Source organism: Desulfomonilaceae bacterium (assembly GCA_041662605.1).
Lineage (GTDB): Bacteria > Desulfobacterota > Desulfomonilia > Desulfomonilales > Desulfomonilaceae > CAJBEZ01.
Genome location: JBAZSD010000012.1, coordinates 1 through 57,671 on the forward strand (window position 1 = coordinate 1; position 57,671 = coordinate 57,671).

Below are 57,671 nucleotides of genomic sequence, written 5' to 3' on the forward strand. Positions count from 1 at the left end.
TGGTTCGCAAACTCGTTGAGCTTCACGGCGGCCGCATCTGGGTTGAGAGCGAGGGCGAGGGGATGGGCTCCACGTTCAAATTCATCTTTCCGTTTATCCAGGCTCAAACAGATATAGACGCTCGACTCGGGCCGGAGTTGATAAGTTTGCCTTCCCTGGCTCTACCGGATGTCTCAGGTGAAGAAAAAGACCGTCCCAAAGTTATTGTCGTAGAAGATAACGCATCCAACATGAAATTTACTACAGATTTGCTGGAAGCGGCCCATTACGAAACCATACAGGCGTTTTCCGCTGAGGAAGCGATAAAAAAGGCGGAGACGGAAAACCCGGCTCTTATTCTAATGGACCTCTCTCTTCCCGGTATGGATGGGCTGACAGCCACCAAAGCTCTAAAACGTAATCCTGCCACAGCTCATATACCCGTAGTGGCTCTAACCGCCCACGCAATGAAGAATATCGAAGAAAGGGCCATGGAAGCCGGCTGTGACGCATATATACTCAAACCAATTGATACGACGATGTTTTACCTAACTTTGAAGGATATGATAGTGAGATAATCTAATCAAGACATTAAACAAGTCCAAAATAGATACAATCCACCTGACTTTTCATACGTAAACACCAATAAACACAGTTGTAAAATGTTAAATGCTCAATAAATTCCGTGACCCTGTTAGTGGACTGACACATCTCGCTGCGGCCGTAGGCGCTGCGTGCGGTGCAGTGATCCTCCTGCTCATCGCGCACGACGACACTACCAAGGCAGTTTCGCTGACAATCTACGGCCTTAGTCTGGTTTTGATGTTCGCTGCGAGCGCTACCTATCACCTGGTCAAAGCTCCTCCCGAAGTAATCAAAGTTCTTAGAAAGGTTGATCACTCAGCCATCTATCTCTTGATTGCCGGTAGCTACACTCCTATTTGTGTCCACTTCTTACGGGGCTTCTGGCAATGGGGGTTCCTCGAGATTATCTGGGGCATGGCGCTTATCGGCGTTGCAATCAAAATCTTCATTATAAATGCGCCCCGCTGGCTCACGGCAGGGATTTACCTGCTTATGGGTTGGATGTCTATCCTCGCCATTCCGGAGATGGCAGTGGCTATGCCGGTGTCTGCGTTGATTTGGCTTGTTATCGGTGGGCTCTTCTTTACGCTGGGAGCAGTGGTCTATATCAGAAAGAAGCCTGATTTCTATCCCGACGTTTTCGGCTTTCATGAATTATGGCATATTTTTGTAATTCTCGGTTGCGCATGTCACTTCATTGTCATAGCGACTTTTATAGCGCCGAGTTCCTGAGCCGCGCTATAATCTTTTATTTAATAGCTACAAAAATGGGTATACCATTGCTCCCAATCCATCGTACTGGTGATACCTCAAAATTTCCAGCATTCAAATTTATGCCGTGCGGTTCTCAAAGGACGCTATTATTGCACACCCAGGGCGAACTCTACCGCCGCCTCCGAATGTATCTGGACAGTGTCGAAAATTGGCGCTCGAACATCCTTCTGTTTGATTAACAACGGAATCTCGGTGCACCCTAGTATCACACCTTCGGCCCCTTCCTCTTCCAGTAATCGGTGAATGATTCGGATGAATTCATTTCTTGATGTCTTGATGATTTTCCCAGCGCACAATTCATCGAAAATGACCGTGTTAATGTATTCTCGTTCGGTCTTATTGGGTATAACAACTCTAAGTCCGTATTGTCCCTCCAAACGGTCCCGGTAAAAACGTTGCTCCATTGTATATGCCGTGCCCAGTAAGGCGACAGTTTTTAATCCTTTTTCAATTATTTTATTGGCGGTAGCGTCGGCGAGGCGGAGAACGGGGATGGTGACATGAGCCTCGATGTGGTCTGCCGATACGTTCATAGTATTGGAGGCTATCACGATAAAATCGGCTCCACCTCGTTCAAGTCTTTGAGCCGCATCGATCATAGTTTTAATCAAGGGTTCCCAGTTCCCGCGTTCTGCCAGACGTTCATCCTTGGAAAAAACCCCGAACGGAATGGAAAACATTAATATCTTGGCGGAATTCAATCCGCCAAGCAGGTCTCTGACCATTTCGTTCATTAATCGGTAGTATTCTATTGATGAAACCCAGCTTATTCCACCTATAATGCCGATTGTCTTCATCTGGGGTCTTTCTGAAGAAACATTATTCGTCTAAAAGCATGGGACAGTTGAGAGTGATTTTTAAGAGCAAGCCGCATGATCAAGCTGCCGTCCTGTGTTTGGGTAGGTAACCGCAGTAAACTTCATTAGGAGTTCTTCTGTCAAGGTAATGCTTGTTGCCGAAGTTGACGAACTCAGTGACAGAAGTTAAACTTTCATTGGTCGGATGTCGCACTATATCAGCTATATTCGGACCGATGCTTGGAGGGACTGCTGAAAGGCAATCTGGACAGACTTTTAGCTGCCAAAAAACCATGAAGTCAGGGAGGAAACGCAATGAAAGTAGTAGCGTTCAATGGAAGCGCCCGGAAAGATGGCAACACAGCCATTGCTATTGGACAAGTGTTTAGAGGGCTCGAAGAGGAAGGGATCGCCACTGAAATGATACAGCTTGCAGGCCGTCAGATCCGCGGTTGTCTGGCGTGTTACAAGTGCTGGGAGAAGAAAGACAAACGGTGCATAAACGACAAGGATGATATTAACGCTTTTATCTCAAAAATGATCGAGGCCGATGGCATCATCTTCGCTTCTCCAACATATTTCAGCGACGTCTCGGCTGAAATAAAGGCCATGATAGATAGGTGCGGGATGGTTTCCAGAGCAAACGACCACATTTATAAACGTAAAGTTGGCGCAGCCATAGCGGTTCATCGTCGTGGCGGGGCAATTCACGCCCTGGATACTCTCAATCATTTCTTCCTTGGCAATAATATGATTATGCCGGGATCAAGCTACTGGGCATTCGCTGTAGGCAGGGAAATTGGTCAAGTGGAACAGGATGAAGAAGGGATGCAAACAATGAAAGACCTGGGTCAAAACATGGCTTGGCTGATGAAAAAACTCAACTCCTAAACAAGGTCTGGCCGGAAAATTCACAGGAAAGGTCTCTCGAAATGACAACGAAAACTAAAATGACGATTGCCGGCATCATGATCGTGGCGATTTTCCTCCTGGGCCTCTACGTATATTTCAATCTTCCGTCAGTCCAGCAAAAAATCAGCCATGCCACGTCTGAGGCTATCGGACTCGATCGTACCATAACTCTTTATACCAATGACGGGAAGCCCATTAAGTCGTGGAAAGGTCGAGTTCAGGTAGAGTTGGCCGGTGGGGCAGCCCGATTCATCACGGGCCACAAAACCGTCATAATATCCGGCACGTACATTATAGAGGAGAATTGATCCCCAACTAAAATCAAGCCCCTATTCTTTTGACCGTTTTATGTGGAAACCTGGATTTAACATAGGCTTCCGCTTCAGATTCCGGGATAACGTAAATAGTCTCCTTTTTCGAGCGCATTTTCTTGACCGTGCGATCCAGATATTTCTTCGTGTCGGATAGATATTCGCCGATGTTTTTCTTTCCTGCAGGACATACGGCAACACATCTGTCGCATCTCGTCTGCGGACAAATCGAAAGATTTTGCCACATTGAAATAGTCTCCGCATCAGTCATCCGTCGACGATACTCTTTGAAGGATTGACTGTCTGTCAGATATCTGACCCAGTCCACAAACCCTGCAGAGCGCTCCCGATAGTTGTGTGTAAAACAAGGCTTGAAGTCGAAAGCTCCGTCCGACTTAACAGCCCCGACAGGGCAAGCAGCGACACAGAGTTTGCATCCAATGCAAGGATCATATTCAATGCCGCTACTGTAGCTAGAAAAATCGGCCGCTACCAGAACAGTACACAAGACAATGTTGGAACCAAAAATCGGATGCAACACGAGCCTGTTGAGTCCCATCCTCCCAAGCCCGGCTTCTACGGCAATAGGTTTGTCTGATGCGATTGAGGTTACCCCGGGCCAACGATCAACCTCATAAGGGAAACCGGCGGACAAGTTCAGAGCCGGAACTCCCATTTCCTGAAGGCGCTGGACCAACAGCCCAGCAGAGCGATTAGCATGGTCCCAGACATGATGAAATTCCAGGCTGGTTAAAGAATGGCAAGTTGTACGTAATGGTTCCTTGTTGAGTTTAAAAGCGAGGCTGATGATTGACTTTGTTAGGGGAAACGCTTCTAGTATCGCCTCCTTCTGGGTTGCCAATCCAGCTCTATCGATCTCCACAAATCCAGCGTCGACCGCTCCATTTGTCAAACACCAATCGTGAATTTCTTCAGAATTCAGTGTGGTGTCGGTTTTTGGCGTAGATGAGTCGCCAGCTTCTTTATAAAACCATATTACGTCAGGGTGATTTTTTCTAACCACGTGTTGTCCTCCTCTAAAATTTCCGACCGGATGCCATGTCGCCCTTTAATGTCAAGCAAGTGCTGCTAACTTTGGCGACCAGGGACTGATGGGTATCTGATATTTCGCATTCAGCCATGCCAACTGTTTTGCCCCGCTTGACAATTCTTGCGACTGCCACAAGTTTTCCGGTCCAGAAGGGCTTGAGAAAATTGATTTTGAGTTCCAGTGTGGTGAATGATTCGCCTTTTTCAAGAGTGGTCGCATATACAGCTCCCATAGACAAATCGGCCAGATCGCAAAGCACTCCCCCATGTAATGTCCCCATGGGGTTGGCGTGTTGAGGACCAGCTTCGAACTCCATCGTCACTTCCCCATATTTCATTGAAACCAGGGAGAAACCCAGAAGGTCGGCTATCGGCGCTGGAGGCATGGTTCCAGGCGCAAAACTATTCTCACGGTTCCGCGATTTTTCATTATTGTTGGTAGCATTCATTTTCTTCTCCTTTTATATATGTATATGCATGCAACAGGGCAAAAAAATATTACTTCCGCCTAATCGAACCAACGGATTCCAATACCGAAATCCAGTTGTCTGAACCAATTTTGGAGACTATCTCGGCCTGCGCAGCTTTCCACAAAGGATACGCTTGATTCAATCCTTCGTGTCCTCTAGGCGTAAGGGATATTTTCCGTGTACGAAGATCGGAACCTGGCTCCATCTCCACCAGTCCTTTCTTTTGCAAAAGTCCAACGTTTCGGCTCAAGGTAGTTTGATCCATCCCAACAGCCTCAGATAAGCGCTTGAGATTAGTTGGCCCCATAACTCTTATGGCAGTCAAAAGTGTCAACTGTGTCACCCTGAGCCCAGTCGATCTGAGTTCTTTGTCATAAAATTGTGTCACATATCGTGTGGCTTTCCGCAAATTGAAACAAACACAGACCCGCCCCATCTCTCGTGCGAGATCGATGTCTATATGGTTGTCGCGCTCTTGTTGATCGTCTTGTTTCATCTGTGACTTCATCCAAAAAGAATCAGTTCCAAGCGATCGGGTAGTAGTTACCAATAATATGTATATACATCTAAATGTCTGCTGTCAAACATAGAACTGCGCCACGGGAAATATGAGCCCCCATAATTGCAGTCACCCGACCATTCCCTAAAGCGAGCGACGTAATTATGTTAATTGAACACGGGTTTGTGATTATTCAACAACCGAAGAACTGATTTTGTCAGTCTTGTTTCGACCCTTAAAAGCCATAGATTCAGCGGAGGAATATCCGAATGAACACAAGCTTTGGCGTTTTTCTTGTCACCGTCACAGTAATACTGGTTTGTCCTTTGTTTATAGCTACCGATCCGGTCAAAGCGCTCGATAAAGGACTAGACAAAAAGAGTTCGGAATTATCAAAACAAGAAATGATATCGGCGAGGTCAATGGCCCAAAATGGCTCCAGAAAAATGATGGATGGCGCGAAGATGTTGCAGGAATCGATGAACGTAATGAAACAAAGCAAGGACAAGGCTACGGCCACGGCAATGACGAACATAGCGATACAAATGATGGCTGAAGGCGAAAAGATGGTGACTGAGGCGCAGGAACTGGCTCAGAAGAACCCATCGATTAAGGGTCAACTGAAACCAATTATCAACAGTTGCGTAAAAATGATGGGTGGCTGCCAACTAATGCGCGAAGGAGCGGGCATGATGCTTGATAATGAACATGATCGCTCCTGGGCTGAAGAAACTGTCGCAAAAGGTCGCAAACGCGCTAATGAAGCGGCTCGAAAAATTGAACAGGGAGGGAGCCGGGAACGTGACCGCTAATCCCTGTTTAACATTCGGTCAGCAAAATCAGGAGCGCGGTTGACAGACGTGGCTTCACTTTATTGCGCCTTGCGGAGTATGGAAGAAAAACCCCGATACTATGACTATCCTAATTCAAAGCTTGTCACCCCATACCATTTGTGCAACGGCAGAGACGGCTCTTCTCCATTATACATTCTCGTAGTCCGAAATACCTCCGTCATTCCATAGCTTTGAGCAAGCGCTACAGAGTCGAAATTTTTTGCAGGCGTGTCCAGAAAGACATGAACGCCTATTCTTAAGTCTCTCGTGAGAGCATTAAATAAGGACTGCGCCAGGTCTTTATTGTCTGCGAACAGGGGTCCGATTTTGAAGCCTTCTCGGCATTCTCTTATGACACCGTACGCTGAAAGTTTACTGTCGGCCATAACGCCCAAAGCCCATGCGTTGGGGCGGGTTATCCAGCATTTGAGGAAATCATCTCTTCTGAACGAAAACACCTCATAATCATAAGCAGTCACGATGTCCCATGGAATATCCGCGAGCCTGACAATTTCAGGATTTACGCCCAATTGTTTGTCCTTGATCCACTTGAAACGAAAGTTAATATAAGCAGGTTTGAACTCCGGCTTCTTATGAGAAACAAGATCCGGCCTAACACTGTCTAGTCCTACGTTACGGTTTTCCAGGTATTTCAGACCTGCTTCCCACAACTGAGAGCCATAGCCTCTGTTGCGGAATTCGGGATTTACGATGTAAAAGCCCATAAATCCGTAGGTCTGTTCATACCTGACAGCGGAAACCATTGCTACAGGCTCATTATTTAACAATCCCAGCAGAAAACCATCCGGATCTGCAGCGTAGAAACACTCAGCATCATGATTCCCAGGATTCCACCCTTCTGTTCGAGTCCAGTCAATGGCTAAGTCAATTTCGTCCCGATTCATTCGGCGTATGGAGAAGTTGGCGTTGTTCATATCAGTACTCCTGCTTGTCAGGATCAAGTTGGTTTCAGCTACGGCAATTCACAAAAAACTTTTCGGAAAAATCGAATCCATTTCTAGGCGCCCTACGGACATAATGGGGAACCCGGACTGCTCAAGTCGTGATTGACAGAAACTCTGACGCATTGCGACAAAGAAGGCCCGTGAGAAAATCCTCAGCTAGATGGAGCGTGTCCAGTCGTTGGATTTCCCTGTCCCAAGCGTAAGGGATATTCGGAAAGTCCGTTCCGAACATGACGCGATCCGCTCGGAGGTCCGATAGACATGGAGGGACTAGATTGGGCAAATAGTCAGCGAGCGCCATAGCGGTGTCAACCCAGAGGTTGTCGTAACATTCCAACAATCTCCGATACTGATCGAATTCATCTGCGCCGAGGTGGGGTACACAAATCCGGAGGTCCGGGTAGTTTTTCAACACACATTCCAATTTGTTGACGTCGCACGTTTCATAGGGATCACGTTTATAAGAATAATTCGGGTTTTTGGGCTCTCGGCCAACGTGCATGATCAGAGCTTTGTTGTGATCAGAACATGACTTATATATTTCGTGCATTGCAGGGTCGTCCATGGCGAAACACTGGACATGGGCGTGGAGCTTGATCCCAACAAGCCCCATCCCAAACGCTTCTTCCATGATGGCTATAGCGTCACTTTCTCCGGGGAAGACCGTGGCCACGCCTATGACCTGCGGATATTGTCCGCATAGCTCCGCCATATAAAGGTTCAAATATCGGGCCATCTCCGGTCTGTGAGCGTAGTGCAGGCCCAGAATACGATCTATTCCCCTGGATGAAAGGAATTCAATTATTTGAGGGGAAGTTAATTTGTAACGGATAGGCCAGGCGAACTCATCGAACCAGCGCCAAATGGCTTGAAAAACCGGATCAGGAAATAGATGCACGTGTGCGTCCGTGACCGTTGAAAAACGGTCCGGCAATCTCTTGCCTTCAGAATCATCTAACGCAAGCCAATTACTCATGTACGCTCTAAGTGGCCGATACCTTTCATGGCAATAGGTCAGAGGCGATCGCCTCGGGACACGTCTGAATCCCCGAAACTAATGATATCCCGAGGGCTGGGAATTGGGCTTAACGCCGGTTCAATCGGTCCCGTAGACTTTCAAAAGATCTGTGGACGCTTCCGGCGATACGACTTTGACATTGGCCTCAATTCCCTCAAGGTGTTGAGTGACCATTTTTGCGCTGATTCCCGGAACGCCGTATACCGTAAACAGAACATTATGTGTTGAATGTGTGATCCTGGTTCTTTTATCCGGACCATAAATCAGGCTTGATATGATCCCCATCGAATCCTTGATTATCATGTCATTTGGTTTTACTATCTGATCCTGCCCGTTTAATCTTGTATAATGTTCATCGTCTCTTGCAACATCGAGCGTGACTGGGGCCTTAACCAAATCAAAGTCATGGCCGGCTGTCAGCAGTGAATTCCTCAATTCTTCTATAAACATACATTCCACGAGGGCTGAAACCGCGGGGATAGGTTTACCTTTAAAAATTACCGATTCAAGTTGTTGTAGCACGTGATAGGTTTTGTCAAATCGACTGTAATAGTTCCGGTAGGCTCGAACCGGTTCCAGCAATTTCAACTCACTGCGGTCTGTGAATAGGGCCCTTAAATCTGCCTCCAGTTCCCGTTTCACTAAATCGAGCTTGGGATGTTGAGTAGGATTACAAACGTTTTTCATTACCAGGATCCCTAAATGAGCGCCTGGATAGGTTTGCTTCCAGTTGCTGGTTACAGTGAACATTTTTCCCTCATCCTGTGTATGCTGTTTGCAATAGTTTAATCATTGAGCCACAGCGACGGTATTCCCCGTTGCGCTGGATCCCTCTTAGCTCCTGAAGCCTGGGTCAACGTCGGCCCGTTTTCCGGAAAGATCATCTGAGACACAATTCTCAAACGTGAAACAAAACCGACATCCATAACCGATTCCTTGTGATTCCAGCCAAATACGACCATGGCCGGCTTCAAGGATTCGCTTGAGCATTGCCAATCCAATGCCCGTTCCCTCCGAATTCTCATCCAGCTTTGCAAACAGCCCGAAGATTTTGGAGAGATTTTTGGGGTCCACACCGATCCCGTTATCCTCAACAAAGAAAACAACTTCTTCGCCATCGTTTCTGAAGCCTATCTTTATTCGCGGCTCAGACTGGGGTCCCATATACTTTACGGCATTCTCTATAAGATTCTGGAGAATAGTAAGTAATTTGTCCCTAGAAGCGCAAACTTTTGGGAAACCATTTTGGATGTCAATCTTCACATTGCTCTGAGTTATTTTACCGGCCAGGAGTTCTAAAGCTTCCCAAACAATTTCTTCGAAGCTCATTTCCTGGGGTTCGTCCTGCAAGTTTGCAACTCTTGAAAGTTTTAACAGGTCGGTTGTAAGCCTTTCCATACGGTCAGCGGAACGTAAAATGGCAGACATATTTTCTTCAAGTCTTTTAAAGTTAGCATTTTTCGCGTCACGCTCTATCCACTTGAGAAGCCCCTTGATCGTGAGTATAGGCCCTCTGAGATCGTGCGAAACAGCGTAGCTGAACACCTCCAGATCCGCATTTTTTGCTTCCAGTTGGGCTATTAATTTCTCTCTTTCAATCTCAACATCTTTCTTGTCGGTCACATCCTGAATCATGGCCATCTTCGCAATTGAACCATCCGGGTAATAAATCGGAGTATTAATGATGTAGTAGTAATGATTGTCTTTGGGGCTCCTGATTTCCCAACGGACTGTTTCACCCTTCAGAACCCTGTCATTCACACACCAGTCGCAAACATGGTCCAATCCGTGTAACGCGTTGAAACATTTTTGCCCTATGGGATTGTAACCGGTGCGCTCGACAAGTTTGTCGTTCACATACTCCACCTGGTAATTCGAAGAGCACACATAAATAAAACCGTCAAAAGCTCTGATAATGGCTTCGAGTTTCGCGGAATTTTCAAAGCAAACTCGCGCCTCAGTTCGTAACTGTTTTTGAAGGGACCGCAGGTGGTCAAGCTCTTGACGCATAAAAGCGATCTGCCAGTTCAAACTCTCCAGGCTTGTATCAATAAAACTCATTAGAAACTCCGATAAATAAAATCCGGCCAACAATGAGAACAGGCGGGTCTGCGTCAACGGACCACTATTTTCTGCGGATTCCGGTTAATCTATTCTCCTTTTAAATAACGCGGAGGCCCATGCGATGTAAATAACCGCCATTATAAAAATTGGAATTACCTGAGGCCAAAGTGTCTCCCATCCGGTTCCTTTCAGGAATACGCCTCTCAAAATTGTGATGAAATATCTGACAGGGTTTAAATAAGTAACGTACTGAATCACAGAAGGCATATTTTCAATGGGGAAAGCGTACCCTGAAAGCAAGATTGAAGGCTGAAGAAACATGAATGATGTAAGAACCGCCTGTTGTTGGGTCTTGCAAAACGCGGATATCGTCATACCAATTGCTGACGCAGTGATCAGAAACAAGAAAAACGACCCAAAAAAGAACCAGATCGATCCCCTAAACGGAATATCATAAATGATCAACGCGAGGGGTGTCACAATGAGTAACGTGACCAGTTCAATCAAAAAACAGGGTGAGGTTTTCCCGAGAATAAGCTCCAACCTTGAAATAGGAGCGACCATAAGCTGTTCTATCGTACCGATTTCTCTCTCTCTTACGATCACGGATGACGTTAATATTATAGCCAGAGTCAAGAGTATCAAGGCCACGACTCCAGGGACAAAAAAATCCTTGGAATTAAGATTAGGATTAAACCAGGCGCGCGATGCGTTCGAGAATTCAGGAATGATGAGCCTCGGCGTGGTGGAGTCATAAAGCAACCCTTGCATACTGTTAATTCGTGACGCCAATATGTCATCGGAGAATCTCTGAATTATGGACTGAGCGTAACCTGAGACGGTGCCGGCCGTTATCGTATCGACACCATCAACAAGAATCCCCACCTCGGCTTTGCGTCTTCCCTGCACACGCTTCTCGAAATCCGGAGGGATGAGAATAGCCAGTGAAGCCTGGTTTCTCTCGAAGAACCGATCTGCTGAGTCATAACTGTTCAAATATTTGACAATTTTAAAATACCCTGACTTGGCGAACCCTTCCACGAGGTCACGACTCATGGCGGAATGGTCCAGATCTACTACGACAGTAGCGACGTTATTCACATCCAGTCTACTCGCTGACCCAAAAATTACCAACTGGATGACCGGCGCAAGTAGCAACATCATAAGATTCTGTCTGTTCCGGACAATTTGAATGAATTCCTTCCAGATCAGCCATCGGATCCTTTGAAGGCTCTCTGATACTTTACGTTTCAGTGAGTTCTGCCAGGTAGTGATACCGGTAGGAATATCCCCTTTATTTGGGCCACTCCCAGGAGTCGGTCCCGAGCGATAGGATAATTTTGGGGTTCCGTCGATCATAAGGTATATTTGCCAAGTTTTCTTGCGACTAATGTTGTGACAAACAGGGCAAAGACCACTAGAGCAAGGGTGGGCCAGATTATGGCGTCCCAACCCACTCCCTTCAAATAAACAGCCCTGAGCACGGTTATGTAGTGCCTGGCAGGAATAATGTAGGTAAAATATTGGAGCGATTCAGGCATATTAGAAATTGGGAAAACAAACCCGGACAATAAAAAGGTGGGAAGGACAGTTCCCAGTAGAGCCAACTGAGTGGCGAAAAACTGATTGGAAGCTACGGCCGAAACCAGGAAGCCGATAGACATGGCGCCTATAAGGAAAACGCTGGAAACCCCAAACATGATGAGCAAACTCCCACGGAACGGAACTTGGAAAACGTATCTGCCCATGATGTAAACCAGCAGCAGGTCTACATAGCCAAGCGTAAAATATGGAATCAACTTACCCACAACCAATTCGCCGGGTTTAAGCGGCGTTGACATCAGTTGTTCCATTGTTCCGGTTTCCCGCTCTCTAACTATGGTGAGCGATGTCAAGAGAGCGGAGATGATCATCATTATAACGGGGATCAAGCCAGGAATTATGTTATTACGGCTTCGGAGTTCCGGGTTGTAAACAATGCGAATTCTTGGGTCGATAGGCGCTCTGACCCTGCTCTGAACCGCCTGTTTTGTCAGCGATTCCATTTTCAGATCACCTTCGAAAGTTGCGCTTATGGTGTCCAGGTAAACAATCGCCAGGTTTGCTCTGGTGGAGTCGGAACCGTCCACAATCGCCTGAATCTGGGTGGAAGAGCCATTTTTTAGATGATGACTGAAATCAAATGGAATTATGACCCCCACACTAATCATGTTCCGATCAAGATCCCTAACTATTTCCGGGTAGTTGTCCGTTTGGACAACCAGTCTAAAATAGCCGGAACTGGTCATTCTATCTATGAAATCACGAGATTCCGGACTTCGGTTTTGATCCCAGACGGCAATCGGAATATCGTCAACATCCAGTGACAGGGCATAACCGAAAAGGATCATGAGCATGACGGGTATGCCGAGCGCCAGGTAAAGAGAACGGCTATCCCGCATAATCTGCCGGGTTTCTTTCTTTGCTACAGCCAGAGTCCGAACTATATTCATTTGTTACAAAAGTCCTGGTTACAGACTTGGTCTGATAAACGAATTTGTCGCCTCCAGCTCCTAGAAATCATTATTTTGTAACCGGCGTTGTCAAGGTTACAAATACGTCTTCCAGGCTAGGAGTGACTTTCTCCAATCTGAGGACATCAATGCCGTTGTCAGACATGATTCTTCTGGTTGTTTCCTCAGCCCCAGTTGGGTCTCCCGTGACTAGGTGAAGGGAACTTCCAAAAATTGCCGCTTCGGAAAAGATCTTCTCTTTCTTTAGCAATTCGGAGGCTCTCATTGGTTGATCGCATTCAAGGTCGATTACAGATTCAGACATCCAGTTTTTTTTAAGATCAGAAGGAGTTCCCAGAGCTACGATTTTCCCTGCGCTCATCAAAGCGAGCCTGTTACAGTACTCAGCCTCCTCCATGTAGTGTGTGGTCACAAAAATCGTCACTCCTTGTGACGCCAGATCGTTAATCAACTCCCAAAAATTCCTACGGGACAGAGGATCAACGCCGGAAGTCGGCTCATCGAGAAATAACACCGGGGGTTCATGAAGAATGGCGCAACCCAGGGCAAGCCTCTGTTTCCATCCTAAAGGCAAAGACCTTGTCAGAATATCCAATTTATCTTGAAGCCCTGCCATCTGGAGTACCCATTCCCCACGTTTCCTTTTGGTCTCTTCATCCAGTCCGTAGACACCCCCGAAAAAATCCAGGTTTTCTGAGACAGTCAAGTCCTCATAGAGAGAAAATTTCTGTGACATGTATCCAATGTGTTTCTTGATTTCTTCACTTTCAGTAGAAACATCATATCCAGTGACCATTCCTTGACCGGACGATGGAGTGAGAAGTCCGCACAGTATCTTTATGGTAGTCGTCTTTCCCGCCCCGTTAGGCCCCAGGAAACCAAATATTTCGCCCGGTCGGACCTCGAATGTAACGTGATCGACCGCTACAAAACTTCCGAAGACCCGGGTCAGGTCCTTGGCGAAGACGGCTATTTCGTTCATCTTTTAACCAGAAAGCGCTCAAGAAAATGCGCAAATAATATCACGGTGGATTTCCCTTCCCGGTCAAAACCGACAAAAACACGTCTTCCATGGCTGGAGCGATCCGCCGAAAGGACTTGACTTCGATTCCCGCTTTTTCGAGAGCTTCTTTAGCATACACTTCGTCTGACACATTAGAGAGCCTTACATGAAGACTGTCCCCGAACAAACTTACATCCAAAATCCTTGGATCTGTCTTCAAAATGTCTCGAGCGACACGGGAATCCGAAGGGATGATTTCTATCATGTGACCCTGGACCGTTTCCTTGAGTTCCTTGGGGGTCCCCAACTCCATTATTGATCCTTCGCGCATAAAAGCCGTTCTTGTCGTCCGTTCAGCTTCATCCAAATAAGCGGTTGAAACAAGAATCGTTATCCCCTCCTGCAAAAGGTCGTAGAGGATCTTCCAAAAATCTCTCCTGGAGACTGGATCGACTCCATTAGTCGGCTCATCCAGAAGAAGAACTCGCGGGGAATGGATAAGAGCGCATGCCAGCCCCAACTTTTGTTTCATTCCTCCAGAAAGAGCGCCGGCCAATCTGCCTGAAAACGGAGCCAATCGGCTGAAACTGAAAAGCGTTTCGATTCTTCCTGGTCGATCCTTTTTAGGGACTCCAAATAAGTCAGCGTAAAACAGCAAGTTTTCCAAAACGGTTAGATCCTGGTAAAGACCGAATCTCTGGGGCATATAGGCGAGATGTTCTTTCACCCGGTCGGGATTGTCCCTAACGGAAATTCCGTCAATGTAGGCTGAACCGGAGGTCGGAGCGAGAATACCTGCAAGCATGCGGATAGTGGTGGTTTTGCCGGCTCCGTCGGGTCCTATCAAACCGAAAAGTTCACCCTTGTTCACCCGCAAATTCATGTTTTGAACAGCTTTTACAGGCCCAAAATTCTTACACAGTCCTTCTGTAAGTATAATTGGAGTCTCTGATTGTTCTTGTTGGGATCCAGGCAATACCACTTAGTTCTTCTCATCATCACGAACAGTGTCTACAAGAATGTATCCTTCAGCGGGCATGCCGATTTTTAGCTCCTGTTCAGGATTGGGTATCGTTATTTTTACACGATAAACCTGCTTGACTCGTTCCTCCCGGGTCTGGACATTTTTTGGCGTAAATTCAGCGCGCGACGATATGAAAGTCACAGCGCCTACATAAATTTTACCTGGAAACGAATCAGTAGTTATATTTGCTTTTTGTCCCAGTTTTACCAACCCTAGATCTTTTTCTCCGATATATCCCTTTAACCAGACCGAATCGATTTCGGCTATCGTCGCTACTGTCGCGCCCGGCAGAACTACTTCCCCCAATTCGTTAGCCTTAACTAAAACAGCTCCGGACACCGGTGACTTTAATGTGGAGTGCTCGATGTCCAATTCAATTCTTACCAGATCGAATTTTGCTTTTTCCAAACGGCCTCTAGCCGCAACGATTTCCTGTTCGCGAGGTCCCTTCTCAAGCTCCGCAAGCCGTTGGGCCGCATTATTGAATTCCTCCTCAGCCACATTGAAAGCTGTCTGCTTTGTATCGAACATGGAGGCCGATATGGCGCCTTCTCTAAACAGAGGGTAATAACGCTCATATTCATCTCTGGCGTTCTTGAGCCTACTATCCGCCGCTTTGGAAACAGCCCGGGCAGCCTCAATATCTTCTTTTCTCGAACCCTCTTCCAGTTGATCCAGGACGGCGGTTAAAGCCGCGACATCACCCTTTGCTGAGCCTCGCATTGCTTCAAGTGTGTCTGTGTCCAGAGTCGAAATAATCTGGTCCTTTTTGACTCGGTCTCCTTCTTCAATTGGAAGGGTCTTTATTTGACCGGCAAGCCGAAATGAAACGTCAACCTCTGTAGCCTCAATATTTCCGCTGACAAAGACGGTCCCTGCCGGCGCCGTTCGGTTTTTCAGGTAGTGGATCACATAAGTAGCTGTGGCCCCGATTACGCAAACTATTATTGCTGGAATCCCTATTTTTTTTATCAAAATGCCTCAAACACCGAGATACATACTCATAAGATCGTAGTTTTGTTTTAAATCCTGAACGTTTCCATTGTAAACTATTGTCCCCTTGTCGATCACATACACTCTTTCACTCAGGTCAAGAGCAAAGAGCGCATTCTGTTCCGTCAAAAGGATCGTCAAATTTTCGGACTTTAGTGTCTTAATAACGTCTCTGAGCAAGTTTACCACAATCGGGGCTAGTCCCATTGTAAGTTCATCAAGCAACAGAAGTTCCGGTTCCCCCATAAGAGTACGGGCGATTGTGAGCATTTGCTGTTCACCCCCACTCAGCGTTCCTCCGATTCTATGTGTAAGTTCCTTGAGTCTGGGGAAGAGGTGAAAAATTTTGTCGAGCGTTGCGGCAACGTGTTTTGAAGTCTTTTTACGACAACCTAGTTCCAGATTGTCTCTAACGGTAAGATCGCTGAAGATCAGGCGGTTTTCCGGGACATAACCGATCCCCATTCTTACTATCTCATGTGTTTTCTTTCCTTTTAGCTCGGCGCCTTTGAACTTGATGTTGCCAGATCTGGGTTTATTCAGTCCCACAATACTACTGAGAGTAGTAGTTTTTCCCGCTCCGTTTCTTCCCAGGAGGCAAACAACCTCACCTTTTTCAATTTTGATGGAAACATCAAAAATGGCGTGGAAAATGCCATAAAATGTGTTGATATTGTTGACTTCCAGAAACATCAGCCCTCGCCTAGATATATATCGCGAACCCTTTTGTCGTTCCGGATCTCCTCCGGAGAGCCCGAAGCGATTACACGCCCGAAATTCATTACAGTAATGTGAGAAGACACGGCGAAAACCATATCCATCTTGTGCTCGGTAAATAGGACAGTGACGTTGGTGTCGCGATTAATTTTTCTAATCAGCTCGAATGTGCCGCTAGTTTCGTTTGTAGACATTCCGCAGGTGGGTTCGTCCAGAAGTATCAATTCAGGTCTGGTCGCCAAAACTATTCCCACCTCGAGACGCTTCATGTCGCCGGCCGATAAAGTTCCAGCGAGTTCGTCGGCTTTATCAAGAAGATCAACCTGAGATAGAACCGTTTGTGTCTCAGTCCGGGCAAGTTCTGTGGCTGGAGAAAATAGGTTGAGTCCCTTACCTTGCTGTAAGAGTGTCGTAGCTTGAATGTTTTCGTAGACCGTGAGCTTAGGGAATATTTTTGTAACCTGAAAAGATCGGGCCATGCCGAGCCTAACCAACTGGTCAGGATGCAGACCGGTTACGTCCTTGCCTTTGAAGAGGACTTGTCCACCGTCACAGTGATCGAATCCCGTAATGAGATTAAAAAGAGTGGTTTTCCCAGCCCCGTTAGGACCGATGATACTGAAAATGCGGCCCTGTTCCACGCTCAAGTCTACCCCGCCTACGGCGGCGACCCCACCAAAAGATTTTCGGATACCTTTAACTTCAAGAATTGTCATCTATGCTTTTCCCTTCCAAAGGGAGACAAGAGCTTTTCCTGAATCAGCCCACCGACACCTTGAGGAAAGAACAGCACGATCATGATTAGAGTAACTCCCAAGAACATGCCCCAGTATTGAGTGTAGGAACTCAGGAAACTGTTCAGAAGAACTATGATCGCTGCGCCGAGCGCAGGGCCTAGAAATAAATGCATTCCGCCTAGCAACCCCATAAGGATGACGTCTCCGGAAGCTGTCCAGAAAAAAAGATCCGGTGATAATGACGTCTCAAAGAGAGTAAATAAAGCTCCCGCAATACCAGAGAAAAAAGCGGAAATTACGAACGCTATGAGCTTGTATTTGTTTACATTTACTCCAATAAACTCAGATCGTTCGGAATTTTCACGGATTGTGCGCAACATCAGCCCGAAAGGAGATCTGGTGATGCGCCACAAGATGTAAATACATGGCAGTATGACTATCAAAGCGAAGAAATAATAATTTACATAGGTATCAAGAGTTGAGATCAAATCGGGAACCTTAATTCCCTGTATCCCATCATCACCAAAGGTAAAACTGCGCCACTTGTAGACGAGTATATAAAGAAGCTGCGAGAAGGATAGTGTCAGTGTAGCAAAATAAAACACCCCCTGTATTCGAACACTAAAATATCCCATTACAAGACCAACCAGCGCCGCTGCGAAGGGAGCGGCCAAGAAGGCGACGGCTGTAGGGCAATGGGTCTTAACAAGAAGCAGCCCACACGTGTACGCGCCAACCCCAAAAAAAGCGGCATGCCCGAAAGACATCATGCCACCATAACCCAGAACCAAATTGAAACTTATGGCAAAAAGAGCCCAGATCATAACCTTGATAATCACGTACAGATAAAATTGGGAGACATTTGCCGCTACAAATGGGACGGCGACAAGGAAAAGAATCACAGTCGATATCAAGGATGTTTTCCAGGCGTTGTTCACCCTCATAAATACTTCCTTACCTACCTGCCTGATTTGCCCAAAAGGCCCGACGGTCTAAAAATTATTATCAGAGCCGCCAAAGCAAAAAGAAAAGCCATGGCGTATTTTTCCAGAACCAATATCCCGAAAGCATATGTTTGGCCGGTGATTAGCGCAGCTAAAAGGGCTCCCCAGACATTTCCCAAGCCACCTATTATTACGACAAGAAAACATTCAATAATGATCAGAATGTCCATACCGAGCGCAAGCCTTATCGTAGGCGCCATGACTACCCCTGCTAGCCCGGCTAACGCTGTGGCCACCATGAAGACTACGGTAAACAGGGTGGACACGTTGTAACCCAGCAAGCCAACCATATCGCCCTGTTCCGCAGCAGCCCTGAGAAGCTTCCCTACTTTGGCGTATTTCAGAATTAGCCACATTGCCAAAGCCACAATAAGCCCCGTTATTATTATGAAAAAATAATAAACCGGGAATTCCTGCCCCAAAAACAATACAGATCCCGTAAGCTGAGGGGGCATTCTAACAATCCTCATATCCGTTCCCCATATTAATTTTACGGAATCGTTGAAAACAAAAACCAATGCGTAAGTAAGAAGGATCTGCAGGAGATGTTCCTTTTCATAAATTCTTCGCAACAGGAGCCATTCTACAATTCCACCGACAATGCTTACGATGACTGGAACAGTAATAAGAGCAATCCAGAAACCGTAGGGTCCCGCCATGAAAAACTGCGTCACGGAATAAGCTAAATAAGCGGACAGCATATAAAATGAGCCGTGAGCGAAATTAATTACCCGCATGACCCCAAAAACGAGCGTAAGGCCCGAGGCCATCAGGAACAGGATCATGCCATGACATAAGCCGCTTATGAACTGAGCAACGAACATTGACGCATCTAAATGCATAACCTACCTGTGTTAAACAACGTGCCCGAAGCGAATTACCGCCCCTCATTATGAGCGGCCACTGTTCAAGAAAACATTAATTGGAGTTAGCGCCCAACAGAAGATGACATTCCAGCGGCCCTGATCCGCGGCGACCGCCGGAATGTTGCTATAACTATCTTAAAGAGTATTTACTTTTCCTTTTTTCTCTCTTTCTCGATCTCTTCGCAGGAAGGCATGGTTTTCTCCGGTGATGTAGCTACCACGTTCTTGATCACCGGGAATGGAAACCCCTCAACCTGTTCGACCTTTCCCCAGAAAGCGGGAGTAGCGGCCTGATGATCGCACGCCCTCATCACGATTTTACCGATAGGTGTGTCGATGGACAAACCTTCCATCGCTGAAACCACGTTTTCAGTGTCGGTAGTCCCTGCCTTGAGGATTGCGTCGGTAAGGAACTTTGCGCAGCAGTAGCCGGCGAATACTCCAATACCTGACGGGTACTTATCAGGAGAGCCAAGTTTGGTGGTATATTCGAGGTATTTTGCGACGAAACTCTTATTCTCGGGAGTGTTGGGATAATACCACAAATAATTGGAACCGCCGAAAATTCCCGTAGGCATATCGCTTTTTAGTATCATCGGGATGATGGAATCGGCAAAAGCAAAAGCAAACAGCGGGAATTTCTCGGTCAGTCCAAAAAGCTTCGCTTGCTTGCTAAAAGGGAGTAGACCCGAAGCCCCAAAGGCCACATATACGGCATCAGGTTTTGCCCCTGCTAAAGCGGTCATATAGGGGCTATAATCTGTTTCACCGACTTTGGGCCATGCCTCACCTATCTTTTCCACGTCAGGTCTGTTCTTTTTAAGGCCTTTCCAGAAATTGTCCGCTATGGAATGGCCATATTCGTAATCCTCACCAATGATATACCATTTTTTGAAAGGCATGGTGGCCGCATATTCGCCTCCTGCCAGCCCTTCAATGTCGGCGCTCGGACACCCTCTAAATACGTATCTGTGACCTTTTTCCCCAGTTATTCGATCAGAGCGGGAAATATGAATAATAAAAAGTTTTTTCTTCTGTTTAGCATATTCAGACACAGCAAGGGCGGAGGCGCTGTTGGTAGTTCCAGCCAGAAAATCCACGTTATCTTTCAAAACCAGTTCTCGGGCGTAAGAAAGCGCTTCATCCGGTTTGAACTTATCATCTCTGATGACCAGCTCAATCTTTCGTCCGTTTAGTCCGCCTTTGGCGTTGAATTCATCAATCACCATTTTCCACGCGGTAAGAGCAGGCTTTGTAAACGCTGCGGCTCCTCCGGTATAGCAGTCGATCATACCTATTTTGATTGGTTTTTCCGCGAGTGAAGGCGAAGCCGTCATAGTGAAAAGTATAACAGCCGCTAGACCCAAAACGAGCATGACTGATCTGAACCTTTTGTTGAACAGCATCTTTCTCCTCCTTGTATGTGAGTTTCACTTGAAAAACGGTTGCTTCAAAAGATAACCCTATGAAGCGCCCTTGGCGCTCCGGACTTACAAAGTTCTTCCAGTCAAATTTATTGGTTCGTCATGAACCTGGACACAAGCTGCACCGTGTGCAAGACATCTATGTTGTCGTCTGCGGACATATTGCCGGTCAATGTTAGCCGACACCCCGGACAACCTGTCGCTACAATATTAGCGCCGGTAGCTTTTATATTGTTGGTTTTTCTGGATGTGACACCGGACGAGATATCGACGTTTTCGAACTGGTATGATCCAGCGCCACCACAGCACTCATTTGAGCCCTCCATCTCGACAAACTTGATTCCATCGATGCCGCTCAATATCGTCCTTGGTTCCAGCGTTACTCCCATTCCTCTGACGAGGTGGCAGGGATCGTGGTAGGTTACTACCAATTGCTGGTCAGTGGTATTGCGTAGAATTGGCAATTCTTCGATACGTTCAGAAACAATTTGAGAAACATCTTTAACTTTATTTGCGACTCTTTTTGCTTTCTCCGTATCCAAGCCTAGATCTTCCAGCAATTCCGGTATTCCCTTTTTCAAGGCTGCCCCGCAAGTAGCGCAATCCACAACGATAGCGTCAGCGTCAACTCCATCAAGAATATCCAGGTTTTTAAAAATATTAGGCAGTGACGATTCCACCGCGCCGCTGAGGAACAATGGGGCGGAGCAGCAGACTAGACCCCTGGGAATTATGACCTCCAACCCTAGTTGGGACAAAACTCGCAGTACCGCGTCTCCAACATCATGGTAAATCAGGTCCGTAGCGCAACCGGTGAAATAAACGACGCTTCCTGACCTCTTCCTTGCAGGCGTGATGTTTTCCTTATTTTTGTTTCGGAATGTCTCTTTTGCTATTCTCGGAAACCTTGCCAGGGGTATGGCGCCGATTTTGGCGTCAGTTCGAAACACATCAACAAGAAGTCTTTGTCCTATTCGAGATAATAAAGCGGCTTTACGCAGTCTATCTCCGTTTTTAAGGATAGAGATCAAAAGTTTCTTGCCCAGTGTTTTTGGGGCGCGGTGGTCCATTTCAACACGCATAAGCCTGAACAGCCGGTCAATCCGAACTCCGCTTGGACAAAGCGAAGCGCATGCGTCACAAAGCATGCAACTCATTATCAGTCGACTTAATTCAGGGGTTAACTCGAGGTCTCTTTCGAGATAATGTTTGATTATTTGAACTCGTCCCCTTGGGGTATAATATTCCCGGCGCATAACCTTGAAGGTTGGGCACACCTGCTGGCACATCCCGCATTTGAAGCAGTGGTCCAGGTCGTCTTTAAGATTCTGCGGAAACAAAGATCTCCTGCCTTTTACATTATCGGACGCCGGGTTTTTTGTGAGAGCAAAATGAATGTTGGCCTCTTGATCATAATTTAGTCCGACATGGCAATGTTCGATTTATGCTCCGAATTCAAACAAACTTGCCTGGATTCAGTATACCCTTAGGATCAAAGCAGTTCTTTATGCCCTGTGTAATCTGAAGAGCGACTGGATCCATCTCCAAGCGCAAAAAGGGCGCCTTGGCGATTCCTATGCCGTGCTCGCCCGACAGCGTTCCGCCCAGGGCAAGGGCTTCAGGAATCAGTTCTTCGCAGACCGTCTGAACCCGCTTATACTCGTCTTCGTCCCGTTTATCGAAAACAATGCATGGATGAAGATTTCCATCACCCGCATGAGCCAAAATGCCGACTTGAATCCCGTGACGTTCCCCAATCTCCGTCACTTTCCTGATCATTGCCGTGAGCTGGGAAACAGGCACTGTCACGTCCTCGGTTATAATGTTAGGCCTCATCCGCATTACAGCCGGTCCGGCGGCTCGGCGAGCCAACCACAATCTCTCCGTTTCGGCTGAATCTTTGGCGATAATTATATTCTTTGCGTTCTTGTCAATTAGGGCGTTTTCAACCTGTCTCACTTCCCTGTCCAGAGTTTCAGGCGCTCCGTCTAACTGGATAAGCAGTATTCCCTCGACATCCGTAGGAAGTCCTAGGTTGAAGGACTTTTCTACAGCCTTCACCACGAATCGGTCCATCAGTTCCAATGCTGCAGGAACAGACCCGCCGGCCATGATTGCCGCAACAGCGTCAGAGCAATCTTCAAGACGTTTGAAATCGGCTCGCATTGTGCGGCTTGCCGGTGATTTGGGAATCAGCCTCACCACAATTTCTGTAATAATGCCAAGGGTGCCTTCAGAACCACAAATCAGAGTTGTAAGATTGTAGCCTGTCACATTCTTGAGTGTACGCCCGCCGGTTCTAAGTATGCTGCCGTCAGCAAGCGCCACCGTGAGTCCAAGCAAATAGTCCTTGGTGACACCATATTTCAATGTTCTGGGTCCGCCGGCGTTTGTAGCGACAGTGCCTCCCATAGTTGCCACGGCCCACGAAGCGGGATCTGGGGGATACATCATTCCCCGTTTTTCAGCTTCACGCTGAAGATCGAGATTAATTACACCCGGCTCGACAGTAGCGGTGAGACTCTCGGCGTCAATTGAAAGTATTCTGTCCATCTTTGTGAGACATACGACAATTCCTCCACGGATTGGTACGCTTTCACCAGCCAGATTTGTTCCCGCTCCACGAGGGGTGACTGATATAGCCTCCCGATGAGCGACTTTCATGATAGCCGAAACTTCTTGTGTGGTTATCGGGAAGAGGACAATGTCCGGACGTTGTTCTTCGGTATAGGCGTCATATGAATAAGTGACGAGATGCTCAGGCAGGTCGGTGGCTCTGTCAGGACCAACTATCTGTACAAGTTCCTTTTTGATTTCATCCAGCATTGGTTGACTCATTCACAGTTGGTCATTTCTTTGCCTATGATGAAAGCCTTGAGATTAATGTCGACCCGGTCCTCTGAGATATTTTCTCTGACAGCTTTCTCCAATTCCTTTTCGGTAATTGAAACAATACCTGCTCCAGAGACAGCTCCGATCATGATAATGTTGGCGAGGACTGGATTACCCAATTCAATGGCTTTCTCCGTGGCTTCCAAAAAAAAAGCGTTTTTAGATAGGGCTCTTATTTTTGCTTTAAGGGCTTCCTTTTCAGGGTATGGCAAATTTCCGCATGTGACGTCAACCGGGAAAATTGGTCTGGTGTTGACAACTGCTATAGTGTTCTTGCTACCAAACTGGGCCAGGACTCGCACCGCTTCGGTTGGCTCGAGAGCTATGACAAGGTCGGCGCATCGCGGCGGAATCAATGGGCCGTATTGGTCTGTCATAGAAACCCTCATGTGGCTCATGACCGATCCCCCTCGTTGAGAAGCGCCGTAAGTTTCACCAATAGTAACCTTGTATCCCTGATCCACCAGTACTGCTCCCAACAACTGGGTGCCAAGCACGTTGCCTTGCCCCCCTACGCCGGCAACCACAACATTGTAAGGATCTTTTTCCATTTAGACGCCCTCCTTCACTATGGCATGAGAGGGACAAATGTCAGCGCAAACCCCGCAACCTGTACATATCACGTCGTCAATACGGGCCTTTTTCGCGGAACGGTCCCATATAAGTCCGGGACACTTGAAAACTCGCGTACAAAGCCTGTCGCATCCGCATTCCTCTCCTATACACTTTTGAGGATCAATTCGAACCTGGTATTTCAGAGTCCCTTTTCTGCCACTTACAAGAGCGCATTCACGTCTCAAGACTAGAGCCTTTGGTTTTGTTTGGTCCTTTATCATTTCACAGACGGTTGAAATTGTTCCCTTCAGGTCGAACGGGTCCATTACCCGGGTTTCGAGCCCAAGAGATACGCAAAGATCTTCTATTACAATAGGATTAGTTGCATTTCCCATAGCGTCTATCGGGCTTCCCGGATGAGGCTGAAAACCGGTCATGGCAGTTGCGTTGTTGTCCAGTACGACTAGCAGGAATTTGGAATTCTGATGCACGGCATTTACAAGGACCGGAATGACGGCATGGAAAAAAGTGGAATCTCCACAGACGGCAAGACTTGGCTGATTAATTCCAAACTGGCGCAATGAGCCGAAACCGCAGGCCATTCCAGCCCCTGAACCCATAGCGTGGACGGTCTTCAGTTGGGAGAATCCGGTGGGAAATATCCCTAAAGCATAGCAACCGATGTCTCCAAAGAGAACGCCGTCCCTACCATCGAGAGCCAGAGCCTGCTTGATGGCCCACAGAGAGGCTCTGTGAGGACAGCCTGCGCAGAATGCCATGGCTCGTTGGGGAGCGTAATTTTCTATTGCGTCTTTCGCCAGGTTTGCGTAATTTTCGTCAATCTTTGGGACAACCCCCGTTACTTTCCCAAGAACCCCCAATACCAGGTCGGGGGATAACTCTCCTGTGCTGGGTACGACTCCGGAGTTCTTGCCCACGAACTCTATTCGCGGAAGATCAAGATTGTGCTGGGCATAAAGCTCGGTGACATTATTCTCCAACACAGGGTCGACTTCTTCAAACAAAATTACCTTTTTGGTCTTCTGCAAATGATTGATGAGAAAAGCTCTCGGCAAGGGCCATGTGGTACCAACCTTGAGGACCCCTACCCGAGGACGGAGCCCCAAAATGTCAACCGCCTCTTTGGAAAAAAACCAGCCTGATCCGCAAGTTATAATGAGGGTTTCTGGTATTTCGGATCCCCAATACTCGTTGAATTCCGAATCTCCCAGGATTTCTTCCGCCGTTTGAAGTCTTTTGTGGAGGGCGGGATGAGTAACGGATGTTGGTAAAGGGCACAAAGGTCTGGACGTATCGAAATGTGGAGAAGGAAAATCTGTAGGGAGCTTCCCGAGAATCACATTTCCGCGGGCGTGAGATATCCTCGTGACGCTGCGAATCATCACAAAATTGCCGGTCATTCTGGAAAGTTCAAAGGCGTGGCGCACCATCTCTTTGGCCTCTTGAAATCCGCTTGGTTCCAAAAGGGGTATGTCCGCCAGCTTGGCAAATGATCGGGAATCCTGTTCGTTAGAACTGGAAATTCCGGACGGATCATCCGCCACGATCACAACCAAACCGCCGCGAATTCCCGTAAGGTTTAAATTGAGCAAGAAATCGCATGCCACATTGAGACCGTTCTGTTTCATCGCGACCAGGGCGTTCATGTTTGATACAGCCGCAGCCGCTGCAACCTCTGCAGCGACTTTCTCATTCACGGACCACTCAACATAGATCCCCATTTTCTCGGCAACCTGGGCAAGGTTACCTATTATTTCAGACGAAGGATTGCCCGGGTAAGCGGCCGCCACACGCACCCCAGCTTCCAGCGCTCCCCGTGCAATAGCTTCATTACCCATAAATAGAATCTCTTTGCCGGGCTCATCTAGAATCAATCGTGACATGCTTGAGAACTCCCCGTCTCTATTTTCGTAAGAGACACACGTTCTTTTTTGTTCAGAGAAGCTTGCCTTAAATGATTGAGATTCTCTTCTGGGAACTGCTCGGTTTCGATCACACCTACATGTGTCGCAGTTTCAATCAAATCAAGCCCCGTTTTGCTCCTGATCATCAACGTATTCCAGCCAGGTCGGCCTTCATACATGCCTACTGAAATGTCAGCAAATTCGGAAGTCATATCGGAACACTCCCGACAAGCCCCTTGAATCAAAGGCTTCAGTTCCTCCAGAGCTATGCTTTCGGCGCCATCATCAGTTTCAACGATGAGCTTGTTCGAAGGTGGAGGCGGCACGTCGTACTTTCTAATTTTCTTGTCGCCGACTTTTTTACTGATAAAAGACTGGAATTCATCGGCAGAGAAACTCCAATTACAAAAAAGCCCCACCACAAGGCGGACTCGTTCCTTTAGATGTTGGTCTTTGATGTCGTACACTTGCATCTTGCGCAGGGACCGGATTTGGCACGGAAGCCCTACAATTCCGATTCTGGTAAAACCACGCTCGATTGCCAGGTTCAACGCGTCGAGTGTATGAGCGCCTACAAATTTTGACCCAGCGGACTCTTGAACGGCTCGTGCGGTCGTTGCGATCACACCACAGGGAAACCCTTCGGAACCTTTAGCCGAAGTAACAATAGCGGCGTCCAGAATGCCGGTTTCAAGCGCCATGCTCATCAACGACGTTACTGTTCCGCCTCCTTGGGCCATACTCAATATTTCGTTCGAAGTGGACCTCGAAGCTCTTACTTCAGTAAATGAGCCAAGTCCCGACGTATCGTAGGGTTGAGAAAAAATTGCCTGGGAGATGGATTCCGGATCGAAGTTTGCGCCCGGGCAATAGGCATAGCACCTGCCGTCCGCCCTGGAGCATGAATCCAACTTCACCGTGCGGCCCTTATATTTCACGAGGTATGGACAGTTACCTACGCAGGCGCCGCAAGCAGCGCACAAACGTGGCAGAATTACCTCTTTGTACAATTGTTCAAGAGCGCTTACTGGGGACACTCCGGCTCCTTCTATCTCAAACGAAAATATGGTTATGAAAAGTGGATTAATCGTCGGTACACGAGCATACATAGGCCCGGGTCCTCAGTCAACCATAATCCCCAAGACGATGAATTCAGTAAATCAACGAAAGTCCTACTGTAAGATCCGGGAAAAGGTAATCCTACAATTTAATATATAATTTCGCGAGTTAAAAAATATGGATTCACTATATTAAACTGAATAATTAATAATTAATCATTATATGTTCATTAAATTGGCTTTATTCAGTATACAAAAAATAATTTTTTTTGTTGACAAGCCTAATTCATTGTGATATCCACGGCCCGTCAACCTTAGGTTGATTATCTGAGCGCCGGAGATTTAAGTGTTCGGAAAAGTAATTGATTTCCAAAAGAAGGCTTCTGAGTCAAATCGACGAAGCGAACTCCCCTCAGAGATAACTACCCAATTTAATTCTGAAGTTCTTGATACAGGGCTCAAGCTGGCGCATTCTTCGCGAATTACACACATAAATTTTGGAAGAGAGGCCTATTTCGCCGTAGTATCTGATCAATACGGCAAGTTATTTAATGTTCACATTATGCTTGATCCTGAGACAAAAGTCTTGTCCAAAGCTTCTTGCGGCTGTTTTCGCTCCTCTACCAGGACCTACTGTCAACACATTGTCTCGTTGGTTCGTTATGTTTTAAGGCCAGACCAGCAGACAGGAAAGCTTCGTTCACTAGGCGACGATTTTCAGGACAGTTTTTGGAACGAAATTAGCTGGTTGGGTTTCAAGAATTTTGGGGATTCAACACTGGGTTTCAAAGCCCAGGTGAACCATGGAGGCGAGGGACTGCGTATAAATTTCTGTGACAGGAATCAACGGGAGATCCTGTCGTTTATGCCTGGTGAACGCCTCGTTGAAGAGTTTTTGCATGAATTCTATGACATTATAAGACGTGATATAGACGGCGCTGTTTTCCGTCGTATGTATGGCAGAAAACTCAAAGATCCGAATGTTCCTTCATTGAGGAGACGACCATGGAGATATTCGGATGATGAACTGGAGATAAATCGAAAGGGATTGAAGTCAGTCCGGCAGCATCTTGAAGACAGCATGTGGCATACGATAGCCAAAGTCGGTTTTCTGGTTTCGGGGCGAGACGGTGGACATTTTAATTTCAGATTTCTCGAGTTCAAGGAGGAGTTAATTGTTGAGGGGGTGGATGAAGAAGACACGCCCGTAATGAGGTTCGTTCCTCCAAGGTCACTGATTGGGGAAGTTATTGGAAAGGCAGAAAAGAAGGGCGTAATTGGCAATGACCTCTATATAAATTCTGAGCCTTTGAAGACCGGTTACAGGATTGAAGTTGCTGACTCGTCCGAGCTAATGGTCATTCCCGTGGTTGAGAACCCGGACGAAGATTCGTCAACGGAACAACCATTTCTGGACAGAACGGAGCTTGAGCGTCAACTCTTTGGGACCTTTTATCTATTTCCGGAGCTTGGGTTTTACAGAATCTCCGCTGCCCCCACCGGACTTCCTCATGAATATTTTTCTCCCCAAAAGAAAATCACCATCCCATCAGATCGTATAACGGATTTCCTGCAAGCATACGGCGAAATTCTGAGATCAGAACCCGCAATAATTGTGGATGAAAGCGTGCTCAATCGGGAAACGCTTGCGTCGTACGAGGCCATGGCGGTAAATCACGAGTCCCTATCACCCGAAAATGTTACAATCGAGATCGATTACAAGTATGAAAACTTCTCAATTTCCATGGAAGAAATACTTGAGGCCAAAGCGCTGAATCGACGCTTCATAGTCCGGGGAAGCAAATGGGTTGACATTGCGCGACCGGAGTTCGCGTGGCTTGACGGACTGGACAAACGAGAAATCAAAGCCGGAAGGGTAAATTTGTCCCGTTCGGAATACCTGAGATTTCTTGCCTTAAACGACCGCATTGAGAAAAAATACTCTTCTCAGAGAATCCGGGAATTGGTTGAAAACCTGGAAGCTCTCAAGCCCCCGTCCAGAGCCCCGTCAATCTCGTCCATGAAAGGAAAATTAAGGTCGTATCAGAAGAACGGATATGGATGGCTGTGGTTTTTGTATCAAAATCGATTTTCCGGGCTGTTATGCGACGACATGGGTCTAGGAAAGACTCACCAAGTCATGGGGCTAATGACGGGAATCCTGGCCAAACTTTCCGCTTCTAAGGACGATACCAGGTTCCTCGTAGTTTGTCCCACGACCGTACTCAACCACTGGTTTGACAAGGTAATGGAATTTACTCCTTTCCTTAAGCCATACATATATCATGGTACGGATCGTCTCTTTGAGGACGCTTTCAACGACCACAACCTTATTATAACCTCTTACGGCATTGCCCTGAGGGACAGGGAGATGCTTTCCCGGTACCGGTTTGAACTCCTGGTTCTTGACGAGATTCAATCTGTAAAAAACAAATCTACCAAGACTTACGCCGCAATAAAATCGTTAGAAGCCGTATGTATTATCGGGCTGACTGGAACACCGATCGAAAACAGTGTCACTGAGTTGAAGTCCCTTTTTGACATTACCCTGCCTGGTTACCTTCTCTCGGATTCTTCTTTTGAAACCCATTTCCGCGTTCCCATAGAGGAATACTCGAACAGGGAGGCCAAAGATAAACTGGCCAAACTGATTAGGCCGTTTACCCTGAGGCGAAAAAAAGATCAGGTTCTCAAGGAGTTGCCGCCTAAAATTGAAGATATCAGAAGCTGCGAACTCAGTGAGATTCAAACTCGATTTTATAAGGACGTTGTAGAGAATCAGGGGCGGAATCTAGTCCAGCAGTTGAAGGACCCCGATCAAAAAGTCCCATATATGCATATCTTTGCGGTTTTGAACTACCTAAAGCAGATTTGCGACCACCCTATACTCTTGGAAAAGCAGGGAAAGGATTACACGAAATATCCTTCGGGTAAATGGGACCTTTTTGTAGAGTTGATGGAAGAAAGCCTGGGGTCGGGACAGAAGGTAGTTGTTTTCAGTCAATATGTAAGAATGCTGGAGCTAATCGAAGTTTACCTGAGGGACATAAGCGTGGAGTTTGCGACTATAAAGGGCCACACTCGCCATAGAGCGGAAGCCGTCAAAAGATTCAACACAGATCCCAACTGCATGGTATTCTCCGGTTCTCTACGCGCTTCAGGTTTGGGAATTGATCTGACTGGAGCATCAGTGGTCATACATTATGACAGGTGGTGGAACGCCGCTCGAGAAGAACAGGCGACGGATCGCGTTCACCGGATCGGACAAACCCGCGGGGTTCAAGTGTTCAAGCTCTTGACGAGAAACACGCTGGAAGAAAAAATTGATCAGATTATTTCTCGCAAAAAGCGTCTCATGGAGACTGTCGTAAGACAGGACGACAAATCCATCCTTAAACATTTTTCCCGCGAAGATCTCATTGAACTCATTTCTTTCTAGCCCAATCACACACACTTGACCCGTATTGCGGCTATCGTCTGAAAATGTTATACAGCGACGTGTAAGAGATAGCGAATCTGGTAAATGTATTCATATAGACATCTATACTGGCGCCAGTAGCCCCGTAGCTCAAAGTTAGCCGAAGGACTTGTCAAATGGAAAAAATGGTTATCAAAGGAGGCTGTGCGCTTCGAGGAACAGTTGAGGTGAGCGGAGCCAAGAACGCTGCGCTTCCCTTGATGGCGGCGGCCATTCTCACTACTGATGAGATGACGTATCATCGTGTGCCGGCTCTCAGGGATATTAGAACGACCAAACAGCTTCTCCTTCAATTGGGAGTCCAACTGGACGATTTCACTTCAGGCGCTCTCAGGATCAAAGCCCGTGAAATCACGGAGCATACAGCCCCTTATGAGCTAGTAAAGACCATGAGGGCGTCAGTCCTTGTTCTCGGTCCGCTCATGGCGAGGGAAGGCCGGGCTGACGTGAGTTTACCTGGTGGTTGCGCAATAGGAGCCCGTCCCATAGACCAGCATCTCAAAGGACTGGAAGCCATGGGCGCTTCCATTGAGCTTGAGAGCGGATACATCCGCGCAAGATCTCAGGGCCTGAAAGGGGCTGATTTCACGTTTGATCTGAATACGGTTACAGGGACTGAAAACCTCATTATGGCCGCGACGCTCGCAAAAGGGACTACCATCTTGAGGAATTGCGCTATCGAGCCGGAAATTACGGAACTGGCGCATGCGCTGAGCCGCATGGGGGCAAAAATACAGGGCGCCGGCACGGACGTGATAGTCATTGATGGTGTAGACAGACTCAACGGAATAGTCCATGAAATAATGCCGGATCGTATCGAGGCCGGAACCTTTCTGATAGCCGGCGCAATAACCAAGGGTGATGTTACGGTCCAAGGCTGCAAACATGATCATCTTACGTCATTGCTTGAAAAACTTGATGAAGCCGGATTGAAGATTGAGATTGCGCCCGAATACGTGAGAGTTTGCTCGAATGGTGGGATTAGGAGCAGGGATGTGGAAACTAATCCTTACCCCGGATTCGCCACTGATTTCCAGGCTCAGTACATGGCCTTGATGTCCATGGGTGATTCGACTTGTTCAATTTCCGAACAAGTCTTTGAGAACCGTTTCATGCATGTGCAGGAGCTTGTTCGCATGGGAGCTAACATCAGGGTCTCGGGTCGTTCGGCTCAGGTTAGAGGGGTAGGTAAATTGTCTGGGGCTCATGTTCAGGCAACTGACTTAAGGGCGAGCGCTTCTTTAATAATCGCCGGACTCGCTGCGGAAGGTGTCACCGAAGTTCATAGAGTCTATCATCTTGATCGAGGCTACGACAAAATAGAAGAAAAGTTGGCCTCCCTAGGCGCAGACATTAACCGAGTCAAAGACGACATGGTTTGAAAGGCCCCCCAAATGAGAATTTCCGAGATTGCAAGAAAGACCTCCGAAACCAACATCCTGATCAAACTGAACATTGACGGCACGGGAAAAAGCGCCATAGAAACCGGCATAGGGTTTTTCGATCATATGTTGACTTTATTCACAGCGCACGGTCTTTTCAATCTTGAACTCGAAGCGACAGGGGATTTGCATGTGGACTTTCATCACACCGTTGAGGATGTGGGCCTATGTTTGGGAGTCGCATTTAAGGATGCTCTCGGAGACAAGAGTGGCATAAAGAGATACGGCTTCATATCATTACCAATGGACGAGACGTTGGTCAACGTATCCCTGGATATTTCCGGACGTCCCCACCTGACACTTGTCAATCCCCTCGAAGACAGGATAGCCGGAGATTTCCCGCTTGACCTTTTAAGGGTTTTTTTTCAGGCTCTTACAGACCGTGGAGGGATTACAGCCCACGCCACTGTAATGACCGGTTCAAACCCCCATCATGCAGCCGAGGCTCTATTCAAGGGATTAGCGCGGGCGCTACGTGAAGCTGTATCAAAAGACCCGCGAGTTCAGGATGTGCCTTCAACAAAAGGCTCGATCGATTGAATGATTTTGTAAGAGGCTCGCATGATTGTAATAGTTGATTATGGAATGGGTAACCTCCGAAGCGTTCAGAAAGGTTTTGAAAGGGTCGGAGCCCAAGCTCTGGTATCAAGAAAAATCCAGGATATCGAAATTGCTGACAAGCTGGTTTTGCCGGGTGTAGGAGCTTTTCCCGAATGTATGAAAAACCTTGTCGCTTTTGGATTGGTAGATTCTATCCTGGACTTTCTGAAATCCGGAAAACCATTTCTAGGAATATGTTTGGGGCTCCAACTATTGTTTGAAGAGTCGGAGGAATTTGGATTGCACGATGGGTTAAAGGTTATACCCGGAAGAGTAAAAGCTTTTAGTCGAGAAATGGGGTTAAAGATCCCCCACATGGGATGGAACCAGGTAACGTTTAAAAAGGATGTTCCTATCTTTCATGGCATTGACGATGGTTCATTCTTTTACTTTGTTCATTCATATTTTGTAGAGCCTGCGCTGGCTGAGGACATCGCGACGGAGACGGACTATGGTGTGACTTTTACAAGTTCCATAGCTCGTGACAATATCTTCGCGCTCCAGTTCCACCCCGAAAAAAGCCAGGAAAATGGCTTACGGATTCTAAGAAACTTTTCTAATCTTTAAATAATCAATAAATAGAAATGTCTGGGAAGATGGCCAAGAAGATTTATTTAGCTATTTCTATTATATTCTTCAATGTATTTATACTGTTTTTATTAATTAACTTGGGATTTTCCGGACTGATGGACCTCCGGGAATATCTTCGAAAGAAGAACCGTAACCCGGCAGCTTCATACAGTTTCAAACCTGACAACCCTGAACTCAGAAAAGTATATCCAGGAATGAGCCAACCTGAAATCTCCGAGGTCATCAGAGAGAATCTTTCAATTACTCAGGGTTATGAACCTTATGTCCAGTTCAAGGAGCGGCCCTTCAAAGGGAAGTTCATGAACGCAGACCCTCGTGGGTTTAGATCTATAGGTGGTGAAGAAAAGTGGCCTATAGATCGCGATTCTTTCAATATTTTTGTCTTTGGTGGTTCCACGGCGTTTGGCGCGGCAGTCCCTGATAATGAGACAATAGCGGGGTATTTGAAGCAAGGCCTGAGAGAAATCAGCAACAAGCCGTTGGCTGTGTACAACTTCGGCAGGTGCAGCTACATGTCTATACAGGAAAGGATACTGCTTGAACAGCTTATAATTAGTGGCAATATACCAAACCTGGTGATCTTCATAGACGGGTTGAATGATTTCGCTCATTATAAGGGAGTGCCTGCGTTTACCGAGAACCTGACGAAGTTCATGAATGAGGGTGAAAAACAAGGCTATCAAAAATTGATTGAGGCATTACCCGCAACAAAATTCTTTTTAGGGTCCGGTGGACCCAAATCGGAGAAACAAGCTGCGGATTCTGCGCTGACAATTTCAGATGTAATATCAAGGTACAAGACAAACAAGAAAATCACAGAAGCAGTTTGTAACGAGTTTGAAATCAAAACTTTGTTCGTGTGGCAGCCAACACCTATGTACAATTATGATCAGAGTTACACCATATTTCAAAAGTTCGATTATGATGATTTTCTGCCATACGTCGGACCCGGATATAAAGCGGCGGCCAAGGAATATCAATCTGGCGCATTTGGGAGCAATTTTTTGTGGCTGGGTGATATGCAAGAGAATCTAAGAGAGCCTCTATATGTGGACGCAATTCACTATAGCGCCAGAATGAGTAATTTGATAGCGAAACGGATCGCAGTCGACCTGTCTGAGAAAAAAATAATTCAGTAGAAAAATATCTGGTGTTCATGAATGTCTCTCCGGACGCTTGGTTGGCAGAGAAGTTGAGGATATTTAATTGCAACTTAATTTGCTGTTAGTAGTCCCGATCGGAAAATCACATTACGTAGTTCCACCGGTAGGGCTTGGTTATCTAGCCACGGCATTGCGCAAGAGTGGATTTGATAATGTGGCAATCCTGGATTCGATCAAAGAGACATTGGATTTTAGAACATTCACCGAGCGAATAAAAATTCTTGCCCCTCAAATTGTAGGTTTTCAGGTATTCTCGTCCGACTTCTCTTCAGTCAAAACATGTTCTCGAATCGTTAAAGAAGTCCTACCTCATAGCCTGGTTATTATTGGCGGACCTCATGTTTCAGCTAGAGGCGTAGAAAGCCTGAGAGATTTTCCAGACGCGGATTATGGCTTCCAGGGAGAAGCCGAAATCGGGCTTCCTTTTTTTGCTCGTCGTATCCTCAAGTCTGAGGATATTCCATTCGAACAGATCCCGGGACTGATTTATCGTGACGGGTCTGAATTAAGAGCCACTGAAAGGGTTTTTGTAGAAGACCTTGACTCCCTTGGTTTCCCGGCCTGGGACCTGATGCCTCCGGAATCATATCCGGACGCTCCTCAAGGCGCCTTTTACAAAAAATTTCCCATAGCGCCCATAGCCTCATCGCGCGGATGTCCATACACCTGCGCTTTCTGCGGGTCACCTGTGAATATGGGAAACAAACTTCGGTTCCGGAGTCTTGAGAGCGTGTTTGCTGAGATGGAGCTTCTTTATGAACAATACGGGGTTCGAGAATTTCATTTTATAGATGATATGTTTAACGCTTCGAAAAAAAGAGTGATTGAATTCTGTAAGACATTGAGCGCTAAGAACTGGGATGTTTGCTATACATTCCCAAATGGACTGCGCCTAAATACCCTCGATGAAGAATCGCTCGTCTGGATGAAGAAGACAGGAGCCTACGCTTTTACAGTGGGGATTGAATCAGGGTCCCAAAGAATACTTGACGCAATGAACAAGAAGCTGACACTCGAGTTAATCAGAGAAAAAGTCAATCTTATCGATAGAGTGGGAATTGAACCAAGTGGTTTCTTTCTGATTGGTTTCCCTGGTGAAACCAAAGAAGACATGGAGAAGACGCTTCAATTTGCCAAGAGTCTTCCTTTAAAAAGAGCGCATTTCAGTAACTTCCTCCCCTTGCCGGGCACATCGGCCACACAGGGACTTTTGGATTCCGGTGAAATTGAATCTACGAATTGGGAAGACCTGGCATATTCGAGTACGCCGTATTCTCCCAAAGGAATTACGAAGGATGAACTTAAATCCTTTCAGCGAAGGGCGTTCCTTGAGTTTCATCTCCGACCAAAGATACTCTGCAAAATGCTCCGTGAAATTAGGAGCTACTACCACTTTAAGTCAATACTCGTTAGGGCGAGAGATTACCTGTTTACGTGACGGAGATCTTTTGATGCAAAACAAAAAAGCTGAAAAGGATTTTTTCGACTCGAGTCTGGATAGTCTCGGCCTTGCTGATAGGTTTGGCTCGTTTCTGATATCTTACGGACAGAAGCCTTGATAACGTCAGACTTATCAAAAAAGTGGATTACACAGTGGCTAAAAAGATTCTCATAATTGGGGCCGGGATCACGGGGCTGACGGCTGCTGTGCGCCTCGTTACGCAAGGATACAATGTAACTGTGGTTGAAGCGTCTTCAACTGTGGGAGGACTGGCCGGCTCGATTATATTAGACGGTGTCCCGATTGAACGATACTATCACTTCATCTGTCGGGAAGACCATGATCTAATAAAATTTATCAATGAACTGGGTTTGAACGAGAAACTGACCTGGAAAGAGGCTGGCACTGCTTCATTCATCAATGGAAAGATTTATCCATTCAACACTCCGTTTGATTTGCTGAACTTTGCCCCTGTGCCCTTTTTACAACGGTTGAGATTTGGAATGCACGTGGCAGCGTCTCAGTTTCGAAAAAGCTGGTCCGGACTCGACAAGTTATCAGCCAAGCCCTGGCTAATAAAACGGGTAGGGGCATCGGCATATTTTGCAATTTGGGATCCCCTGCTGAGGATAAAATTCGGAGAGTACCATGAGCAAATTTCAGCGGCCTGGATATGGCACAGAATTCACCGCGTCGCCAGGTCTAGAACCAAACCACAGAGCCTGAACAGTTATGGATATCTTGACCAAGGATGTCACACTTTGATGCAGCGGATGATCGATAGACTTTCAGGATCAGAAAATTTTCATTTAATCCTCAACGGAAAAGTATCTAAAATTTCTATCAAAAACAGGAAAACGGAAGGGGTCATTCTTGAGAGCGGAAGAAGCATCAGCGCCGATTCAGTTATATCTACCTGCGCCATACCGACTTTCATTAAGCTGGTAGATTCTTTAGGTGATTACGGCGCCAGACTGGCGTCGATCAATTATCTAAATGTTGTTTGCGTTCTTTTTGTACTGGATAGACCTTATTCAAAAAATTTCTGGCTTAATGTGAATGATCCCAGAATGTCTTTTAATGGTATCGTTGAAACCACTAATTTGAACCCCAGATCAGATTTGAAAGGTAGAAGCCTGATCTATGTCCCCTATTACATGAGTTCGCAAAACCCTCGATGGGGCTGGACTGACGAGTCCTTCTTTAACGAGTACATTGATGCTCTGAAAATCATAAATCCCCAATTCAGTGAGGACTGGATTGTCAGACGTTATGTTTTTAGAGACGCTAACGCTCAGGCGGTTTGCCGGGTGGGTTTTTCGGAAATTATGCCGGCTATGCGAACTTCTGTACACGGTCTATACATTACGGATTCGTCCCAATATTATCCGGAAGACAGAACTCTGAGCGCATCGGTTAAACTCGGATCAAGTGTAGCCAAACTTTTGACAATGGATCTGCATTGCAATAAAAGCTTGTCGACACATATATGAAATTTCATCAGAATGAAAGGCGCCAAGGATGAAGTCTGAAAGCTTTGGCAAAATAATTGCTAATTATTACAGCGTATTAGCCTTGATCGTCCTCAACACTATTGTTGTATTAATAGTTATCAATTTATCCGCTTCTGGGGTCATTGATTTCCAAAATTATTTGCGAAAAAAGAATGACGATGAAAAAAAACGATACAGTTTTAAAAAGTATGAAGACCCACTCAAAGAAATCTTTCCGAATTTGGCGAAGAAAGACATTGAAGGGCTTTTAGATGATACGCGGCATCTTTCGCAGAGGTTTGAACCGTACACTCAGTTCAAGGAAAGACCATTTGTTGGAAAGTCTGTCAATGTCGACACTAGGGGGTTCAGACCGATCAAGGACCAGGGACCGTGGCCGCCCGATCCTCACTTTATAAATATTTTTGTTTTTGGCGGTTCCACAACATTCGCTTACGGTGTACCGGACGGAGACAGCATCCCGTCATATCTACAGGAATTGTTAAATTCAAAATGTAAAGGAAGAATTAGAGTCTACAACTTCGGTCGAGGCGGTTACATCTCAGTGCAGGAAAGAATACTTCTAGAAAAATTCATTCTGGAAGAGATAGTGCCAGACATTGCTGTGTTCATAGATGGATTAAATGATTTGGCTCACGAAGATGATAACCCGGCTCACACTAAAGAATTGACCAAATTTATGGATGAGGGAGAAAAATCACCAATCAAGAAATGTATTCTGCAGATGCCTATAGTAAAGCTGATAACTAATTTCCAAAAAGACCGAGAGAGTAGTCAGACCACTGATTCCAAGCGGAGCATGAATAATCTTATACGTCGGTACAAAATTAACATGGAGATAATCGAGTCAATTTCAAGTCATTTCAAAATCAAACCACTTTTTGTCTGGCAACCTGTACCGGTTTACAAATGCGATCATGAATATAATATGTTCGCAACATTTGATTACGTTGGCTATGTGCCAACCCTTAGCATCGGATACCAAGAAATGGCTAAAGTTGTTGCCAGCGACCAATTTGGCGATAATTTTCTAAACCTTGCAGATATTCAAGTAGGTTTAAATAAATCTCTCTACGTCGATGCGATTCATTACACTCCATATTTGTGTCGAATAATAGCTCAGAGAATTGCTGACAAGCTAGAAGAGCAGAAAATTATAAAAGAAGTTGAACAGAATCCGTAATGTGGTCGAATAGAATTGTTTTACTAAAATTTATCCACCTTAATTTACTAATGAAGGCGCAAGTTTTCTAAGACGACTAAACAGAATATCAGCCAAAACTTGGTTACCTTCTGCTGTAGCGTGTCCTTGATACATTTTTTCAAGCTTAGATTTTGACGGTTTCATATTGGCTATAATTTGAACTGCGTCAACAAACGAATATTTCTGGACAGTCAAATAATCTACAAGTCTTGATACCCTATTTATTCTGTAGTCCATTGATTCCTGTATGTAATCTTTATGAGGCATTATCACAATTATTGGAAACGATCCCCTGGCCAATGCATTTGTCACGAACCGGTCGACAAGATGCCGCATGACCGAAAAGGGATAATCTTCATCGAAAAGATTCCACGGATAGCGCGGTTTTAAAAAGGCGTGCGATGCGCTGGGCAATGATACGCTAATCTGGTTAAGAACCGCATCCCTCCAATGGAATAGAGAGACCATCCAGGGAAACGAGAAATCGGGGAGCTTTTGATCCAATTGATACCAATAATCATACTTGGCCAGTTCCTTCATGAATTTGGGATCATCAAGTTTATGAATATCGTCAATAGATTGTATCGGATTAGGCACAAGAATTAATTTACCATCTTTCTTAACGAAGATTGGCTTGGTAAGTTTCAAAGGATCATTGTAGGTATAAAAGGGTCGATATATATTGACGACACGATTTATATTTTCCGGTAAAATACATAACATGACTATTTTTGTATGAATCTGATTTTGAAGTTCATGTTTCAGGACCGCCTGGTCAGTTCCGTATCCACCGACTCCGAAATTGAGAACATTCTGATTCAGTCTTTTTGCCAGGAACGTCTGCCAGGTACAATCGTCTCTGGCATTGGCGCAATAGGTGAATGAATCTCCATAAGTCGCCATGAGAGTATTTTGATACGAAGTGCAAGTAAGCCTCTCCCCCAAGGATCCATGATGGTAGGTTATGTTATCGATATCCTGGTAGATTATATCAGGAGGATAGTCCCATCCCAGGGATGAGTGAAACATCCTGGAACCAGCGACTGAAAATTTGTTTCTATCTTTGAGGACATTGGCGGTGGAAACGATTTGTGGTTGGGTTTCAGGATTTAGCTTCCTTTGATTCAACTGAAACTCCACGCTCCTTTCCCCGAGTCTTCCAGTTATCCTGCTGGGTATGGTTTTTTTGAGCAAGACATATGAAGAAACTTCTAAAACCACAAGTAGGGGCACGAAGGCTATTATCCAGTATATTATAGTTTTTGTGGGATTTGGTTTGCTGTCCAAGCCTTTCTCCTAAAGACTTTCTTGATTATCAAGTCCTATTTGCCCACATAGAATTACTCTTTGCGGTGAGACCCTAATGATACCGGAATTTCCGGAGGTCACAGGGCTGGTTCCGTTAATAAATGCACAAAATACTGCCGGGTTCCAGGTACTTTGTTCCAACCTTCATCAAGGAGCCCAATAAATTCGGGTTGCTTTACCACCACAGCTTTGAGGCCAATTTTCTTCAAGGAATTCAGCGCATCCTCCCTTTTCTGAGCTGTGTTTTCCAGGAAACCCTGGACATCCATGATTTCGCCAACCACCCTTACTCCAGCCATTCTTGCCCAATAAAGTTTGCAGTTGACAGGATAAAATATCGCAATTCGATCATGTTTACCCAATCCATTAGAGTTCAAATAGTCTTTCAAAGCTGACATTTCCATAAAAGTCCCACGATGAGAAATCTTGGCGCCAGAGTCATTCAATGCTCTGTGACTTTGATCCAAGACGAAGCCAATTATCATTCCCACCATAAAAGCGACCACCAAAACCGCTTCAAACATGACAGCGTTACATTTGCCGAAGTCTGAGAATTTGTATTCTGGAGCGAAGACGAGAGCTGTAAAACCCAGAAATAGAAATGCGGCTACGTAACGTATTTCCATTGAAACCAGGCAATATATTCCCGTACCCGCAAGGCAAAGAAGAATGAGCGTCAGTAAAACAGAAGGAGGGCGAATTCTTGGAATAGAAAATTGAGCGTTTCTGAACTGAGCGAAAAACCATATCAGCATGACCAGCGTAGGCCCCCAGATCTGGGCCACAAGGTCAAAAAAATTTCTCACGATGGCTTTGAATTGCGTCTTCAGTTTTAGAACCGGCTTTATGCCCAAGGCCCAGTACGCAGGATCACCATGTGGAAATGTTGACAGTGTTCCCTCGTCATAGACCAAGACGTCAGGGTCACTATGTACCAGTCTTGGCAAATGAACAGGGCTTCCTTCCCCAGCTACATAGTAGGTGTAATTGTAGCTTCCAACCTCACCAATTGAGAGATGGCCGGCTTTTAATGACTGGGAGATCACCACGGGTGAACTCACTATTAGCATCACACCTACCGAGAGCAATATTCTCGGAATCGCCTTTCTCAAAGAACTGCAATATAGGCTGGCGAGAGCGAAGAAAATCGCTGAAAACGGGAAAAAGAACGTCTTGCAAATGTAACCAAGGCCTGCTGATAAACCCAAACATGCGAAATTGAAAAACGCATCGGGTGATCGCTTGATATTCAGGACGGCCACGAGGGACAATAACACAAAGGTGAATATCAGGATGTCGGGAGCTACAATCTGAATCCTTACCCATATCAAGGACGCAACGAGAAAAAGCGAAAAACAAACCGCCTTCATAACATGGGGCGGCAAAACAGTTCTCCCTCTCCCGACGTCAATTTCGTCTTTCAATCGATTAATAAACAAATTGCAGGCCGCCATCGCTGTTACAAAAAGGACGAAATTTAGAAACTTTACTACAAATAATTCGTTCAGGACTGTTGAAGGAACTAAAGACTCAAAGATGGCCAACAGAATTGAATAACCCGGGGAATATCCCAGAAGAACAGATTCCTTCCACAATCCTTTACGAAAGGCCTCAGCCATGTCCATGTACGCAATCGCGTCGCCGTTTACATAATGTCTTGTGGTATAGGCCAAAATCCCGCCGGCCAACAGGCCAAATACCCAAAACCCTATGCGCACCCTTGCGTTCCATAGCCTGGGGTCCGCAACTATGTTGTTAAATCGCGATACGGCGTCAGCCCAACTCATTGTGGAGTCTTTCCTTTTGACCATGGATAAGCCTAAAAAAGCATTGCCCAATATGTTTCGGTTCCCGGCACATGCAACCATCCTTCAACAGCGAGTTTTTGCCATTCTTTTCCTTGGGCTATTACTGCGCCGATTCCTTCTTTTTTCAATAGAGTCAAATACATTGAACGATCTGCTTTTGAAGAATCGAGAAACTTTTCAGCATCCTCAATTTCGCCCATAACTCTGACCCGTGCCATTCTGGCCCATTGTATTGGTGGGCTGCCGACAACCGCAACATGATTTCCTGGAACTACTCCGCGCTCCGCCAGGAACTTACTCACCGTCATCTCATCCGAATATGCCTTTTGGTAGGACGATTTCCCATCATGAAACGACAGCCCCCTTTTGGCTTCGTCAAGCGTGTATTCCAAAACAGCTCCGAACAGGAATAATACTAGGGCGAGAATCCCCAGTTCACTTGTCCCAAGTTTCCAGAAAACCTTTTTATGTTTTCCCTGGCGCATACCGGAGATCAAGCCGGCCGATCCGACGAACAGGGACGGGCCTATATATCGGGGTTCCATGGAGATCAGAGCGAACAAGAACATCCCCGATAACGATGTCAACAGAAACAAAATTTGCAGACTCACAGGACAGGTTCGGCCAATTACAAATGATCCCAAATATATTTGAAATAGGGCCCAAATCAGAATCGCCAGCACCCAGTGTGATTGAGCAGGGATTTCCAACAGATTCTGTAAAAATAATTTGAAATGCTCATAATAATTATATTTTGGAACTATTCCTATAGTCCAGTAAGTGACATCAAACGTAAAGGGTCTTGTGCAGATGGTACCATAATCATAGATTACGACCTTGGGTTCATTCTGGAGAATTTTCCCCTGATGGACAGGAGCGCCTTGTCCGCCAATCAATTTGGTGTACACATGGCGTCCACCCTCTCCGTATGAAAAACCTCCTTTTTTTAAATACAATCCGGTCAATAAAGGGCCGGTTATTATAAGATAAAACAACATGGCGACTGCGATCCGCGTGATGGCTTTACGTAATGAACCAACGCAAAACCCTGTCATAAGCAAGAAAAGAGGCGCGAGAAGAAACATGAAGGCTTTGGCCATATAACCCAAGCCCAGCAAGATTCCCAGAAAAATGAACCTGGAATGGGGCGTTGGATTCTCCCGTATCCACAGGATAATAGATAGGATCAGAAGTATAAGGCAGAATACCAACATATCCGGATTTATCAGCCTCAATCTGACGGATACCAGTGAAGTGACCAGAAAAATCGAATACAAAACGGTTTGAACCCAGATCCAGTCAAGTGGTCTATCCCCGGAATTTACAACGGCCGTATGCTCATGTTTCAAAAACCGCAGGAATATCTCGAGCGCTCCAATAGTTGCAATAAATATTAAATAATTTAATAGCTTGGCCCAAAGAATCTCGTTGAATGGATTGAGTTGGAGTAAACTTTGGAAAAGAACGAACAGCAAACCGTACAAAGGACTGAAAGTAAAATTCGCCGCATCATACCAGTCAAATTGTCTAATCGCCTCACCGATTTCGATATAGGCTATTGCGTCATTGTTTATAAAAAAACGACTGGTATAAGCATTGATTGCAGCAAGCATGAGCGCGGCCACCCAAAAAAATATACGAACCTGAGTTTCTCTGATGTGATCATCAATAGAGTTCCCACACTTCACTACAGCAGGCAAAAAGGGCTCCTTTAGGCAACTCGATGGAAATTTGGAGGTATTAGCATTATTCGTTCCGACGCTATTTAACAGTAGGGTCGATAATTTTCTCCAAGTTTGCTACTACTAACCTACCATAAAAAAACGTTTTCTTGACCACCCATTGAGCTTGTGCATAAATGCGAACCACTAAGAATAAACATGAGACCCCTAAGAAAAAGGAAATCCGGAGGAGGGCGAGGATGAAAGAACAACAACAATTTCCATTCAAAACTGTCTTGAGTCTTAAGCCTCTGATCGATTTCTGGAACAGGACGATCACGTCTTCGGACGCGTCATGGGGGCTTTCTCAGGACGAACTCAATTCAAGGCTGGAGGAGGCTCAAGAACTGCTGGAGCCGATCACGGATTTCTCAGCCCTCGAACGCCATCAACCCGTAATCAAGACACTTATGTCCGCCGTGTTCCCTAGAGCATTCTGGGAGGCGCAAGTCGCTGGCGCGTTTATACCATTCCAGTTAAGGCCTTTTTTCGTTTCGCCTTTACTGAAGAAAAAGTTTCTTAACAATGATGGGTCGATAAAGGGCAGACCGTTTCCTGATGAAGAGGCTTACAACAGGGACAGGATTTTGAAAGCCTACCTGATGGTTTTGAAAAAATTTTACGATATTGATTCTGATCTTGATTTACCTTTGATCAGAATAGTCCCCGATCCGGATACAGGTTTGGACAGGTATTACAAAATTATCACGCAGACAAAATTTGTTGAGCCGCACAGTCCAACTCCCGTTCGAGATTTGACAGAGGACGAGAGATCCAAAATCAGGGAGAACATTTTGGATCTTGAATCTCTGGGACGTATTATCCAGATTGAGAATTTCGAATTTCACGGATTTGTTGTTGTATACGCTCTCGAGATTACTACTAGCTCGGTCATATCGGCACTGGAAAGCGATCTCATTGACAGCGGCTCTATAGCCTGCGGTTCAGGTCTAGCCCGTTTGGAAAATCGTTTGCGGACACTTTTGGGGGTGCCTGACCTTAGGGCGGACCTCATGGCTTTTGACGGCGATGAGGCGATAATCCTCAAAGACAGAGTTTCGGGAGAGGAGAGCCACTTTTTTTCCTTGTCAAAGCGTTTATCCCTGAAAGATTTCTCTGGCTCAAAATTGGATGAAGTAATCCAGGAAGGCAAGATAGTCACAATTTCGGATCTTGAAACTGCCGCGTCAGAACAAATATCGGAATCCAAATTTGTCGCCGGCGACACCCGGTCCTGGTTGGCCGCTCCGCTCACATACTGCGGCCGGAATATAGGTGTTCTTAACCTTACATCTCCTCACCCTGCTGAATTTGGAATTTCCCAATCACTTTTGGTAAAGGAAATTTTACCTATTTTTTCTGTGGCTCTTAAGAGATCTTTGGATGAATTTAATTCGACCATAGAGAAAACCATCAAGGAAAAATGCACAGCCATTCATCCGTCAGTGGAATGGCGGTTCCGGAAAGCCGCAATCCAAAGTCTGGAAAGCTTTGAAGATGGCTCTGTTGGAGATTTCACTCCAGTAGTGTTCGAGAATGTTCATGTTTTGTACGCCGCTGCGGATATCAAAGGGTCGTCCGAAATCAGGAATCGAAGCATTCAGGCAGACCTGAGTGAACAACTTCGGTTAGCCTTGGAAATAATTTCGACGGCGCTTTCAAAAAAATCATTCCCAATCCTGGAAGAAGTGAGTCACCAAATTCTAGGGAGATTGAAAATAATATCCCAAGGAGTTACGACGGCCGATGAACAACCGATCGTGAACCTTGTGCAGATTGAAATAGAACCTCTTTTTCCGTTTTTAAGAACATTAGGTTCGGATTTGGCCAATCTGATTGACAAGTACCAGAGTCGACTGGATCCCGTTACGGCAACCATTTTCCAGGAACGTCGGGAGTTTCAGGAAAGTGTCGCTTTGTTGAACAGGAGGCTAGCATTATACCTCCATGGTGAACAGAACTTGGCTCAATCTATTTTCCCCCATTTTTTTGACAAACATCAGACCGATGGTGTTGATTATGTAGTTTATCTTGGGGAGTCAATGATCGAGAAAATGAAGTTCAGTGATGTTTATGTCAAAAATCTTCGTTTGTGGCAGTTGATAGTGTGTTGTGGGATGGCCTGGATCACTACTGACGTTCGGTCTGAACTGAAGGTTCCACTCGATGTTACTCATCTGATACTCGTAACCTATACCCCAATTTCAATAAGATTTCGTTTTGATGAGAAAAGGTTCGATGTTGACGGAGCATATAACATTGGCCATGAGATTATTCGATCCAGAATAGACAAAGCGACCGTCAAAATAAACAATGACCGCCTTACTCAGCCCGATAGAATCGCTATAGTTTATTCTAGGCCCGAAGAGGCCATGGAGATGAGGAGACACATTTCTTATCTGCAGGATAACGATTTCCTTTTGGATGACCTGGAATATGTCGAACTGAATGATCTCCCCGGCGTCCAGGGACTTAGAGCCATGAGAGTCGGCGTGAACGTGCAGTCATCGAAGATTGCCGAAAGAGTAGCTTCAACGCTGGGGCATGAAGTGACTATTTAGCCTTATCATTCAACATTTCTACGGACCCCTTGGATCAGGTAAGCTCAGGGCTTGAGAATTCTAGACAGATACGTGTTTCGCGAAGTAAGTGTCTCCTTCTTGTTTTGCTTCGCAATCTTTCTAGTTACCGGAATGGTAGCCGGTTTCCTTCCAATTCTGCAAAAAGGGATGGAATCGGGTCTTGAGTTAACCTTCATATTGTTTCAGGCCCTTGTGAACGCATTTCCCAGCACTCTGGTAACCGTTGCCCCTCTTTCGATATCAGTAGGAGTGTTGCTCGGTTTGGGGAGGATGGCTTCAGACAATGAGATTTCTGCGATTAAATCCAGTGGCATATCGGTCATGCGACTCCTTCCTCCTGTTGTGACGCTGGGTTTCCTGGGGTTTATCCTAAGCTTGATTTGCACGCTCATTTTAATACCAAAGGGTATCTCTGAGGGCAAACGTTTGATGAGAGAAGCGCTAACAAAGAGAATAGATGTTGGTATAGAAGAACGAGTTTTTTTTGATGCGCTGAAAGACATGATTCTTTATGTGGACCAGATAGATTCATCCAACGGGTTGATGAAAGGTATATTTATAAGGGAGTCGACAAAACCGAATGATGTGACCACAATACTCGCCACCAAAGGTAAGATGACTAATGACCCTGAAGGCAAATCATTCATTATGGATTTGAGAGACGGTGTCATCCTAAAGGAAGACGCGAGAGGAGATTCGACCGGTAACTTAGCCTTCAAAAGCTATGTCTTCAAATATCCATTAACCCGGATGAGCCTTGAGAAAGAACAAAAGTCTCTTGAGGAAATGTCAATTTCGGAGATTCGGAAGAAAATTAAGACAATCATGGCTCCGATAGAAAACGTCACGCCTCAAAACAAGGCCTTCCAAAAGAGAGCTGATATTTTTTCGAGAATTCTGATTCTTCAAAGATTTGTATATCCGTTTTCTTGTATAGCGCTTGCGCTCATATCTTTTCCAATTGGATTGGTAAGCTTCGGGAAAAGTAAGCTTAACAATGTCTCTTTAGGACTGGTAGCCATATTCGCTTATTATGCTTTAACCCTGGCTGCGGAACGTGCAGCAAGATCATATCTGATTTGTCCTGAACTCGCGATCCCCTTTCCACCAATGCTATTTGTCTTCCTGTCAATTTATCTCATGAACAAGGTTCGTCGGGAAAGCTTACCGACAGCAGTGGTAATGGCTCAAAAGGTATTATCGAATTTGAGGCGGTAGCCAGTGATTAACTCTTATTACTGGAAAAAGCCAAACCATTTCCGTATCCTTCCACTGGTTAATTTATGTAGCGCAGCTATCATGTTTGTGTGAAGAAATTGTGGCGATCTCTTCACAAGCGCTATATCTGGGACATTATATCGAACCAGATTCGTTTACGTTTATCTGAGCAATGAAAGGTTTCGTTTGGAGTCGGGGCATGACAAGAGCTTTTAATGAATTGATTAAAATGGAATATACGCCTTGTGATTTGTGCGGTTCAATGAACCATGAGATAATTTATTCGAAAATAGACCACGTTACGGGATTGGAATTCCATGTCGTTGAGTGTGAATGCGGGATGGTATTTGTAAATCCGATGCCGTCTGAAGAATGCACACGCTTGCTTTATCCCTCGGACTATCTAACCGAGAAACCTTTTCTAGGATCACTTTTTAGGGAAATGATCCGCCTGTTACCACCTATGCAGGAGGGTAGTAGGCGGTTGTTGGATGTTGGATGTGGAACGGGCCACTTCATAAAGTTCGCCTCCCAGGTAGGCTGGGATGCGGAGGGAGTAGATTTTGCAGACTGGGGAAGCTCTAAAAATGATGTCAAAATTCGATTGGGAAATTTTCCGAGCATGGACTATCCGGGAGAATCCTATAATGTAATAACCTCATGGGCAGTATTGGAACACGTGAGATATCCTTCCCTATTCTTTCAGAAAATTGGAAAACTTCTGGATAAAGACGGAGCCTTTATTTTCACCGTGCCAAACGTTTCGGCGCCGGGCATGAAGTTGTCCTGCGACGAAGACGTTCCTAGGCATCTTTGGCTCTTCACACCATCAACCACAAAAGATTATCTGCTCAAATATGGCATGCGCGTGGAGACGATTCTCCACAATGGAAAGGTCTACCGATCGTATCCGTTCGGGCTGTTAAGGTATGGCTGGCACGTTCTATTCGAGAAGAAAGATCCGGTTTGTTCAGTTTATCAGAATAAGTCGGTTGCTCTCCTCAGGAACCGGTCCGTAAGTGTGCATTATGGTGATTGGGTTAGGGATGTTTTGAGAACGGTTTCTCCGTTGGATATCGTCGTCGATGGATTAGATCTGGGGCTTGGTCTCATGTTGGCAAATCTATCCAAATGGACCAAAAACTATGGAGTGATAACCGTCATAGCTCGAAAACAGGAGTAAATGGAGACATGCTTAGGAGGAACAGTCAAGACCAATTGAAATGGCATGTCCCTTAGCTAATAATTCTTAACAATCTTTACGAACGCTATTACGAAAAAAGTCAGGACCCCTGAAGAAACGGCGATTGCAGCGGGAGGATATTCAGCAAACATCTGCGAATATACCACAAGGCAAAACAGTGACAAAGCCACTTCCAGGGACAGCGCAAAGCGAAAATAACTATTATCCATGGGAGGGGAATCCGGAACAAAAAATTCGATCCTGGGCCACCAAAACTCGCACAAGACTTCGTAAAGGATTAGAGCGACAATTATTCCCCAAACGACATCGTTCGGAAAATGCGCTCCTATAAAAATCCGCGACAGGCCGACAAGTGTGCCGAATAACAATAGACAAACTTTAAGCGCTCTGGATGAACTGAAATGGGCGATCGAAAGGGCAGTCGCAAACGCGGCGGCGCTGTGCCCCGACGGGAATGAACCAGACCTTAATACTGGACCGACAAAGTGAACCGCCCCCAACATCTCGGCGGGCCTGAGTTCGGGAACGATGGCTTTTATGAAATTTACCGTGATAGATGAGGAAAGTAGCAATAATAGGCCAAAAACAGTAATCCTTGGGTTTACAATGATGAACATTCCAAGGACAACACCCAGGAGCAAACCGTCTCCCATTGTTGTCATGGATACCCAGAAAGCGTCCGACAAATTAGAATGAAGCGAATTCAACTGTCCGAATAATTCAGTATTGTAAGCATTAATGAAGAAAGATGAGACGACAAGGGCTATTAAGAGGATAACTCGCGGCGGAACGATAAGATGTCTCTTTGACATATGCGGCTGATCTATCTCGTGTGGATCGTGAGTTCAGCGTGAAGAGGACTAGGGGGAGATGCGTTTTTCAGTACGTAGACAGCTCCGTCATGAGGAAAGATCCTTTTGAATGGGAAGATAGTGTCTACGGTATAACCAGGAAGGGGCCCCAGAGCCAGAAGATAATTCTCTTTTTCTACCCACCACCAGCTCAGGCCCGGTTTCTGAACAAACCCTTTTTTGTAGCAATTGAAACCATTAAATTCAAACCCTCCGTCGATAGCGCATGGAGATACGTGACAGTCCTGGACAAGGTAATCCTGAGCTTGCTTGAGGGCTGTCTTTGTAGCCATGAAATCGCGTGTTCCAGCTACAGAAAAAATCCCTATTACAGCCATGCAGACAAAAGCGGGTATCGCCATTCCAACCCTAAAGCTGATCAACGGTGTAGCGCTTCCGATGACGCTGACAAGCCACATAATAAGGAGGATGCAAACCGGAATAAGGTAACGGTCATGATAACCGGTCAAGAGAATTATTCCAACGTAAACCATGGCAGTTACAAAACCCAACATCGAAGTGACACTGGCGCCTAAACATGAACGCCCTCTGACAGGCTGATTGAAGATGCCTGAAATGTATGAATACGCTAGTAACGCCAAGGCGCCGGTATTCAAAAACGCCCAGTAGGCCAAACAATAATAGAGGGATACCGGGATGGCCCATGCCCTGGCAAGATGTAAAATATAGGTGTCCTTTAAGAGTATGGGGCCAATACCGAAGTTAAATATTACATTGCGGTAGAAGGCTACGGGAAGATGAACGAGATCAAGGACAATGCCCGCCTCGACAACCAGGAAGACAGCGGTGGTAACAAGGAAATACGAGCGAAAGATTCTTCTGGCAAAAAGCTCTTTAAAGCTCAGGGCTACAATTGGAGAAACAATTACACTGATGTAACCTATGCCGATAACTACTCTGCCAAACAACAAATCTACATAGCCGTGAAGCCCCAATTGCAGCGGATCATTCAGAATAGCATGTATAACTTCATGATCTGTCAAGGAAGTGCTTCCCAACTTTTTGAGGGTATATTCGAAGCAAAGCCAGGGAAGAATCGAGATAAAGAGAATCATAAAGGTCACGGGTCGTAGATTAGAAGATCGAGTCTTTGGATTAATCAATAGGGTGATAATTAGACCTATAGGAATAGCTATTGCGATTTGCCGGGTTAGCAGCGCCGCCAGAGTAAAAAAAAGCCCTAAGCCCACCAATGAGCGACGCCCGCTTTCTAAACCCTGGCTTATCAACAGCAGAGCAAAAATCATCAAAGTGGCCAGAGTGACATCCGTCATGAATGTGAATGACTGAGATAAAAACAGCGGATTGAGCACTAAAGTCATCGCGCCCCAAAAGGCTAGAAAGGGTGATGCGCCAGTCCGTTTCAACAGTTCCAGTAGACCGATTGATCCCAATACAGCCATAACGAGCACGGATATTCGCAGCACAGTCACGGAGAAACCGAACAATTTCGTGAACATCCAGCCCCACAGCAAATGGGTCAACAAAGAAGGGCCTCCTTGTCCCCAGCCGGTAGCAGGAATTCCTCCCTCCAGACTCAGTATTTCCAATGCTTTAACAAAAGACCAATCATCGTTGATCATGAATTCGCCGACGGGATTAATGAACCATATGATTAAACCCCACGCGATCATTAACGCGAAAAATGCGGCGGTGTATGAGAATTTGAATTTCTCTGATCGTGGATCCATGATCTTAGCGCAGTTTGTCCATTATCTGTTGCGATAAAAAACCAAGTTCACAATCATATACCCAACAAGTGACCCTGACGAGTTCCGAGCAACGATTTGCGGAGCGGACGGGATGTGTTGGACCTGAGTCGAGGCCATGCGCCTAACCGGATGTTCATCCAGGGAAACAAGCTTAGAAACTGATTTCCCTAAATATACACCACGCTAATATGATTTGTAAACAATCAAAAAGTCATAACGAGTAACCAACCTTCTGGTTTGTCGTATTATAGCCGATAGTTATCTTTGTAACTTCTAAAATTCTATTCGCAATAGTTTTATGCGCAACTACATTGGGATGTTTGTCAATAACTTTCACCGGTTTGCCTCCCCAATGGTAGTAGCTCCGCGAATATGCTTCGACGGAATCGATTTCCAATCTTTGGATCATGGCAAGTTGCGCATTGACTACTTGTAGATTGGTTTTACAAAAAAAATTGGGGATGTTCGGAATCCGGTTGTCCATCCCCAAAACTACTACAATCATTTCTGATCCAACCAGCCTGCAGATCGATGCGATTTCACCGTATACATATTGCTCGATTCGGTTGACATCTTTTATTGGCTCCGGGACTAGGCCGGTCAACTCTTTTAGTCTGACCAGGCTAGCATTCCATCTGTCACTGAATAACTGAGGGAATTCCCGGGAGAAGCTGAAATTAAGGAAGCCACTAAAGGAGTCGTCAGATAGATCAATTTTTCTTGAGCCATGATCAAATATTTGGCTTTTGAAATCGGGTTTGTGGATTTTTATAATGCCTGGAGTGGCGTCTATGAAATATGGATGAGGCAGGAGGCCTTGGACAGTTGGTCCATATCGGTGAGTAGATCGCTCCGCCAGCCATGGAGAATACTGGGCCAGAACAATTTTCGGCTTGAATTGTGGAATAACCTTTCTCGCGAGGATGAGCATTTCAGCCAACCCACCGCTACATTTTCCGGCATTAAGGGCCGTCAGTTTGAGTTTGTCCGAAACCAGATTGCAGAAGGTGTTTTCAGCCTCGACTCCAAAACCGAATGTGAAGCTGCATCCCAAAGCTAGTAGGTAATCTTGTTTTTGAGTCGGGTTTTCCTTGCCCGAAGCGATACATGGAGAGCGAAAACCCCGAGAATCATAGCACACACAGGTCCTGGATCCATTCGGAAGAACCACAGCCCCGCGAGCCCCTGGAATAGGAACATAACCAAGCACGTCATCAGGCTTGTGAAGTCTCCCTTCCCAAAGCGCTACCCCTCTTTTCAACGTTACCCAATCTGTAAAGGAACGGAACATAATGAGGCAAGAAAAGGCCAGGAAACAAGCCCCCAAGGCTATTCCTGACCACAGGAACAGGTGCGCCATTTTTTGTCTTGGCATTTTATCCCCCCCAAAAATTACATCTGATTTCAAGGATTGTCAGGGCTTAAAACTTCTTCATCAAAATCCTTTTCCTCTTCATCAGACGCTTCTACCCGCGCAAGGTCCAGAACGTGTTCGCCAGGATCCATCCGCACCAATGTTCGACCCTGAGTGATTCTGCCAATAACCGATATCTCTTCCATTCTTAAACGAATTATTTTTGCCCCGGAAGTAAGTATCAGAATGTGGTCTGAGTCATCTACAACCCTGACGGCGACGACATCCCCACTCTTTTCCGTAGTCCGTATCGTGATTACTCCCTGTCCGCCTCTGTTGATCGGAGGATATTCGCTCAAGGAAGTTCTCTTGCCAAGGCCATTCTGAGTAATAGTTAACAATGTCCCGGAATCCCCCGATACGACTTCCATTGCTATCACCGCGTCATTTGAGCGCATTCTTATGCCGGTAACGCCTCTGGCTTGGCGACCCATTGGTCTGGTCTGACTTTCATGAAATCTGATTGCCTTTCCCTTGCGAGTTACCAGGAGAATGTGATTCTCACCGCTGGTGAGATTAACATCAATTAGTTGATCATCCTGATCAATAGTCAGAGCAATGACACCTGTCGATCTTGGTCTTGAAAACTCGGCGATTGAGGTTTTCTTGATTTTGCCCTTAGCTGAAACCATGGTCACGAAGCCCTCCTGGCTCAGTTCGGGAATGGACAGAACCTTTTTGATGGTCTCTCCCTCGTCCAATTTCAAGAGATTCACAATAGCGCGGCCTCGGCTGTATGGTCCTTCTTCGGGTAACTGGAAAACTCTTAGCCAATGGACTCGCCCTCTATTCGAGAAACAAAGGAGCACATCATGAGATGAAGCGTACAGTATTTGATTTACAACATCCTCACTTGCAATTTTACCGCCTATTCTCCCCTTGCCCCCTGGCTTCTGTGATTTATAAACATTTGCCAGGACTCGTTTAACATACCCTTTGCTCGAAAATGTCACTACCACATCTTCTCTAGGAATCAAGTCTTCATCCAAAACATCGGAATCAAGATCTTCGAGTATCTCCGTTCGCCGGTCGTCCCCAAATTGATCTTTGACCTCACTAAGTTCGGATACGACAACCTCGAGTATTTTCTCCTCAGAGGCGAGCAGGGCTTCCAAATCCGATATTTTGGCCAGAATATCTCGAAGCTCCTGCAAAATCTTGTCGCGTTCCAGCCCCGTGAGCCGTTGGAGCCTCATATCGAGAATCGCTTGCGCCTGAATTTGGGTAAGCTCGAAATTTACTATGAGAGCGTCTCTGGCAGTCTGAGGATCCGGAGATTCTCTGATTGTCCTTATCACGGCGTCCAGGTTGTCGAGCGCTATTTTAAGTCATTCAAGTATGTGCGCTCGTTCTCTTGCCCTGGCCAACTCGAATCTGGTTCTCCTGATTACGACTTCGCGGCGAAAATCAACGAAACCACTTAAAATTTCTTTAAGGTTCATAGTGCGCGGACGACGGTTATCCACGCAAAGAAGCTGTATTCCAAAATTGGTCTGTAGCTGTGTATGCTTGAATAGCTGGTTTAAAATCAATTCTGGGTTCTCATCCCTTTTTAATTCAAAGACAACTCTCATTCCATGGCGGTCCGATTCATCCCGAATGTCCCTAATACCCGGGATCTTCTTGTCCTTGACCAAATCTGCTACATTTTCGACCATTCGCGCCTTGTTCACTGTGTAGGGGATTTCAGTGACCGCTATTCTCTGATAGCCTTTACCGGCGTCTTCAATCTGAGTCCTGGCTCGCATCCTGACGGAGCCTCTTCCGGTGTGGTAGGCGTCAATTATTCCTTTATTGCCAATTATGAATCCATACGTGGGGAAATCAGGGCCAGGCAACAACCTCATCAATTCGCGAATAGAGGCTTCAGGATTCTGGATGAGATGAATTGTCGCGTCTATTGTTTCTCTCAAATTGTGAGGAGGTATATTGGTAGCCATCCCAACAGCTATACCCTGGGAGCCGTTGATCAACAAAGCGGGAAATCTGGCAGGGAGGACGACAGGCTCCTGTTGGGTGTTATCGTAATTGGGTATGAAATTGACCGTATCCTTGTCCAGATCTTCAAGAATAGCCTGACACACTTTCGCCATTCTAACTTCAGTGTAACGCATGGCCGCCGGCGCATCCCCATCTACGCTACCAAAGTTACCTTGTCCATCAATAAGCGGATACCGCATTGAAAAAGGCTGCGCCATTCTGACGATCGAATCATATACGGCAGTGTCACCATGTGGGTGATATTGGCCGATCACGTCACCGACAGCCCGCGCCGCTTTTCTGTGCGGACGGTTCCATATATTTCCGGCCCTGTGCATGGCGTACAGGATCCTTCGGTGAACAGGTTTCAAACCATCGCGCAAATCAGGTAACGCGCGGCCCACGATCACGCTCATCGCGTAATCTAAATATGACTTTTGAATTTCTTCCTCAATACCAACTGTTACAATCTCGGCAGATTTACCCAATGCGGATTCCTTTTCAGTAAATATACAAGAATCGAAGACCAAGTTTCTGACCTGGTAATATTAACACAACGATAAATTATCGACAAAGATCGACTCAAAATCTTCGTAAGTTATTCTCATATTTTCAGTCTAACGAATCAAATATTCCAATGCGAAAGTCGGCTTGTTTATGAGTCTGATTTTATATCGAGGCGCCTCTTAAACTATAACAATATATGGGTCATAACAACTTAATATTGCCGAATTTATAATTCTTATGTTGAATCTGATTGACATAATCTTACAAAATATGAAATAATTAAACGGTTTATTACATTTTGGAGGTTCTGGGATGGATGGAATCTTGAAAATGGGCGTTTGCCTAACGCTTATAGTTGTTCTTTCATGCCCGGCCATTGTCTTGGCCAAAAATGCTGGTCAATCGACCATCGTAAACATGACTAACCAGGTTTACGATGGGGGAGCCAAAGCGCTCGATAAGACAGAGGGAATTCTCAACCAATGTCTAAAATCGACTTTTAGCTTGTTCAACCCCTGCTTGGACGTTGTCAAGATGTGTACTGACGTGGCTTTGAAGCCTTTGAACTATCCGTTTGATTATGTTGAAGGAAAGCTTTACAAGCCAAAAGTCGTAAACAAGCGGGTAGAGATTCCGGCCCCTCAAAAACCGGTGATGCCCAAGCAGTAGAAATTTCAGTCAAGAGGGGTTTGAGGGGATAGGCGCTTAACTATCGGATTGTTCGATAAGTCCGAGGTAAGCGCCAACACGGAGGGTGTTTATGGCAAGAGTTGCCGTTCCCATAATCGGAACGCTTTTGTTGGTTCTATTCCCAATAGCGCTTAGGGCCGAAGTAAAAATTCAGGCCAACGGAATTGCAATTTGTTCCGTGATCATCAATGAGATGACCGAGGGGAAAATTCCCCTGAAGCAGTCGAGAGATATAGCTACCGCTATTGCTGGAGCTGGAAATAGACACTTTGGAAAAGTTACTTGTGGAGACATGTGGCTTTACATGGCAATGGTTTACGTTGAAAGCGGATTTCGCAACAATATTATAAACCACCAAAATTGCAGAGGAATGTTTCAGATACATGCCCCGTCTTGGGCCTCAAAGTTCGGCGTCAAATATAGGGATCTGTTGAATCTGGAAACAAACGCAGATTGCGGTGTTCAGGTTCTTAAGTATTATCTCGGCCTTTACAGAGATTTAGGACAAGCTTTAAGCGCATACAACAGTGATCATCCAGCGGCAGCCAGAGGTTACGCTCGAATGGTGATGTCTGTCAGAAACAAGATAAAAAAGAGATATGCGCAGCTTTACCATACTTATAAAGATGCCCCAATGCTGGTTGCGAGGACCCCGGACAGATAATTAATTCCTCGTTTTGTCCCTTCAGAATTAAAAAATTCCAAACGGAGAATGGGGTATCGGTCTGAGATGTATTTACCTGGGAGGACCGTACAAGAACGGTGTGGCTATTGAGCTAAGAAAATCGAATGGATTTAGTGGCGAAGGATTATGATCCATAGGCACGTATGGGTCATGTCCCATTGGGTAACACGCGGACACTGGGCCATTCGGCGGAGCTAAGTATTGAGGCAGACAACTCACACACCCACCGAGCCATAACATACTAAACAATATCAAAGTGATTAATAAATATTTTATAAATTGCTTCATATTGTTACGCATTCAAAGAGTTAACTTATTTTAACCCTTAAAACTGTTTTGATCAAGCTAAAAATTTAGTTATATATAACTCCTTGAATTATAGGGTTTATTAATTCTCAGAAGAATAGGGCTAGCGCCATTAGTCATTACTGATCCCTTGGCTTAAAAACACGAGATCCCTCGGGTAATATGACGAATTCCCCATTAGAATTAACTATTAGACACGAAATATTATTCATTTTATCAAGTAAAGAGCTTCCCTGCTTGGGGCCAAGAACAAATATTCCTGCGGACAGGCCTTCAGCCCGTACGCCATCAGGCGCCACCACGGAGACAGACTCCACTGCGGACGATGGGAACCCGGTTTTGGGGTCCAGAATATGGTGATACCGTATGCCGTCCTTTTCGAAGTATCTTTCATAATCACCCGATGTAAAGACTGATCCTGATTCGATGTCGACTGTCGCTGCGATGGCTGACGGGTCTCTCGGATCCTGGATACCAATCTTCCATGGGACACCAGGTCCTTTACCTCCAAAAGCCGTAATATCGCCTCCAGCATTTATTAGAGCTGATTTGATTCCCGTTGATTTTATGATTTGTTCGGCCTGATTCAGTGCGTAGCCCTTTGCTATTCCTCCGAGATCCAAGGCCATTCCTTGTTCAGGAAGATAAATTTCGGATCTTTCAGGAAATATTTGGACCTTTTTCCAGCCCACTTTATTTAACGCCTGATTTATTTCTTCGGGGCTTGGTAGCCTGGGTCCTTCAGGGCCGCTAAAGTTCCAGAGTTTTGATATAACCCCGATAGTTGGATCAAAGGCCCCGTTGGTAAGTTGTGATATCTCCAGACTTCTTTGAATGAGGGCTATGAGTTCGGGATCCACCTTAACAGGCTCTAATCCTGATTTCTCGTTTATCTCATTAAGTTGAGACTGTTTATGAAAAGATGTTAAATCCTCAATTCGCTTGATTTCGTCTAGGGCCGAATTTGCCACCTTTGAAAGCTGGTCGGAAGGGCCCACCACCGTGACCTCAACGAGGGTTCCCATGAGTATCCGGCCGATTTTCAAGGTCGAATTGGAATTCCCCATGGAGCAGGAGTTCAAACTCCATGAGGTCAAAAGCAAGAAAGCCACCGTCAGCAAGGGGGTTCTACGATTTAAATCTACAAAATTGGGGAAAGCCATCTGAATCTCGAAACCAAAATCTTGATTGGAACTACCATGGAGAAAAATGGGAACATGTACATGGCTGCTAGCGTTGGCGCCAAGGGTCCGAAGAAATGTG

At 45.8% G+C, this 57,671-nt stretch carries 50 protein-coding genes and 1 pseudogene (1 of these 51 running past the window's edge); 18 read left to right on the forward strand and 33 right to left on the reverse strand.

Annotated elements, in window-relative coordinates:
• Together WC647_10910 and WC647_10915 are read left to right on the forward strand one after the other, a co-directional pair.
• Positions 1 to 557, forward strand: a 557-nt coding sequence (locus WC647_10910; protein MFA6222809.1) for a response regulator, incomplete at its 5' end; no start/stop codon positions are given.
• A 91-nt stretch (positions 558 to 648) separates the two neighbouring features.
• Positions 649 to 1,296 (forward strand): hemolysin III family protein, encoded by a 648-nt coding sequence (locus WC647_10915; GenBank protein MFA6222810.1) that lies wholly within the window; start codon positions 649 to 651, stop codon positions 1,294 to 1,296.
• 128 nt (positions 1,297 to 1,424) lie between these two features.
• On the opposite strand, the gene WC647_10920 is transcribed toward WC647_10915, so the two are convergent.
• Positions 1,425 to 2,135 (reverse strand): aspartate/glutamate racemase family protein, encoded by a 711-nt coding sequence (locus WC647_10920; GenBank protein MFA6222811.1) that lies wholly within the window; start codon positions 2,133 to 2,135, stop codon positions 1,425 to 1,427.
• Between the two features lie 315 nt (positions 2,136 to 2,450).
• Between WC647_10920 and WC647_10925 the strand changes: the two genes are divergently transcribed.
• Both WC647_10925 and WC647_10930 read left to right on the forward strand, forming a co-directional pair.
• Positions 2,451 to 3,026, forward strand: a complete 576-nt coding sequence (locus WC647_10925; protein ID MFA6222812.1) for a flavodoxin family protein — start codon at positions 2,451 to 2,453, stop codon at positions 3,024 to 3,026.
• Between the two features lie 41 nt (positions 3,027 to 3,067).
• Positions 3,068 to 3,355, forward strand: a complete 288-nt coding sequence (locus WC647_10930; protein MFA6222813.1) for a hypothetical protein — start codon at positions 3,068 to 3,070, stop codon at positions 3,353 to 3,355.
• Between the two features lie 13 nt (positions 3,356 to 3,368).
• On the opposite strand, the gene WC647_10935 is transcribed toward WC647_10930, so the two are convergent.
• From WC647_10935 to WC647_10945, 3 genes are read right to left on the reverse strand one after another with little or no spacing between them, the layout of a single operon-like run.
• The gene (locus WC647_10935) at positions 3,369 to 4,382 is read right to left on the reverse strand and encodes a 4Fe-4S dicluster domain-containing protein (GenBank protein MFA6222814.1); all 1,014 of its coding nucleotides are present in this window, start codon (positions 4,380 to 4,382) and stop codon (positions 3,369 to 3,371) included.
• 13 nt (positions 4,383 to 4,395) lie between these two features.
• Complete coding sequence (locus tag WC647_10940; protein MFA6222815.1) at positions 4,396 to 4,857, reverse strand: PaaI family thioesterase; 462 nt, start codon at positions 4,855 to 4,857, stop codon at positions 4,396 to 4,398.
• Positions 4,858 to 4,906: 49 nt separating this feature from the next.
• Positions 4,907 to 5,374 carry a MarR family winged helix-turn-helix transcriptional regulator gene (locus WC647_10945; GenBank protein MFA6222816.1) on the reverse strand — a complete coding sequence of 156 codons (468 nt, stop codon included), beginning with the start codon at positions 5,372 to 5,374 and terminating at the stop codon, positions 4,907 to 4,909.
• Between the two features lie 272 nt (positions 5,375 to 5,646).
• On the opposite strand from WC647_10945, the gene WC647_10950 reads away from it, so the two are divergent.
• Complete coding sequence (locus tag WC647_10950) at positions 5,647 to 6,189, forward strand: hypothetical protein (protein ID MFA6222817.1); 543 nt, start codon at positions 5,647 to 5,649, stop codon at positions 6,187 to 6,189.
• 104 nt (positions 6,190 to 6,293) lie between these two features.
• Here WC647_10950 and WC647_10955 read toward each other — a convergent pair whose 3' ends face one another.
• From WC647_10955 to WC647_11045, 19 genes are all read right to left on the reverse strand, one after another.
• Positions 6,294 to 7,145: a GNAT family N-acetyltransferase gene (locus WC647_10955; GenBank protein MFA6222818.1), complete on the reverse strand. Its 852-nt coding sequence runs from the start codon at positions 7,143 to 7,145 to the stop codon at positions 6,294 to 6,296.
• 121 nt (positions 7,146 to 7,266) lie between these two features.
• Positions 7,267 to 8,151 (reverse strand): amidohydrolase family protein, encoded by an 885-nt coding sequence (locus WC647_10960; protein MFA6222819.1) that lies wholly within the window; start codon positions 8,149 to 8,151, stop codon positions 7,267 to 7,269.
• A gap of 120 nt (positions 8,152 to 8,271) precedes the next feature.
• The gene (locus WC647_10965) at positions 8,272 to 8,943 is read right to left on the reverse strand and encodes a phenylalanine--tRNA ligase beta subunit-related protein (protein ID MFA6222820.1); all 672 of its coding nucleotides are present in this window, start codon (positions 8,941 to 8,943) and stop codon (positions 8,272 to 8,274) included.
• Between the two features lie 84 nt (positions 8,944 to 9,027).
• The gene (locus tag WC647_10970; protein ID MFA6222821.1) at positions 9,028 to 10,254 is read right to left on the reverse strand and encodes a PAS domain-containing sensor histidine kinase; all 1,227 of its coding nucleotides are present in this window, start codon (positions 10,252 to 10,254) and stop codon (positions 9,028 to 9,030) included.
• 84 nt (positions 10,255 to 10,338) lie between these two features.
• A complete protein-coding gene (locus tag WC647_10975) occupies positions 10,339 to 11,616 on the reverse strand; it encodes an ABC transporter permease (GenBank protein MFA6222822.1) in 1,278 nt (425 codons plus the stop codon).
• On the reverse strand, positions 11,613 to 12,749 hold the full coding sequence (locus WC647_10980; GenBank protein MFA6222823.1) for an ABC transporter permease: 1,137 nt from the start codon (positions 12,747 to 12,749) through the stop codon (positions 11,613 to 11,615). Before WC647_10980 ends, WC647_10975 begins: the two co-directional genes overlap by 4 nt.
• 70 nt (positions 12,750 to 12,819) lie before the next feature.
• A complete protein-coding gene (locus WC647_10985; GenBank protein MFA6222824.1) occupies positions 12,820 to 13,752 on the reverse strand; it encodes an ABC transporter ATP-binding protein in 933 nt (310 codons plus the stop codon).
• A 40-nt stretch (positions 13,753 to 13,792) separates the two neighbouring features.
• Positions 13,793 to 14,755: an ABC transporter ATP-binding protein gene (locus WC647_10990; protein ID MFA6222825.1), complete on the reverse strand. Its 963-nt coding sequence runs from the start codon at positions 14,753 to 14,755 to the stop codon at positions 13,793 to 13,795.
• Positions 14,756 to 15,772 (reverse strand): efflux RND transporter periplasmic adaptor subunit, encoded by a 1,017-nt coding sequence (locus WC647_10995; GenBank protein ID MFA6222826.1) that lies wholly within the window; start codon positions 15,770 to 15,772, stop codon positions 14,756 to 14,758.
• Between the two features lie 6 nt (positions 15,773 to 15,778).
• Positions 15,779 to 16,483, reverse strand: coding sequence for an ABC transporter ATP-binding protein (locus WC647_11000; GenBank protein MFA6222827.1), 705 nt, complete (start codon positions 16,481 to 16,483; stop codon positions 15,779 to 15,781).
• Positions 16,483 to 17,223, reverse strand: coding sequence for an ABC transporter ATP-binding protein (locus WC647_11005; GenBank protein ID MFA6222828.1), 741 nt, complete (start codon positions 17,221 to 17,223; stop codon positions 16,483 to 16,485). Before WC647_11005 ends, WC647_11000 begins: the two co-directional genes overlap by 1 nt.
• Entirely contained in the window at positions 17,220 to 18,188 is a 969-nt protein-coding gene (locus WC647_11010; GenBank protein MFA6222829.1) for a branched-chain amino acid ABC transporter permease, read from the reverse strand. Before WC647_11010 ends, WC647_11005 begins: the two co-directional genes overlap by 4 nt.
• A 14-nt stretch (positions 18,189 to 18,202) precedes the next feature.
• Positions 18,203 to 19,072: a branched-chain amino acid ABC transporter permease gene (locus tag WC647_11015; GenBank protein ID MFA6222830.1), complete on the reverse strand. Its 870-nt coding sequence runs from the start codon at positions 19,070 to 19,072 to the stop codon at positions 18,203 to 18,205.
• Between the two features lie 188 nt (positions 19,073 to 19,260).
• Entirely contained in the window at positions 19,261 to 20,520 is a 1,260-nt protein-coding gene (locus WC647_11020; protein ID MFA6222831.1) for an ABC transporter substrate-binding protein, read from the reverse strand.
• A 107-nt stretch (positions 20,521 to 20,627) separates the two neighbouring features.
• A complete protein-coding gene (locus WC647_11025; protein MFA6222832.1) occupies positions 20,628 to 21,878 on the reverse strand; it encodes a (Fe-S)-binding protein in 1,251 nt (416 codons plus the stop codon).
• Between the two features lie 115 nt (positions 21,879 to 21,993).
• Positions 21,994 to 23,364, reverse strand: a complete 1,371-nt coding sequence (locus WC647_11030; protein ID MFA6222833.1) for an FAD-linked oxidase C-terminal domain-containing protein — start codon at positions 23,362 to 23,364, stop codon at positions 21,994 to 21,996.
• Between the two features lie 8 nt (positions 23,365 to 23,372).
• Entirely contained in the window at positions 23,373 to 23,981 is a 609-nt protein-coding gene (locus tag WC647_11035) for an indolepyruvate oxidoreductase subunit beta (protein MFA6222834.1), read from the reverse strand.
• Positions 23,982 to 25,889 (reverse strand): thiamine pyrophosphate-dependent enzyme, encoded by a 1,908-nt coding sequence (locus tag WC647_11040; GenBank protein ID MFA6222835.1) that lies wholly within the window; start codon positions 25,887 to 25,889, stop codon positions 23,982 to 23,984. It lies immediately after the preceding gene.
• The gene (locus tag WC647_11045; protein ID MFA6222836.1) at positions 25,877 to 27,019 is read right to left on the reverse strand and encodes a Coenzyme F420 hydrogenase/dehydrogenase, beta subunit C-terminal domain; all 1,143 of its coding nucleotides are present in this window, start codon (positions 27,017 to 27,019) and stop codon (positions 25,877 to 25,879) included. Before WC647_11045 ends, WC647_11040 begins: the two co-directional genes overlap by 13 nt.
• A 295-nt stretch (positions 27,020 to 27,314) precedes the next feature.
• On the opposite strand from WC647_11045, the gene WC647_11050 reads away from it, so the two are divergent.
• The 8 genes from WC647_11050 to WC647_11085 all read left to right on the forward strand — a co-directional run bounded on the left by WC647_11050 (position 27,315) and on the right by WC647_11085 (position 38,380).
• Complete coding sequence (locus tag WC647_11050; GenBank protein MFA6222837.1) at positions 27,315 to 30,407, forward strand: DEAD/DEAH box helicase; 3,093 nt, start codon at positions 27,315 to 27,317, stop codon at positions 30,405 to 30,407.
• 155 nt (positions 30,408 to 30,562) lie between these two features.
• Positions 30,563 to 31,828 carry a UDP-N-acetylglucosamine 1-carboxyvinyltransferase gene (gene murA, locus WC647_11055; GenBank protein ID MFA6222838.1) on the forward strand — a complete coding sequence of 422 codons (1,266 nt, stop codon included), beginning with the start codon at positions 30,563 to 30,565 and terminating at the stop codon, positions 31,826 to 31,828.
• Positions 31,829 to 31,840: 12 nt separating this feature from the next.
• Positions 31,841 to 32,428 (forward strand): imidazoleglycerol-phosphate dehydratase HisB, encoded by a 588-nt coding sequence (gene hisB / locus WC647_11060; protein MFA6222839.1) that lies wholly within the window; start codon positions 31,841 to 31,843, stop codon positions 32,426 to 32,428.
• Positions 32,429 to 32,449: 21 nt separating this feature from the next.
• Positions 32,450 to 33,055: an imidazole glycerol phosphate synthase subunit HisH gene (gene hisH / locus WC647_11065; GenBank protein ID MFA6222840.1), complete on the forward strand. Its 606-nt coding sequence runs from the start codon at positions 32,450 to 32,452 to the stop codon at positions 33,053 to 33,055.
• 119 nt (positions 33,056 to 33,174) lie between these two features.
• Positions 33,175 to 34,218, forward strand: a complete 1,044-nt coding sequence (locus WC647_11070) for an SGNH/GDSL hydrolase family protein (GenBank protein MFA6222841.1) — start codon at positions 33,175 to 33,177, stop codon at positions 34,216 to 34,218.
• Positions 34,219 to 34,285: 67 nt separating this feature from the next.
• Positions 34,286 to 35,680 carry a radical SAM protein gene (locus WC647_11075; GenBank protein MFA6222842.1) on the forward strand — a complete coding sequence of 465 codons (1,395 nt, stop codon included), beginning with the start codon at positions 34,286 to 34,288 and terminating at the stop codon, positions 35,678 to 35,680.
• A gap of 155 nt (positions 35,681 to 35,835) precedes the next feature.
• On the forward strand, positions 35,836 to 37,176 hold the full coding sequence (locus WC647_11080) for an NAD(P)/FAD-dependent oxidoreductase (GenBank protein MFA6222843.1): 1,341 nt from the start codon (positions 35,836 to 35,838) through the stop codon (positions 37,174 to 37,176).
• A 28-nt stretch (positions 37,177 to 37,204) separates the two neighbouring features.
• Complete coding sequence (locus WC647_11085; GenBank protein ID MFA6222844.1) at positions 37,205 to 38,380, forward strand: GDSL-type esterase/lipase family protein; 1,176 nt, start codon at positions 37,205 to 37,207, stop codon at positions 38,378 to 38,380.
• A 39-nt stretch (positions 38,381 to 38,419) separates the two neighbouring features.
• Here the strand turns inward: WC647_11085 and WC647_11090 are convergent, their stop codons facing one another.
• The 3 genes from WC647_11090 to WC647_11100 all read right to left on the reverse strand — a co-directional run bounded on the left by WC647_11090 (position 38,420) and on the right by WC647_11100 (position 43,217).
• The gene (locus WC647_11090; GenBank protein MFA6222845.1) at positions 38,420 to 39,688 is read right to left on the reverse strand and encodes an SGNH/GDSL hydrolase family protein; all 1,269 of its coding nucleotides are present in this window, start codon (positions 39,686 to 39,688) and stop codon (positions 38,420 to 38,422) included.
• A 98-nt stretch (positions 39,689 to 39,786) separates the two neighbouring features.
• Positions 39,787 to 41,496 (reverse strand): hypothetical protein, encoded by a 1,710-nt coding sequence (locus tag WC647_11095; protein ID MFA6222846.1) that lies wholly within the window; start codon positions 41,494 to 41,496, stop codon positions 39,787 to 39,789.
• A gap of 32 nt (positions 41,497 to 41,528) precedes the next feature.
• Positions 41,529 to 43,217, reverse strand: coding sequence for a hypothetical protein (locus WC647_11100; protein ID MFA6222847.1), 1,689 nt, complete (start codon positions 43,215 to 43,217; stop codon positions 41,529 to 41,531).
• Between the two features lie 221 nt (positions 43,218 to 43,438).
• On the opposite strand from WC647_11100, the gene WC647_11105 reads away from it, so the two are divergent.
• The 3 genes from WC647_11105 (at position 43,439) to WC647_11115 (ending at position 48,221) form a co-directional block, all read left to right on the forward strand.
• Positions 43,439 to 45,799, forward strand: coding sequence for a GAF domain-containing protein (locus WC647_11105; GenBank protein MFA6222848.1), 2,361 nt, complete (start codon positions 43,439 to 43,441; stop codon positions 45,797 to 45,799).
• A 51-nt stretch (positions 45,800 to 45,850) separates the two neighbouring features.
• Positions 45,851 to 47,038 (forward strand): LptF/LptG family permease, encoded by a 1,188-nt coding sequence (locus tag WC647_11110; GenBank protein MFA6222849.1) that lies wholly within the window; start codon positions 45,851 to 45,853, stop codon positions 47,036 to 47,038.
• A gap of 199 nt (positions 47,039 to 47,237) precedes the next feature.
• Positions 47,238 to 48,221 carry a class I SAM-dependent methyltransferase gene (locus WC647_11115; protein MFA6222850.1) on the forward strand — a complete coding sequence of 328 codons (984 nt, stop codon included), beginning with the start codon at positions 47,238 to 47,240 and terminating at the stop codon, positions 48,219 to 48,221.
• Positions 48,222 to 48,277: 56 nt separating this feature from the next.
• On the opposite strand, the gene WC647_11120 is transcribed toward WC647_11115, so the two are convergent.
• The 5 genes and pseudogenes from WC647_11120 to gyrA all read right to left on the reverse strand — a co-directional run bounded on the left by WC647_11120 (position 48,278) and on the right by gyrA (position 54,636).
• Positions 48,278 to 49,054 carry a phosphatase PAP2 family protein gene (locus tag WC647_11120; protein ID MFA6222851.1) on the reverse strand — a complete coding sequence of 259 codons (777 nt, stop codon included), beginning with the start codon at positions 49,052 to 49,054 and terminating at the stop codon, positions 48,278 to 48,280.
• An 11-nt stretch (positions 49,055 to 49,065) separates the two neighbouring features.
• The gene (locus WC647_11125; protein MFA6222852.1) at positions 49,066 to 50,805 is read right to left on the reverse strand and encodes a glycosyltransferase family 39 protein; all 1,740 of its coding nucleotides are present in this window, start codon (positions 50,803 to 50,805) and stop codon (positions 49,066 to 49,068) included.
• A 232-nt stretch (positions 50,806 to 51,037) separates the two neighbouring features.
• Complete coding sequence (locus WC647_11130; GenBank protein MFA6222853.1) at positions 51,038 to 52,201, reverse strand: hypothetical protein; 1,164 nt, start codon at positions 52,199 to 52,201, stop codon at positions 51,038 to 51,040.
• A gap of 29 nt (positions 52,202 to 52,230) precedes the next feature.
• Complete coding sequence (locus WC647_11135; protein MFA6222854.1) at positions 52,231 to 52,872, reverse strand: DNA gyrase C-terminal beta-propeller domain-containing protein; 642 nt, start codon at positions 52,870 to 52,872, stop codon at positions 52,231 to 52,233.
• Positions 52,873 to 52,914: 42 nt separating this feature from the next.
• Positions 52,915 to 54,636, reverse strand: a pseudogene (gyrA, locus tag WC647_11140) (DNA gyrase subunit A).
• Positions 54,637 to 55,039: 403 nt separating this feature from the next.
• On the opposite strand from gyrA, the gene WC647_11145 reads away from it, so the two are divergent.
• Both WC647_11145 and WC647_11150 read left to right on the forward strand, forming a co-directional pair.
• The gene (locus WC647_11145) at positions 55,040 to 55,396 is read left to right on the forward strand and encodes a hypothetical protein (GenBank protein MFA6222855.1); all 357 of its coding nucleotides are present in this window, start codon (positions 55,040 to 55,042) and stop codon (positions 55,394 to 55,396) included.
• A gap of 91 nt (positions 55,397 to 55,487) precedes the next feature.
• Positions 55,488 to 56,081 carry a lytic transglycosylase domain-containing protein gene (locus WC647_11150; GenBank protein MFA6222856.1) on the forward strand — a complete coding sequence of 198 codons (594 nt, stop codon included), beginning with the start codon at positions 55,488 to 55,490 and terminating at the stop codon, positions 56,079 to 56,081.
• Between the two features lie 446 nt (positions 56,082 to 56,527).
• Here the strand turns inward: WC647_11150 and WC647_11155 are convergent, their stop codons facing one another.
• A complete protein-coding gene (locus WC647_11155; GenBank protein MFA6222857.1) occupies positions 56,528 to 57,571 on the reverse strand; it encodes an FAD:protein FMN transferase in 1,044 nt (347 codons plus the stop codon).
• Positions 57,550 to 57,671 carry the 3' end of a hypothetical protein gene (locus WC647_11160; protein ID MFA6222858.1) on the reverse strand. The gene runs 799 nt beyond the window's last position, so the window shows 122 of its 921 coding nt (coding positions 800-921); its start codon lies off the right edge, out of view; it ends in the stop codon at positions 57,550 to 57,552. The genes WC647_11155 and WC647_11160 overlap by 22 nt, the downstream gene beginning before the upstream one ends.

Excerpts from the sequence above, each read along its gene's own strand:
- WC647_11125 (MFA6222852.1), bottom strand. The coding sequence starts at position 50,805 with ATGGATCCACGATCAGAGAAATTCAAATTCTCATACACCGCCGCATTT.
- WC647_10945 (MFA6222816.1), bottom strand. The coding sequence starts at position 5,374 with ATGAAACAAGACGATCAACAAGAGCGCGACAACCATATAGACATCGAT.
- WC647_11120 (MFA6222851.1), bottom strand. The coding sequence starts at position 49,054 with ATGTCAAAGAGACATCTTATCGTTCCGCCGCGAGTTATCCTCTTAATA.
- WC647_11000 (MFA6222827.1), bottom strand. The coding sequence starts at position 16,483 with ATGTTTCTGGAAGTCAACAATATCAACACATTTTATGGCATTTTCCAC.
- WC647_11030 (MFA6222833.1), bottom strand. The coding sequence starts at position 23,364 with ATGCTGGATGAAATCAAAAAGGAACTTGTACAGATAGTTGGTCCTGAC.
- WC647_10940 (MFA6222815.1), bottom strand. The coding sequence starts at position 4,857 with ATGAATGCTACCAACAATAATGAAAAATCGCGGAACCGTGAGAATAGT.
- WC647_11070 (MFA6222841.1), top strand. The coding sequence starts at position 33,175 with ATGGACCTCCGGGAATATCTTCGAAAGAAGAACCGTAACCCGGCAGCT.
- WC647_10965 (MFA6222820.1), bottom strand. The coding sequence starts at position 8,943 with ATGTTCACTGTAACCAGCAACTGGAAGCAAACCTATCCAGGCGCTCAT.
- WC647_11095 (MFA6222846.1), bottom strand. The coding sequence starts at position 41,496 with ATGAGTTGGGCTGACGCCGTATCGCGATTTAACAACATAGTTGCGGAC.
- WC647_10960 (MFA6222819.1), bottom strand. The coding sequence starts at position 8,151 with ATGAGTAATTGGCTTGCGTTAGATGATTCTGAAGGCAAGAGATTGCCG.
- WC647_11020 (MFA6222831.1), bottom strand. The coding sequence starts at position 20,520 with ATGCTGTTCAACAAAAGGTTCAGATCAGTCATGCTCGTTTTGGGTCTA.
- WC647_11005 (MFA6222828.1), bottom strand. The coding sequence starts at position 17,223 with ATGACAATTCTTGAAGTTAAAGGTATCCGAAAATCTTTTGGTGGGGTC.
- WC647_11145 (MFA6222855.1), top strand. The coding sequence starts at position 55,040 with ATGGATGGAATCTTGAAAATGGGCGTTTGCCTAACGCTTATAGTTGTT.
- WC647_11085 (MFA6222844.1), top strand. The coding sequence starts at position 37,205 with ATGAAGTCTGAAAGCTTTGGCAAAATAATTGCTAATTATTACAGCGTA.
- WC647_11155 (MFA6222857.1), bottom strand. The coding sequence starts at position 57,571 with ATGGCTTTCCCCAATTTTGTAGATTTAAATCGTAGAACCCCCTTGCTG.
- murA (MFA6222838.1), top strand. The coding sequence starts at position 30,563 with ATGGAAAAAATGGTTATCAAAGGAGGCTGTGCGCTTCGAGGAACAGTT.
- WC647_11105 (MFA6222848.1), top strand. The coding sequence starts at position 43,439 with ATGAAAGAACAACAACAATTTCCATTCAAAACTGTCTTGAGTCTTAAG.
- WC647_10980 (MFA6222823.1), bottom strand. The coding sequence starts at position 12,749 with ATGAATATAGTTCGGACTCTGGCTGTAGCAAAGAAAGAAACCCGGCAG.
- WC647_10975 (MFA6222822.1), bottom strand. The coding sequence starts at position 11,616 with ATGATCGACGGAACCCCAAAATTATCCTATCGCTCGGGACCGACTCCT.
- WC647_11115 (MFA6222850.1), top strand. The coding sequence starts at position 47,238 with ATGACAAGAGCTTTTAATGAATTGATTAAAATGGAATATACGCCTTGT.
- WC647_10955 (MFA6222818.1), bottom strand. The coding sequence starts at position 7,145 with ATGAACAACGCCAACTTCTCCATACGCCGAATGAATCGGGACGAAATT.
- hisB (MFA6222839.1), top strand. The coding sequence starts at position 31,841 with ATGAGAATTTCCGAGATTGCAAGAAAGACCTCCGAAACCAACATCCTG.
- WC647_10970 (MFA6222821.1), bottom strand. The coding sequence starts at position 10,254 with ATGAGTTTTATTGATACAAGCCTGGAGAGTTTGAACTGGCAGATCGCT.
- WC647_10985 (MFA6222824.1), bottom strand. The coding sequence starts at position 13,752 with ATGAACGAAATAGCCGTCTTCGCCAAGGACCTGACCCGGGTCTTCGGA.
- WC647_11035 (MFA6222834.1), bottom strand. The coding sequence starts at position 23,981 with ATGGAAAAAGATCCTTACAATGTTGTGGTTGCCGGCGTAGGGGGGCAA.
- WC647_10920 (MFA6222811.1), bottom strand. The coding sequence starts at position 2,135 with ATGAAGACAATCGGCATTATAGGTGGAATAAGCTGGGTTTCATCAATA.
- WC647_11130 (MFA6222853.1), bottom strand. The coding sequence starts at position 52,201 with ATGCCAAGACAAAAAATGGCGCACCTGTTCCTGTGGTCAGGAATAGCC.
- WC647_10930 (MFA6222813.1), top strand. The coding sequence starts at position 3,068 with ATGACAACGAAAACTAAAATGACGATTGCCGGCATCATGATCGTGGCG.
- hisH (MFA6222840.1), top strand. The coding sequence starts at position 32,450 with ATGATTGTAATAGTTGATTATGGAATGGGTAACCTCCGAAGCGTTCAG.
- WC647_10915 (MFA6222810.1), top strand. The coding sequence starts at position 649 with ATGCTCAATAAATTCCGTGACCCTGTTAGTGGACTGACACATCTCGCT.
- WC647_11045 (MFA6222836.1), bottom strand. The coding sequence starts at position 27,019 with ATGTATGCTCGTGTACCGACGATTAATCCACTTTTCATAACCATATTT.
- WC647_10950 (MFA6222817.1), top strand. The coding sequence starts at position 5,647 with ATGAACACAAGCTTTGGCGTTTTTCTTGTCACCGTCACAGTAATACTG.
- WC647_11015 (MFA6222830.1), bottom strand. The coding sequence starts at position 19,072 with ATGTTCGTTGCTCAGTTCATAAGCGGCTTATGTCATGGCATGATCCTG.
- WC647_11010 (MFA6222829.1), bottom strand. The coding sequence starts at position 18,188 with ATGAGGGTGAACAACGCCTGGAAAACATCCTTGATATCGACTGTGATT.
- WC647_11040 (MFA6222835.1), bottom strand. The coding sequence starts at position 25,889 with ATGTCACGATTGATTCTAGATGAGCCCGGCAAAGAGATTCTATTTATG.
- WC647_10925 (MFA6222812.1), top strand. The coding sequence starts at position 2,451 with ATGAAAGTAGTAGCGTTCAATGGAAGCGCCCGGAAAGATGGCAACACA.
- WC647_11150 (MFA6222856.1), top strand. The coding sequence starts at position 55,488 with ATGGCAAGAGTTGCCGTTCCCATAATCGGAACGCTTTTGTTGGTTCTA.
- WC647_11135 (MFA6222854.1), bottom strand. The coding sequence starts at position 52,872 with ATGGTTTCAGCTAAGGGCAAAATCAAGAAAACCTCAATCGCCGAGTTT.